This window comes from Shimia sp. (assembly GCF_039969785.1).
In the GTDB taxonomy this organism is placed as follows: domain Bacteria; phylum Pseudomonadota; class Alphaproteobacteria; order Rhodobacterales; family Rhodobacteraceae; genus Shimia.
Window position 1 is genome coordinate 1 of record NZ_JBDVNC010000046.1, and the last position, 56,775, is coordinate 56,775.

At 55.0% G+C, this 56,775-nt stretch carries 54 protein-coding genes, 2 tRNA genes and 2 pseudogenes (1 of these 58 only partly in view); 31 read left to right on the plus strand and 27 right to left on the minus strand.

Going from position 1 to position 56,775, the window contains the following annotated elements; genetic code table 11:
• From ABJI08_RS20075 to ABJI08_RS20145, 15 genes and pseudogenes are all read right to left on the minus strand, one after another.
• Positions 1-84 (minus strand): annotated as a pseudogene (locus ABJI08_RS20075) (IS6 family transposase); the annotation flags it as partial.
• 319 nt (positions 85-403) lie between these two features.
• Positions 404-616: an IS66 family insertion sequence element accessory protein TnpB gene (tnpB, locus tag ABJI08_RS20080; RefSeq protein ID WP_348403639.1), complete on the minus strand. Its 213-nt coding sequence runs from the start codon at positions 614-616 to the stop codon at positions 404-406.
• Entirely contained in the window at positions 616-3,702 is a 3,087-nt protein-coding gene (locus tag ABJI08_RS20085; RefSeq protein WP_348403640.1) for a type I restriction endonuclease subunit R, read from the minus strand. The genes tnpB and ABJI08_RS20085 overlap by 1 nt, the downstream gene beginning before the upstream one ends.
• 38 nt (positions 3,703-3,740) lie before the next feature.
• On the minus strand, positions 3,741-4,373 hold the full coding sequence (locus tag ABJI08_RS20090; protein ID WP_348403641.1) for a hypothetical protein: 633 nt from the start codon (positions 4,371-4,373) through the stop codon (positions 3,741-3,743).
• A 111-nt stretch (positions 4,374-4,484) separates the two neighbouring features.
• On the minus strand, positions 4,485-5,615 hold the full coding sequence (locus ABJI08_RS20095) for a DUF4268 domain-containing protein (RefSeq protein WP_348403642.1): 1,131 nt from the start codon (positions 5,613-5,615) through the stop codon (positions 4,485-4,487).
• Positions 5,615-6,484: a hypothetical protein gene (locus ABJI08_RS20100; RefSeq protein ID WP_348403643.1), complete on the minus strand. Its 870-nt coding sequence runs from the start codon at positions 6,482-6,484 to the stop codon at positions 5,615-5,617. The genes ABJI08_RS20095 and ABJI08_RS20100 overlap by 1 nt, the downstream gene beginning before the upstream one ends.
• Positions 6,481-7,776, minus strand: coding sequence for a restriction endonuclease subunit S (locus tag ABJI08_RS20105; protein WP_348403644.1), 1,296 nt, complete (start codon positions 7,774-7,776; stop codon positions 6,481-6,483). The genes ABJI08_RS20100 and ABJI08_RS20105 overlap by 4 nt, the downstream gene beginning before the upstream one ends.
• On the minus strand, positions 7,773-9,293 hold the full coding sequence (locus tag ABJI08_RS20110) for a class I SAM-dependent DNA methyltransferase (protein WP_348403645.1): 1,521 nt from the start codon (positions 9,291-9,293) through the stop codon (positions 7,773-7,775). The genes ABJI08_RS20105 and ABJI08_RS20110 overlap by 4 nt, the downstream gene beginning before the upstream one ends.
• A gap of 588 nt (positions 9,294-9,881) precedes the next feature.
• Positions 9,882-10,196 carry a helix-turn-helix transcriptional regulator gene (locus tag ABJI08_RS20115; RefSeq protein WP_348403646.1) on the minus strand — a complete coding sequence of 105 codons (315 nt, stop codon included), beginning with the start codon at positions 10,194-10,196 and terminating at the stop codon, positions 9,882-9,884.
• A 496-nt stretch (positions 10,197-10,692) separates the two neighbouring features.
• Entirely contained in the window at positions 10,693-11,427 is a 735-nt protein-coding gene (locus tag ABJI08_RS20120) for a hypothetical protein (RefSeq protein ID WP_348403647.1), read from the minus strand.
• Positions 11,428-11,741: 314 nt separating this feature from the next.
• Complete coding sequence (locus ABJI08_RS20125; protein ID WP_348403648.1) at positions 11,742-11,981, minus strand: hypothetical protein; 240 nt, start codon at positions 11,979-11,981, stop codon at positions 11,742-11,744.
• A gap of 268 nt (positions 11,982-12,249) precedes the next feature.
• Positions 12,250-12,663, minus strand: a complete 414-nt coding sequence (locus tag ABJI08_RS20130) for a hypothetical protein (protein ID WP_348403649.1) — start codon at positions 12,661-12,663, stop codon at positions 12,250-12,252.
• A gap of 11 nt (positions 12,664-12,674) precedes the next feature.
• Positions 12,675-13,049, minus strand: a complete 375-nt coding sequence (locus ABJI08_RS20135; RefSeq protein ID WP_348403650.1) for a hypothetical protein — start codon at positions 13,047-13,049, stop codon at positions 12,675-12,677.
• A gap of 223 nt (positions 13,050-13,272) precedes the next feature.
• A complete protein-coding gene (locus ABJI08_RS20140) occupies positions 13,273-14,799 on the minus strand; it encodes a recombinase family protein (RefSeq protein WP_348403651.1) in 1,527 nt (508 codons plus the stop codon).
• Positions 14,799-15,059 (minus strand): hypothetical protein, encoded by a 261-nt coding sequence (locus ABJI08_RS20145; protein WP_348403652.1) that lies wholly within the window; start codon positions 15,057-15,059, stop codon positions 14,799-14,801. The genes ABJI08_RS20140 and ABJI08_RS20145 overlap by 1 nt, the downstream gene beginning before the upstream one ends.
• Positions 15,060-15,438: 379 nt before the next feature.
• On the opposite strand from ABJI08_RS20145, the gene ABJI08_RS20150 reads away from it, so the two are divergent.
• From ABJI08_RS20150 to ABJI08_RS20165, 4 genes and pseudogenes are all read left to right on the plus strand, one after another.
• On the plus strand, positions 15,439-17,157 hold the full coding sequence (locus ABJI08_RS20150) for a recombinase family protein (protein WP_348403653.1): 1,719 nt from the start codon (positions 15,439-15,441) through the stop codon (positions 17,155-17,157).
• A 622-nt stretch (positions 17,158-17,779) separates the two neighbouring features.
• Positions 17,780-21,346, plus strand: coding sequence for a calcium-binding protein (locus ABJI08_RS20155; protein ID WP_348403654.1), 3,567 nt, complete (start codon positions 17,780-17,782; stop codon positions 21,344-21,346).
• Positions 21,347-21,521: 175 nt separating this feature from the next.
• Complete coding sequence (locus ABJI08_RS20160) at positions 21,522-22,634, plus strand: hypothetical protein (RefSeq protein WP_348403655.1); 1,113 nt, start codon at positions 21,522-21,524, stop codon at positions 22,632-22,634.
• Between the two features lie 442 nt (positions 22,635-23,076).
• A pseudogene (locus ABJI08_RS20165) lies at positions 23,077-23,202 on the plus strand (integrase core domain-containing protein); the annotation flags it as partial.
• A 476-nt stretch (positions 23,203-23,678) separates the two neighbouring features.
• Here the strand turns inward: ABJI08_RS20165 and ABJI08_RS20170 are convergent.
• From ABJI08_RS20170 to ABJI08_RS20190, 5 genes are all read right to left on the minus strand, one after another.
• Positions 23,679-24,122, minus strand: coding sequence for a hypothetical protein (locus tag ABJI08_RS20170; RefSeq protein ID WP_348403656.1), 444 nt, complete (start codon positions 24,120-24,122; stop codon positions 23,679-23,681).
• Between the two features lie 558 nt (positions 24,123-24,680).
• Positions 24,681-26,360, minus strand: a complete 1,680-nt coding sequence (locus ABJI08_RS20175; RefSeq protein WP_348403657.1) for a primase-helicase family protein — start codon at positions 26,358-26,360, stop codon at positions 24,681-24,683.
• 340 nt (positions 26,361-26,700) lie between these two features.
• The gene (locus ABJI08_RS20180; protein ID WP_348403658.1) at positions 26,701-26,973 is read right to left on the minus strand and encodes a hypothetical protein; all 273 of its coding nucleotides are present in this window, start codon (positions 26,971-26,973) and stop codon (positions 26,701-26,703) included.
• Positions 26,970-27,149, minus strand: a complete 180-nt coding sequence (locus ABJI08_RS20185) for a hypothetical protein (protein WP_348403659.1) — start codon at positions 27,147-27,149, stop codon at positions 26,970-26,972. The genes ABJI08_RS20180 and ABJI08_RS20185 overlap by 4 nt, the downstream gene beginning before the upstream one ends.
• Positions 27,146-27,340, minus strand: coding sequence for a helix-turn-helix domain-containing protein (locus ABJI08_RS20190; protein ID WP_348403660.1), 195 nt, complete (start codon positions 27,338-27,340; stop codon positions 27,146-27,148). The genes ABJI08_RS20185 and ABJI08_RS20190 overlap by 4 nt, the downstream gene beginning before the upstream one ends.
• A gap of 227 nt (positions 27,341-27,567) precedes the next feature.
• Between ABJI08_RS20190 and ABJI08_RS20195 the strand changes: the two genes are divergently transcribed.
• Both ABJI08_RS20195 and ABJI08_RS20200 read left to right on the plus strand, forming a co-directional pair.
• Entirely contained in the window at positions 27,568-28,113 is a 546-nt protein-coding gene (locus ABJI08_RS20195; protein WP_348403661.1) for a hypothetical protein, read from the plus strand.
• 1 nt (position 28,114) lies between these two features.
• Entirely contained in the window at positions 28,115-29,449 is a 1,335-nt protein-coding gene (locus ABJI08_RS20200) for a tyrosine-type recombinase/integrase (protein WP_348403662.1), read from the plus strand.
• A gap of 108 nt (positions 29,450-29,557) precedes the next feature.
• Here the strand turns inward: ABJI08_RS20200 and ABJI08_RS20205 are convergent.
• Positions 29,558-29,647, minus strand: a tRNA-Ser gene (locus ABJI08_RS20205).
• Positions 29,648-29,843: 196 nt separating this feature from the next.
• Here ABJI08_RS20205 and ABJI08_RS20210 point away from each other — a divergent pair.
• The 10 genes from ABJI08_RS20210 to ABJI08_RS20255 all read left to right on the plus strand — a co-directional run bounded on the left by ABJI08_RS20210 (position 29,844) and on the right by ABJI08_RS20255 (position 37,954).
• Entirely contained in the window at positions 29,844-30,728 is an 885-nt protein-coding gene (locus ABJI08_RS20210; RefSeq protein ID WP_348403663.1) for an SPOR domain-containing protein, read from the plus strand.
• A gap of 12 nt (positions 30,729-30,740) precedes the next feature.
• Positions 30,741-31,919, plus strand: coding sequence for a D-alanyl-D-alanine carboxypeptidase family protein (locus tag ABJI08_RS20215; protein ID WP_348403664.1), 1,179 nt, complete (start codon positions 30,741-30,743; stop codon positions 31,917-31,919).
• Positions 31,920-31,927: 8 nt separating this feature from the next.
• Positions 31,928-32,554 (plus strand): dTMP kinase, encoded by a 627-nt coding sequence (gene tmk / locus ABJI08_RS20220; protein WP_348403665.1) that lies wholly within the window; start codon positions 31,928-31,930, stop codon positions 32,552-32,554.
• Complete coding sequence (locus tag ABJI08_RS20225) at positions 32,551-33,666, plus strand: DNA polymerase III subunit delta' (protein ID WP_348403666.1); 1,116 nt, start codon at positions 32,551-32,553, stop codon at positions 33,664-33,666. Before tmk ends, ABJI08_RS20225 begins: the two co-directional genes overlap by 4 nt.
• Before the next feature lie 4 nt (positions 33,667-33,670).
• Positions 33,671-34,489: a TatD family hydrolase gene (locus ABJI08_RS20230; RefSeq protein WP_348403667.1), complete on the plus strand. Its 819-nt coding sequence runs from the start codon at positions 33,671-33,673 to the stop codon at positions 34,487-34,489.
• Complete coding sequence (locus tag ABJI08_RS20235) at positions 34,486-35,286, plus strand: MBL fold metallo-hydrolase (RefSeq protein WP_348403668.1); 801 nt, start codon at positions 34,486-34,488, stop codon at positions 35,284-35,286. Before ABJI08_RS20230 ends, ABJI08_RS20235 begins: the two co-directional genes overlap by 4 nt.
• 12 nt (positions 35,287-35,298) lie before the next feature.
• Entirely contained in the window at positions 35,299-36,228 is a 930-nt protein-coding gene (locus tag ABJI08_RS20240) for an AEC family transporter (protein WP_348403669.1), read from the plus strand.
• 100 nt (positions 36,229-36,328) lie between these two features.
• Positions 36,329-36,988: a DsbA family oxidoreductase gene (locus tag ABJI08_RS20245; RefSeq protein ID WP_348403670.1), complete on the plus strand. Its 660-nt coding sequence runs from the start codon at positions 36,329-36,331 to the stop codon at positions 36,986-36,988.
• 444 nt (positions 36,989-37,432) lie between these two features.
• Positions 37,433-37,639: a hypothetical protein gene (locus ABJI08_RS20250; protein WP_348403671.1), complete on the plus strand. Its 207-nt coding sequence runs from the start codon at positions 37,433-37,435 to the stop codon at positions 37,637-37,639.
• A gap of 39 nt (positions 37,640-37,678) precedes the next feature.
• Positions 37,679-37,954, plus strand: coding sequence for an NAD-dependent epimerase/dehydratase family protein (locus ABJI08_RS20255; RefSeq protein ID WP_348403672.1), 276 nt, complete (start codon positions 37,679-37,681; stop codon positions 37,952-37,954).
• 109 nt (positions 37,955-38,063) lie between these two features.
• On the opposite strand, the gene ABJI08_RS20260 is transcribed toward ABJI08_RS20255, so the two are convergent.
• Positions 38,064-38,150 (minus strand) — tRNA-Leu (locus ABJI08_RS20260).
• Between the two features lie 236 nt (positions 38,151-38,386).
• Here ABJI08_RS20260 and lipB point away from each other — a divergent pair.
• The 6 genes from lipB to ABJI08_RS20290 all read left to right on the plus strand — a co-directional run bounded on the left by lipB (position 38,387) and on the right by ABJI08_RS20290 (position 43,766).
• Positions 38,387-39,049 (plus strand): lipoyl(octanoyl) transferase LipB, encoded by a 663-nt coding sequence (lipB, locus tag ABJI08_RS20265; protein WP_348403673.1) that lies wholly within the window; start codon positions 38,387-38,389, stop codon positions 39,047-39,049.
• A 108-nt stretch (positions 39,050-39,157) separates the two neighbouring features.
• Complete coding sequence (locus ABJI08_RS20270; RefSeq protein WP_348403674.1) at positions 39,158-39,850, plus strand: phosphatidylserine decarboxylase; 693 nt, start codon at positions 39,158-39,160, stop codon at positions 39,848-39,850.
• Positions 39,847-40,602, plus strand: a complete 756-nt coding sequence (gene pssA, locus ABJI08_RS20275; protein WP_348403675.1) for a CDP-diacylglycerol--serine O-phosphatidyltransferase — start codon at positions 39,847-39,849, stop codon at positions 40,600-40,602. The genes ABJI08_RS20270 and pssA overlap by 4 nt, the downstream gene beginning before the upstream one ends.
• 232 nt (positions 40,603-40,834) lie before the next feature.
• Positions 40,835-41,281 carry a cytochrome C gene (locus tag ABJI08_RS20280; protein WP_348309587.1) on the plus strand — a complete coding sequence of 149 codons (447 nt, stop codon included), beginning with the start codon at positions 40,835-40,837 and terminating at the stop codon, positions 41,279-41,281.
• A 192-nt stretch (positions 41,282-41,473) separates the two neighbouring features.
• A complete protein-coding gene (locus tag ABJI08_RS20285) occupies positions 41,474-43,144 on the plus strand; it encodes a cytochrome c oxidase subunit 1 (RefSeq protein WP_348403676.1) in 1,671 nt (556 codons plus the stop codon).
• Between the two features lie 127 nt (positions 43,145-43,271).
• On the plus strand, positions 43,272-43,766 hold the full coding sequence (locus ABJI08_RS20290; RefSeq protein WP_348403677.1) for a DUF2244 domain-containing protein: 495 nt from the start codon (positions 43,272-43,274) through the stop codon (positions 43,764-43,766).
• Positions 43,767-43,851: 85 nt separating this feature from the next.
• Here the strand turns inward: ABJI08_RS20290 and ABJI08_RS20295 are convergent, their stop codons facing one another.
• Entirely contained in the window at positions 43,852-44,484 is a 633-nt protein-coding gene (locus ABJI08_RS20295) for a TetR/AcrR family transcriptional regulator (RefSeq protein ID WP_348403678.1), read from the minus strand.
• 127 nt (positions 44,485-44,611) lie between these two features.
• On the opposite strand from ABJI08_RS20295, the gene mbfA reads away from it, so the two are divergent.
• The 4 genes from mbfA to ABJI08_RS20315 all read left to right on the plus strand — a co-directional run bounded on the left by mbfA (position 44,612) and on the right by ABJI08_RS20315 (position 47,922).
• Positions 44,612-45,586 (plus strand): iron exporter MbfA, encoded by a 975-nt coding sequence (mbfA, locus tag ABJI08_RS20300; RefSeq protein ID WP_348403679.1) that lies wholly within the window; start codon positions 44,612-44,614, stop codon positions 45,584-45,586.
• 73 nt (positions 45,587-45,659) lie between these two features.
• Positions 45,660-46,589 (plus strand): AEC family transporter, encoded by a 930-nt coding sequence (locus tag ABJI08_RS20305; protein WP_348403680.1) that lies wholly within the window; start codon positions 45,660-45,662, stop codon positions 46,587-46,589.
• A gap of 41 nt (positions 46,590-46,630) precedes the next feature.
• Positions 46,631-47,464 (plus strand): S-formylglutathione hydrolase, encoded by an 834-nt coding sequence (gene fghA, locus ABJI08_RS20310; protein WP_348403681.1) that lies wholly within the window; start codon positions 46,631-46,633, stop codon positions 47,462-47,464.
• Between the two features lie 2 nt (positions 47,465-47,466).
• Entirely contained in the window at positions 47,467-47,922 is a 456-nt protein-coding gene (locus ABJI08_RS20315) for a YaiI/YqxD family protein (protein WP_348403682.1), read from the plus strand.
• Positions 47,923-47,937: 15 nt separating this feature from the next.
• Here ABJI08_RS20315 and ABJI08_RS20320 read toward each other — a convergent pair whose 3' ends face one another.
• Positions 47,938-48,744 carry a class I SAM-dependent methyltransferase gene (locus ABJI08_RS20320; protein WP_348403683.1) on the minus strand — a complete coding sequence of 269 codons (807 nt, stop codon included), beginning with the start codon at positions 48,742-48,744 and terminating at the stop codon, positions 47,938-47,940.
• A 218-nt stretch (positions 48,745-48,962) separates the two neighbouring features.
• Between ABJI08_RS20320 and ABJI08_RS20325 the strand changes: the two genes are divergently transcribed.
• The 3 genes from ABJI08_RS20325 (at position 48,963) to ABJI08_RS20335 (ending at position 51,536) form a co-directional block, all read left to right on the plus strand.
• Complete coding sequence (locus tag ABJI08_RS20325) at positions 48,963-49,916, plus strand: DMT family transporter (RefSeq protein WP_348403684.1); 954 nt, start codon at positions 48,963-48,965, stop codon at positions 49,914-49,916.
• A gap of 82 nt (positions 49,917-49,998) precedes the next feature.
• The gene (locus ABJI08_RS20330) at positions 49,999-50,622 is read left to right on the plus strand and encodes an HAD family phosphatase (protein ID WP_348403685.1); all 624 of its coding nucleotides are present in this window, start codon (positions 49,999-50,001) and stop codon (positions 50,620-50,622) included.
• Positions 50,619-51,536: an ornithine cyclodeaminase gene (locus ABJI08_RS20335; RefSeq protein WP_348403686.1), complete on the plus strand. Its 918-nt coding sequence runs from the start codon at positions 50,619-50,621 to the stop codon at positions 51,534-51,536. Before ABJI08_RS20330 ends, ABJI08_RS20335 begins: the two co-directional genes overlap by 4 nt.
• Positions 51,537-51,646: 110 nt before the next feature.
• Here ABJI08_RS20335 and ABJI08_RS20340 read toward each other — a convergent pair whose 3' ends face one another.
• Complete coding sequence (locus tag ABJI08_RS20340; protein WP_348403687.1) at positions 51,647-52,882, minus strand: MFS transporter; 1,236 nt, start codon at positions 52,880-52,882, stop codon at positions 51,647-51,649.
• 138 nt (positions 52,883-53,020) lie between these two features.
• On the opposite strand from ABJI08_RS20340, the gene zapE reads away from it, so the two are divergent.
• Positions 53,021-54,085 carry a cell division protein ZapE gene (zapE, locus tag ABJI08_RS20345; RefSeq protein WP_348403688.1) on the plus strand — a complete coding sequence of 355 codons (1,065 nt, stop codon included), beginning with the start codon at positions 53,021-53,023 and terminating at the stop codon, positions 54,083-54,085.
• A gap of 12 nt (positions 54,086-54,097) precedes the next feature.
• Here zapE and pobA read toward each other — a convergent pair whose 3' ends face one another.
• Complete coding sequence (gene pobA, locus ABJI08_RS20350) at positions 54,098-55,270, minus strand: 4-hydroxybenzoate 3-monooxygenase (protein WP_348403689.1); 1,173 nt, start codon at positions 55,268-55,270, stop codon at positions 54,098-54,100.
• A 91-nt stretch (positions 55,271-55,361) separates the two neighbouring features.
• Here pobA and ABJI08_RS20355 point away from each other — a divergent pair, with 91 nt between their 5' ends.
• Positions 55,362-56,237 (plus strand): helix-turn-helix domain-containing protein, encoded by an 876-nt coding sequence (locus tag ABJI08_RS20355; RefSeq protein WP_348403690.1) that lies wholly within the window; start codon positions 55,362-55,364, stop codon positions 56,235-56,237.
• On the opposite strand, the gene ABJI08_RS20360 is transcribed toward ABJI08_RS20355, so the two are convergent.
• Positions 56,234-56,775 carry the 3' portion of a class III extradiol dioxygenase family protein gene (locus tag ABJI08_RS20360; RefSeq protein ID WP_348403691.1) on the minus strand. The gene runs 307 nt beyond the window's last position, so 542 of the gene's 849 nt are visible here — the last part of the coding sequence; its start codon lies off the right edge, out of view; its stop codon occupies positions 56,234-56,236. The two genes, ABJI08_RS20355 and ABJI08_RS20360, sit on opposite strands and share 4 nt — an antisense overlap.

Below are 56,775 nucleotides of genomic sequence, written 5' to 3' on the forward strand. Positions count from 1 at the left end.
TGGAAATCGGACATAGAGCATCACCGCAAGGCGGATAATCTCAGGGCTCGTTTTGAAGTAGCGAAAAGGGGACCGTTTTGTCATTCGGCAACGCTAGGTCGCCACCCTGCCCTTCACAACCGAGTTTCCTCTGACATTGCCTCTCCTGGATAACTTCTACAGCCAAGTTGCTTTCTGTCATAGAACGCAGCTTTGTGAAACAACCATCCTTAATGAATTCTTCTGTCAGGTGGCGAAGTCAGAAGCGGTTGCCTACGTTCCTTTCTTTGATCGAATGGCAGCTGCGACCGGAGACAGCGATTTAGGCCGCGACTTGTTGGATTTTAGCGCGAATTGTTCCTCGGTTGTTGGCAACCATGAGGGATAATGCAGGCAAGATCCCGAACCATGTGCTTCGTTGCCCTTAGGCAGCCGGTCTTCGTGTCGCATTTGACACAATTTGGACCTGCCATGCTTCCTGCCACAAAACACCATCGCGAATGGCTGGCCATTTGAACGCATTCTGCTCCAGCCGTTTGTATGCCATCACGAGACCGGTCCCATCCCACCAGATCATCTTGAGCCGGTCAGCACGCATTGCGCGGAACACATAACGCTTCGAACGTGAATTCTGCATTAGGTGGAATGCTGCATTTCCGTCGCCATTGCTTCAGCTTGCTTGAGCACGGTCTTGACGGCGTCTGCCGTCAGGTCAGGCGGAAACCCATGGCGCTTCAGAATTCGGCGAACGGCAACACGCATTTTTGCTCTGACGTCCTCACGTTTCCACCAATCGACACCTGAGTTATTTCGAACTGTCGACACCAACTCTGCCGCTACCACCTGAAGCTCCTTGTTGGTCATTGCCTCAACAGCGCTGTCGTTTTGTGCGAGAGCGTCGTAGAAGGCCCGCTCTTCCGAGTTCAATCCATCATCCGCTTCGTTCTGAAGCTCCTTGGCCAGATCAATCAGTTCCTGAATGATCTGAAGCGCGTCGACGCTTCTATTGTGGTAGCGCGCCATTGCTTGCTGCAGCCGTTCCGAAAATTCTTCCCGTTTGACTACATTTGACTTGGTCCGAGCTGAAATCTCACCGTTCAGGAGCTTTTTCAGCGCTTCAACGGCAAGGTTTTTGTGCTCCATGTTCTGAATTTCGAGCATGAACTCTTCTGAGAGGACGCTGATATCTGGCCTATCAAAACCGCAGGCCACGAGAATATCGACTACTTCTGTTGAAGCAACCGCACTGTTGACCAGTTGTTGGAGCGCGAAGTCCGGAGATCGACCGTTGGAGCCCTTGCCGGCAGCATCCAGCTTTTCGAGACCCGTGCGCACGGCAGTGAAAAACGCAACTTCTACGGAGTGCTCGGTTGCCGCGGGGCTACCAGATGCAAGTTTAAAGGCTTGAATCAATGCCGCTACAGCATCGAGAAATCTTTTTTTGCTGCCTTCGCTGGATTGATCTTTGGCCAGGATGTGCTCAATCGCGGCGGGCAGCACCTTCAACCGGTCCTTGGCGGTTCCATTTAGCGCAGCAGAATAATCAAAACCGAAGAACTGTTGGCGCGCCACGTCCAGAGCGTCAAGGAATGCGGATATCGCTTCCGCTTCATTGACGCCGGTCTTTGCCTGATCTGATTGCGAGTAGTGGGCGAGTGCCTTCTTGAGGTCGGCCGCAAGGCCGATGTAGTCCACAACCAATCCAGCCGGCTTGCCTTTGAACACCCTGTTCACCCGCGCAATCGCCTGCATTAGCCCATGGCCCTTCATGGGTTTGTCGACATACAAAGTATGCATACATGGAGCGTCAAAACCGGTGAGCCACATGTCTCGGACAATCACGAGCTTCAGAGGGTCGCTTACATCTTTGTAGCGGTTCCGAATGGCCTCTTGTCGCGACTTCGATCGGATGTGCGGCTGCATGTCCGCCGTATCCGTCGCGTTGCCAGTCATGATCACTTTGACGACGCCTGTGTCGTCAGTGTCGCCGTGCCACTCCGGTCTTTCAGCGACGAGGCGATTGTATACGTCCACACAAATCCGCCGGCTCATGCATACGATCATGGCCTTGCCATCGATGGCTTCTATGCGCGCATCAAAGTGCTTGAGGATATCTCCAACAACTTTTTCAAGTCGCTTGTCGGCGCCAACAAGCGCTTCAACAGTGGCCCACTTTCGCGCAACGGAGTTGGCTTCGCTGTCCTCGAGCCCTTCAGTGGCGTCGTCAAACTCGTCATCAATCTGATCCGCGAGGTCCTCATCAAGCTCGACCCGAGCTACCCGCGCCTCGTAGTAAATCGGAACAGTTGCTCCATCTTCGACAGCTTGAGATATGTCGTAGACATCGATGTATTCGCCAAAAACACCGCGGGTATCTGCGCCGACCAAGTCCACAGGCGTGCCCGTAAAGCCAACGTATACGGCATTGGGTAGAGCTTGTCGCAACTGATAGGCTAAGCCGTATCGGACTTCACCGGTCTTTGTGACCTTTGCATCGAAGCCGTATTGCGTCCTATGGGCCTCATCGACCATCACCACGACATTTGAACGATCGGTGATTTCTGGAAATATGCCGCCGTCTTCAGCGCGGAACTTCTGGATGGTCGAAAAGACAATCCCCCCAACTTGACGGTCCAAGAGGGTTTTCAAATCGGATATCCCTTCGGCCTGAACCGGCTCTTCCCCCAATATGTCCTTGCAGCGCGCAAATGTCGCGAACAACTGATTGTCCAGGTCATTGCGGTCGGTGAGCGCCAACAACGTGGGGTTTTCCATCTCTGGGTCATGCATGACGCGGCCAGCCAAATAGGTCATCAGGAGCGACTTCCCGGAACCCTGTGTGTGCCATACCACACCGGCCTTGCCATCACGTCCCCGAGCGCTCCTGATGGCCTTAAGACCCTTTTGCACGGCGAAGAACTGGTGATAGCCGGCGACTTTCTTGACTGGGCCCTTTCCTTCATCTTCAAAGACAACGCACCACCGCAGAAGATCCAGCAAAGTTTCAGGCTTCAAAAGCCCCTGCGACAGTGTCAAAAGCGCAAGGTCGGTTCCAACAGGAACAAGTGTTTCACCATCGATGGTGCGCCAGGCCATGAACCGGTCGAGATTGGCCGACAGAGAACCGAAGCGGGCCACGTGCCCATCGCTGATCACATTGATCAGGTTGGTTCGGAATAGTTCGGGTAGGTCGGATTTGTATGTCTCGATCTGGTTGAAAGCGGCATCGATATCCTTGCCTTCCGTTCCTTTCAGCTCGATCACTACAAGCGGCATTCCATTAAGGAAGAGCACGACATCAGGAATACGAGGATTGCGCCCTACAACGTCAAATTGGTTTACCGCGCGCCAATCGTTCTGCGCGTTGCTCCAATCGATCAAGCTCACCACGGTATTGCGCTCTTCACCGTCGTCGACAAAAGACACCTTGACGCCGTTGACCATCAATTGATGCAGGCGTTGGTTTTCTTGCATCAAATCCGTGGTGAATACCGCGTCCAAGACTTGTTTCGAGGCTGCCTCCAGGGCACGCTTGGGCACCTCTGGGTTCAGGCGCTCAAGCGACGCCAGTAGCTCAGGTTCAAGGATTGTCTGATGATATGACCCACGAAGAGCAGGCTTGTTGTCGGGGGCCGTCTCTGCGCCATGCATGAGCGAAATACCAAGTTCGCCCAACTCTTCCATCAAGAACGCTTCCACGTCTGCTTCTGAAATGAATGCCATCAATGATCACCAATCTGTTTGGTTTGGAAGGTCGCGTTTCATCTGAAAACCACGCCAATAGGTGGTGGCACCGGCAAGCCAGCCAGTATCTCGTCAATTTCCGGCAGTGTCGCCAACCTGACTATACTCGGCGCCTCCATCAGTCGGACTGTCAGATCAGAGACATCCTCATTTAGCACGGCCTCGAGGTAGCACCGCTTTACCTCTTGCCTTGCCAATTGAAGGGACACTTTTGCGCGCTGGACATTCTGGTCAGAGATGGACATCGCTCGCTGAATGCTACCGAGGAACGCCATCGCAAACTCCGCAAACGTCACGTAACCATATTTAAGCAAGCGCTCGGTTAGACCGGAGAACAATCTCTTTGCTCCATCGTCATCAATGAAACCGGCAACATGGTCTCTTATTCCGAGTTTAAACAAGTAGTCATCGATCCATATACCGACCTCTTCATGTTCAATAAAAAGGCAACTGTCGAGACCGTAGCTTAACGCAATTTCTTTGGAAAAAGTCTTTTCACATTCGTCGTCCTCCCAGTCAGGATGCCAAAGTGCAAAAGGGCCGCAGTCATAATCATTTGGATCGAAATTTTCGTAAATAATGAGATCGTCGTCACAATGGCGGATCGCACCTTCAATCTCTTCTCTGTGATTCAAGCAAATGACAGTCATGCTTTCTCCACTTGTTTCTTTGCCTCAAAAACGCACAATGCTTCGAACGTTCGGTTCGGTAAGAGAGTCTTGCGGAGGATAGTTTGGGTTGCTTCGGAAATAGACCCCATTTCAGTTTGCCTGTGCCTTCAGTTCAACGTTCAACTCGCTGATGGGCGCTTTAAGAGCCTTTTCCAGCTTCGCGATATGCGCCACGTGCCAAGACACATAGTCCGGCCAGTTGTCACGGTTATAGCCATCACAGGCCATACCGAACTGGATCCGACTTGCCTTCTTTTCATCGAGACGAAGCCACGAGATTTCATCCCCGAATACCGCCTCTACCTCGTCTTTGCGCTCATGGAGCCGGTCAAACAGCCATTTGTTTTCGCTTGCGTCGGCCCGGCCAAATGTGAATTCCACCCGGATCTCGGACTTCCCGAAGATCAAAGCATAGTGGCAGGCCCGCATGCCTGAACCGGCACTTAGCCAATGGTCCTTGCTTGGGCTGATATTCTGATAGAGCCGGTCGCCAGCGTCCTTCAGCGCCTCGAGCGTCGCTTCCCAATAGTCCCGGCGCAACTTGTGTCGGGCTTTCTGCTCGCCTTGCGCCCCGCGCGCCTCAGATTCTTTCTCGGCCATGCCAATCATGAAATCTGCCGCCTCAGGGGTCGGTATAACCGGTTGGATGTCGACAAACAGCTCGTCTCCATGCGCATAGGGCACCACCTTGAAACACCGCGCGTCGATCTTGTGGTCACGCAGCCACAGCACTGTTGACGTCACCTCCTTGCGGAATTTCGCGGCCACGAAGAACAAGCGCTGCCCGTTGCCTTCATTCAAAACAACCTCGCTCAGCTCTTCCGCATCAAGGAACTCGCAAATGCGGTCTGATGCCTTGCCTCCACCACAGTAGCGTTCCAGATAGCTCTGGTGGATCTCCACGATCTGCGCCTTGGTCAGGCTGGACACATACGCCGTGTATTTAAGCGCCTGCCAGGTGACGTCCCGGCCGGAGTCATCCAGCTTGTTTTCGATCACCACCAATTGTCCGTCTTTGTCGAGCGCCAGCAGGTCCAGCCGCTCGCGTGTGTCAGCAAATCCATCGAACTCTTTCTGGATAATCAGAAGTTCTTCGCCCAAGGCGTCCGGCTGGCCAACCAACCATTCCTGAAGGTGTTCCCGTTCACGCAAATTGAGGTCAGCAAAGCGTTTTTCTTCAAGCTTTTGAATGCGGTTTTCTGTCAAATCTACTTGGAACATCAATCACTCTCAAATTCTCTAAAGTCTATGTATGCAACCCCGCCCAAATTGCGCTCGTTCAAGGTTTGCTCAAGTGTCGAGAGCTCACTCGCTTCGCCATCACCCGTTTCAAAAAACTCAGGATCGATCGCTTGCACGCCAAGATCGCCGGCATGGTGTGCAAGCAGCTCATAAACCCATTTGGGACGCTTTGTGGACAGTTTGAACTGCTGCTGCCCCGACATTTTTCCCATGACTCTCACGACCCCACAGCCATGTTGTGCAGAGTTTGCAATTGCAAAAAACTGATGCCACGGCACCATTCCAGGTCGAAGAGATGAAAGAGATTTGCTCTTAGCATACCGCATAAAGTTCGCTGTTGCGACCGAGCACCCCCACGAGCTTCGACCATACCATGTGGTCTTTGGGGAACGATCAAATAGGTCCCGATTTTTGATCTGACCGTGGTTGTAGAACACGTAAATTGGGTTCAGCCCGCTCGCTGCATTGATAAGGTCTGTGATCTGTTTCCCACCTGGATGGAAGCTGTCATAAGATCCATCTTTAGCGGGTGACCCAAACAATCTCTTAGCCTGGACACGAAACCCGATCATGCAATCCGGCAGGTCCACAAACCATTCCCAGTCTGCTCCGTTTCCCACTTTTTCGACTGTGCCATCCTTGCGAGTGACACCGCCTTCCTCCTGTCGGGAGAACATTTTGACGTTCAAACCCATTGGGGAAAGATCACGAGCCATCTGCAGCAAAAGCGTTTCTGTGATCGTCTCTTCCTGTAGGGTCAGGCCGTATTTGATTGCGTCGCCTTGATCTGCCCACACCTTGTGTGCAAGCAGCCGTAAGTATGCGCGGAAGTCACCCGAGGCCATCATGTGGTCATGGACTCCACCTGTTCTTTCACAGCGCCAACGCGCAATTCGCCGGACATCAGGCGCGGAAGGAGCGTATCGCGGAGGGTGGCGAGGGTTTGGTTTTCTTTTTGCTTCTGAGCTTGAGCAAGCCTCAACCCGAGAACGCTCTCAGAAAAAGCTTCTCGAACCCTTCGACTTCCCGCCACCACATCGAAAGCCGCTATGTCCCCCTTGTTGAAACCAGATTGAGCGCTTCGACCACTAATGGCCTGAATGTATTCTTGGAATTCGTAGGATAAGCACACCGAACGGACAAATTCACGGTCACCAGAATAAAATGGCTCTGCCTTTACGAGAGCAACATTGTAGGCACCTGAAAGTCCCCACCCGATACGTCCGACCGAAGCACCATACCTACCTATCATGACATCCAAAGCTTCGCATTTTCTAAGCTTTGGGGTGTTTCTGACGAAAGTCAGATGGTTGTCGCCATCATAGTCTCTAATCTGCACAAGTCGAACATACCCTTCACTTGGCTCATATAGGAACTCGCTCTTCGGTGGCTGCGTTCCCCCCTTGATATCCATGTATCCTGCAAAAGACTCCGCCTCCCACCCCTCCGGCAAGCCATCCTCACCAAAGCGATCCGGAAACAACGCGGCGGTTTGGGCGTCCATGTGGGCGGGGGCGCGGCCCGCAGCTTTGGCGTGGACGGGGTCGAAATCGACAAACCACGACCGATACAGCGCTCGCGCCATCTCTTCCAAAGTCGCCGCCGTCTTGCGGTTCAGCTCGATCTTGTCATCCAGCGCCCCGAGGACGGCTGCGATTTTGCGTTGTTCCAAAATATCCCGAGCAGGAACGACAAAGTCCTCAACCATGCCTTTTGTCAAAGCATTTCGCGTAGCGCCTACTGAAGCGAGGGCAAACATATGTTCTTGAAAAGAGGGTTGGACAAGGAAATAGCGAAGAAATAGCGGATCCAATATCTCGGGGTTTGGTCGGATGATGGCCACATGCTGGTTCACCCTCGCCGGCAAAACAGAATCCGTCACCTGACATGCTCGAGCAACGCTATCACCGGTGATATTTAGCAGAACATCACCAGACTCCACTGCGACATTGTTCAATCGTTTGGCTTGATCCTCACTTATGAATGCCAGACCAGCCTTTTCAAAGCCGTGATTGTAGACATTCTGGCTGCGAACAAGGCTGAACGGACCTTCTTGCAAGTAGCTCTGCTTGCCGCCTCTGGGTGTCGCTCCGCTTCCGATCTTGGAACAAACGTCCCCAAGCCTAATTTCCTCAATCATTTAAGCGACTCCAGGCGATCCTCAATCTCTTTCTCCAGTCGCTGCCCCTCGGCAAACTGCCCCCGCAGTTCTCCCATTAGACGCGCAAACTTCTCCTCAAACGGTTCACTGTCTTCTTCAGCCGCGCCAGCGCCGACATAGCGCCCTGGTGTCAGCACAAAATTGTGTTTGGCGATCTCATCCTTACCGGCTGATTTACAGAACCCCGGCACGTCCTCGTATTCGCCCGCGTCCGGCTCCCCCCGCCATGCGTGATAGGCGGTGGCGATGCGGCCAATCTCATCCCCGGAAAGCTCTTTCTGCTTCCGGCTGCCCGGCACCAGCGCGCCCATCTTGCGCGCATCGATAAACAGCACCTCACCGCGCCGGTCGCGCAGCTTGGCATCCTTGGCTACGCCGTTGGATTTGTCTTTGGCCAGAATCCAAAGGCATGCCGGAATTTGCGTGCCATAAAACAGCTGCCCCGGCAGCGCGACCATGGCGTCCACCGCGTCGCCCTCGACCAAGGAACGGCGAATGTCACCTTCGCCGCCCGACATAGACGACATGGACCCATTGGCCATGACCACCCCGCCGATGCCGGAGGTGGAAAGCTGGTGATAGATATGCTGGATCCAGGCAAAGTTAGCATTGCCCACCGGCGGCGCGCCGTATTTCCAGCGCGCATCCTCGCGCAGCATGTCGCCCGACCAGTCAGAGATGTTGAACGGCGGATTGGCGAGGATGTAGTCAAACCGCTCATCCGGGAAAGCGTTTTTGACCAGCGTGCCTTCGGAATTCCAGCGGATGTCGCCAAAGATGCCTCGAATGGCGAGGTTCATGCGCGCCAGACCAAAGGTGGTGTGGTTGCGTTCCTGTCCGTAGACGGCGATGTCGTTTTTCTGGCCTTTGTGCGCCTCGATGAACTTCTCGGACTGCACAAAGAAGCCCCCGGTGCCGCAGCACGGGTCATAGACGCGGCCCTTGGTCGGCTCGATCATTTCGATCATCGTGTCCACAATGGATTTTGGTGTATAGAATTCCCCGCCGCGCTTGCCCTCGGAGCTGGCGAATTCGCCGATGCAGTATTCATAGATGCGCCCGATCAGGTCGAAGTCGTCCTTGGTGCCCTCAAATTTGATATTGGCAAAGAGGTCCAAAAGGCCGGTGAGCATGGCGCGGTCGATGCTTTCCTTACCAAAGACCTTCGGCAGGGCGCCCTTGAGGCTTTCGTTGTCCTTCTCGATGGCACGCATGGCGTCATCAAGCATCACACCGATACGGGGATCCTTGGATTGTTTGGACAGCGTCGCCCAGCGGGCCGCTTCTGGCACCCAGAACACGCTTTCAGCGAGGTATTCGTCACGATCTTCTGGATCTGCGTAGTCGTCCTTTGACAACTCGTCATGCAGACGCTGGAAGGACTCAGACACATACCGCAGGAAGAGTAGCCCCAAGGCGATGTGTTTGTATTCTCCGGCATCCATGGAGCCGCGCATTTTGTCGGCCGCGTCGAAGAGTGTTTTCTCGATGTTCATTTTTTGCCTTTGTTGTTTGCGGCTCACAACAATTCGTATGCCGCAATCGAAATGAATTGGCGCAATACTCGAACACAATGGTCTGTAGTTCAATGCGCAACTTTTGATAGGGGTGTCAGTCAGGAATTCACCTATATGGTTAGCTCGGCGGTTCAAACCTTCCTCTCATGTTCGCTCGTAGCGACGCCAATCCGGTGAACGTTCTTGCTACTCAGGCGCAAACAAATCCATTACTGCTTGCGAAAACCTTCTAAGCGATATCTTGCTGCGCCAGAACCAGGCTGGCGTCATTCACTGCAACCAATCAAGTCGCGTGAACGCAAGCGTTCCAACATGTGTGCGAACACCTGACGCCATGGGCTTTTCGGAACTTGTGCGTGCCAGTCGCACACCTCCGAAAATTGCGCAGCCAGCGAAATCACTTGTGTGGCCAAATCTTCGGGCGAAAGCTCTCGACGAGTGTATGTATACCCCATCTCTCGCCTCCTCACGCAGCTTGGTTGATGTCACAGTTGTGAGCTGCAACTGGAACCGCGTTGAATTTGGCGATCGGCGCGATTTCACGACCCAGTTGACCGCCTCGGTCGGTTATTTTACTTTTCTTGCTCGAACTCGTTGTCTCGGCGTGCCGTAAGCCTCAATCTCATCCAATGTCGCTGTCTCCGGTGCAGGAAAAAGCTCCTGAAACTCTTCCCTTGCGTCAAGACATTCGGCAACTGCCAGCACGGTGGCTAAGGTGGCGGTCCCTCCTTGCTCAAAGCGCTTCAGGGTGGCGATGGCGACGCCCGAGCGCAACGACAGTTCAGCCTGAGTAATATTCATCGATATCCGTCGAGCTTTTGCCGCGGCCGCGATGCCTTGGTGGATTTCTGCTGCGGTTTTTATGTCTATGGTAAGTCTCATAAATGATCCCTAAAGTCTAATATGAGGCATTAAGGTATCAAATATGATACTCTATAAATTCGCTCAGATCACCCTCCAGGTGGTTTTTCAGAAATCGCCTTGTTCTCAAATTTCGGCCAATACAACAAGATAAACCGCCATATAGGCGGCTGCGAATGCCAAAACGCGTTTGCTTCTACTTATTCATCATTGAGCACGTGCACAAACGCTTCCGTTTGTAACGGAGTTAGCCGCCATGTAGGCGGCAGTGAGAACGGTTATTGGGATTGCGTCGACTTCGGGTAGAGTTTGGCATGCGCCACCATGGAATAGGTGTCGGCATAGGTCTGCTGGCATGGTGTTGCACGAGAGGATTGGTGATGACTGATCAAGAGAAGTGGATCGAGGAGGCCCGCCCGGCAATCGAAGAAAGGAGGCGCATTCTCGACGAGAAAGGCCCGAGCCTTGCCCGCTATCGCGAAGCTCTCATGTCCAATTCACAGCGACATTCAGTCGATCATCCAAGGCTATCTCGGCGCATTTCTTCGACAAACATATCGTAGACGCGCGGCTCGTCAAACTCGAGCCAAGTGCCCGGCCATGCCAACTTTCTGTTACCATAGATGAAGTCGCCATAATTTGAGGTCAGACTCCAGTTGTCCGTCATGAAAAACTTCATCAGATGAACCGGCAGCATGTCGCCAGCTTCAGTAAGAATGCGCTCTAAGATTGCGTATGGCTTGCTTCCTTCACGATCAAACTGAAAACCAGGATAGCGCCAGCCTTCGTCAGTTTCGTAGCCGAAAAACCGGTTCTGTGCTTCCATTTCAGCGACTTCGGGAACGCTCACACGCAGCAACTCAGCGACTTGAGAAACGCTCAGCATTTCGGTGCGGACTTCGACCTTTTCGAGAATCTTTTGCCGGCTCTCTTCGCGATTATCTTGAACATATTCATCTGTTGTTGCCGTCACGATGTTTTCCGTCTTGTCTCTTCCAACGCCGAGGCCGCGGCGATTTCTGTCGTCAAAAAACGCGATCTCTTCTGCTGTTGGCTCAGACATCAGCTCGACAAGTTTGTTAGAGCCTTTCTTTGTCGATACGTCGATCGGCTTGCCATCGAGATCAACGAAACCGCCAGAAGGGATCAATGTCATCAACTCTTCCGAACTCAATGAAGACCAGCCTTCCTGTGCCTTGGAGCGCACGATTCTCAGGAATAGCGCGGTCTTTTCGTCGATCTCTTTTGTCATGTTCTCAAATTCCCGAGCCTTCATCGCTTGTGACAACTGGTTTGAAGTCTGACTGCGCCGCTGGTTTTGATCTTGGCTTCGGCTTCGCTCTCCAAATATCCTCGAAACAGGCGACGACAGCTACCGCTTCAAAGCAAGTTTGGACGCTGCAAAGGAAAAAGGATTGGAGACCCAAACATTGACCGCGTCATAGAGAACGACGCATAACTCAGGGCGGATCAAATCTCGGTGAAAATACCGGCTCAGTTCTCAGTGACAATGAACAGCGATCCTCTTCGATGCCGAGCAAGGAGTCCTTGATCCACTTTTCTTGCTCAGTCATGTGTCCGACCGCGTGTCTTGAACCGAAATTCAGGTTGCAACTCTCGAAGACGTTTGACGGCGTCATCAACATTTTCAAAGTCTTTTCCGGTATGGATTCCATCACCATCACCTTCGGGATACCAGCCCGGCAACATGACCGTCTCCGACATGTCGCCAACCTTGACCTCAAATGAGCGCACGTCGCGTGTCAGCTTTTCTCCTGTGACGGGATGTATTCTTGATTTTTTCATGTATTTCCCTCCCTTTATGGGCTTCTTTCTAACTGTCTGTCCTTTGCATACCAGCCGTCCTCGCCTGTCCAAGGTTGTCACTTTAGCTCGTCGCCAACTGCATGGTTTACCTGAAACGCCAACGCCAAAATGCCACCTCATTTGTGAGCGGCACCGCCTTGCGGCAGCTTCTGAAGTCAAGCGCAAACGTTTTCCAAAAAGCTTGCGAAAGCACTCACAGAGGACATACTTTCCGCGGGCGTTGGGTCGACCAACGCCCGCTTTGGGCTCATTCGCTGCAACCAATCAATTCACGTGCACGCATGCGAGCGATCAACTGACTTCGAAGAGACTGGAACAGGTGATGCAGCTCAATATGGGACTTCAAGAGTGCCAATCCATCGTCGATTGGCTCCTCGACATAGTGCGGACAGTTCAGCACGTGGTCGCCATATCCGGGCAGTCTCGCATTGGCCGCAGTAACAAAACCGCGCCCAATTTCAGCGATGCACTCCGTATCTCGATCATCCACAACATTCCCATACGCCAAGCGTTCCAGCATGTGAGGAAACACCCGGCGCCACGGGCTTTTCGGAACTTGTGCGTGCCATGCGCACACCTCCGAAAATTGCGCGGCCAGCGAAATCACTTGAGCGGCCAATTCTTCGAGCGAAAGCTCACGGCGAATGTATGTATATCCCATTTCTTGCCTCCTCACGCAGCTTGGTTGATGTCACAGTTGTGAACTGCGACAGGAACGGCGTTGATGTTGGCAATCACCTCAACGACTTGCTCGTAAAGCAGACACAGAGATGGCACGATAGGATCTTCTGGCGACAGTTCCGCAAAACAGAAGAATTCGTCATTCTCTGTTTCTTCGAATTGGTCGAGTCCCAACAGCCCTTTGAGCCAGTTGAGTTCGCGACGGTGACTGCTTTTGAAACCATCCGCGGTCGCGACCTTCGCGCGAAATCGTTGAAGACGCATCAGCGCCGGGGAGCCTCCGAGAAGCAGAACAGCGTTCTGTAGCTCGAGATCAGTTGTCGAAAGGAAGGATTTGCAGAGTTCAAGTTTCTTTGAACGTTTCATAGTGTTGTTCCAAGTTAGGCCGCCCCCAGCGGACGACAAGCACACGAGTGGGGGATCTCCTTTCACCTCATGCGTGGTTTCATTTTGTGTCAGAGCGCTGTGTTGTTGTTTTGCTTGACCAATCAGACTTGGGCACATTCTGTTCGTCATCTTAGCTAATCGCACAACCCGCAGCGCATCCGCGATGTGCCCCAGCAGCGGGATAAATCAAAATTACTTCACATCAAGCCGCCGTTGGGATGATCCGAATCGTGTCGTCCTCAACGACAACCGATTCAACAAAGGCTCGAAGATACGATTTTCGAAACTCAATCGGGCCGGTCAAAAACTTCTCGGCCACCAAATTTGCGAACTCGCCCACTTGAGCCGCGGAAACCGTGCGTCGCTGGCTTTGAACCTCTGAAAGCGTTTTCAGCTGAGAGCGGATTATGTCCCGTTCATCCTTCACCCTGGAAAATCGGATATCAAAGTCCTCGTCACCAGCGCTTGCGAGCCCTTTCATAACCAAATCATACAGACGGCTAAGCGCCGACTCAGCTTCCGTCAGCTCCCGCTTTAATTGCTCCATTCGCAACCGCTGGTCATCGTCCAGCGTTGCGAGAAATTCGAACAATTTCTGCAACACCTTTTCCATGCGGGATGACTCAAAAAGAACCTCGGCAACAGCTTCCGTTACCAATCGATCCAGCTCTGGCATCGGCAATGATTGCCCTTCGCAGAGTGCACTTCCTTGGTTCTTTCGATTGCCGCAAGTATAGTAGCGATATCTCCCGCTCTTGCCCGTTCGGAGTGTCATTCCCCCGCCGCATTTTCCACATATTGCGAGACCCGTTAGTAGGATAGGCCCGTTCACAGTCCGTGGTGCCGCCTTTCGAGGGTTTCTGCTACGAAGCCTTTGCTGAGTTGCTGCGAACAGTGTTGGATCCACAATCACCGGCACATCGATGATGACCTGTTCGTCCTTTGGTTTTGTTTTTCCGAAGCAAAATTCACCGACGTATGTGTTGTCGTTCAGAACACGGTGCACCATGCCGACCGTCCAATTCTTTCCTTTGCGTCGCTTTATGGCGTTTTGATTGAGGTATTCCGTGATCCGCTTCACGCCCATGGGCCCGGACTTGCCATTCCCGCTGTCATAAAGGCTGAAGATCAACGCCACATTTTCCGCTTCGACGGGAGAAATTTCGAGCTTTTTCTTGATGGTTTGACCACGCATACCCGCCTCCACCGACCTATACCCATAAGGTGGTGTTCCACCATTCCAGTAGCCTTGGCGCGCATTTTCGGCGAGGCTGCGAGCGACGTGCTTTGACGTTTCTTTGGACTGGTGCTCGTCCATTAAAGAGATGATGTTCCTCAACAAATCTCCACTTGGGTCGTCACCGATGGGCTGCGTTATACTCACTAATTCGATTCCAGAATTCTTGAGATCGCGTTGTAATAGTTCGAGCTCGATTTGGTCCCTAAAGAGCCGGCTAAAAGAATGGACCAAAACGAATTCAAGCTCATTTGAGCGCGCTTGGACCAATTTTCTCAACTCTTCCAGTCCAGATCGGTTTCCATTTGTCCCGGTTTGCGCATCACTGAATTCGGCAACAACCTCAATTTCGTGACTGGCACAGTATTGCCGCATCTGTCGACTCTGATCGGGGATGGACAGTTTCATTAGTTCCTGTCTGCCGGTAGAAACTCTGGTATACAGAACAGCTCGCTTTGGCCCTTCCTTAGGCAGAGATACATTTGCGGGCATCAATTTTCCTCCAATTCAGAGATCGTCAGGTTTGACTTTTGACGAGTGCTGCTGACTGCACTGTGAGAACCGCGTGAGTTGATCAACTCTCGAAGGTCATCCAAAAGGTGACTTTGGAGCGATTGGATTTCGTCCTCAGAAACGAATTGAACGGTTTTCAGCTCGTTCATCACGAAAAACCGTGATGTATCGCTTTTGTGTTTCTTCGGTTTGCGGCCGAGTTCTACGCCGCGACGGATTGGTGTTGTGTTAGCGTGCATCTTCGCATCTCCCTGGCTCCGGCAGGGCCGCCAAAAGCGAACCGGCCGTAGTATCCAGAGTTCGGGACACTTAATCCGAACCCGTTCGGACCCAATGCCCGGACAAGAAATGAGAAGCTGAAGTATCTTACGATCATGTGCCAAAACCTAAGAGGCGGAAACACGCGATTCAACTCTAAAAATTTGTTTTATTTCACTTTTTTTCCTTTGGTTTTCGGAAATTCCGCCAATATTGACTCTCCTTCTTTCGCGAACTCGGCTTTCTTTTTTGCGTGTGTTCACCTCAGAACGCTCGAAAAAAACGAAGGCAGGTGCCCGATCAAGAAATGAGAACAAAAGTGAACTTTTCCTTGCGTCATGAAGCAAAGCTCCGCTACAAATGAGCGCTTTTACTCAAGCCCTCGCCGCCTTCCACAAGCTCATCACCGGAGAATTCATGACCCGAGATTTCTTGGCAGCCCCTGCCGGCAGTCGCGCCGTCCTTTACATGCGGGTTTCAACTGGACAACAAGCCCAGAACGACTTGTCCATACCGGACCAGAAGAAACAGCTACGCTCGCATTGCAAACACCACGCTTACATCATTGCCGGCGAGTATAGTGATGCAAAAAGCGGTCGGGACGACAATCGACCTGGCTTTCAGACAATGCTGGAGGACATCAAGCATGGTGGACTTGGCTGCGACATAATCCTTGTGCATTCCTATAGCAGGTTTTTTAGAGATGAAGTTATGGCGGAGCTTCATATCCGCTCTCTGGCCAAACGTGGGATCCGTCTCATAAGCCTGACACAAAGAACGGACGACAGTAGCGAAGGACAAATTCTTCGCCGAATTCTGGCGATTTTTGACGAATACACGTCCCTCGAAACCGCCAAACACGTTCGTCGAAGCCTGCACGAGAATGCTCTCCAGGGATTTTGGAATGGGGGCACCACCCCTTTTGGCTACCGCGTCGTAGAAGTCGGCAGGCGAGGAAAAACACTGAAGAAGGGGTTGGAGGTCAACGAAACAGAGGCAGAAACTGTTCGGTTGATGTTTACCCTCGCGCTCAAGGGCGACGGCACCACGGGTCCACTTGGCATTAAGAAAATTGTCTCTTGGTTAAACGAACGAGGCTACAAGACCCGCAACAGCTCACGATGGGGCGTGAGCGCAGTCCACCGACGGCTGACAGACAGTATCTATACCGGCGTCAAAATTTTTCACAGCGGCGAGAACGGCGGCGTAGAAATTCCAATTGCCGTTCCGTCAATCGTCAGCGAACATGACTTCGAAAACCTTCGGGTGGTGTTGGCCGAGAAGAACCCCAAAAAAGCACCACCAAGAGTTGTTTCCGGCGACGTGTTGTTAACTGGTCTTGTCGTATGCCCGAACTGCGGCGGCGGCATGACTACAAGCACAGGAAAGAGCGGCCGCTACCGTTACTACGCATGCTCGAACCGCATGCGCACCGGGTCAATCGGTTGCGAGGGGCGGAGAGTCCCGATGGAAGCCATGGACGAGCTTATAACTACAGCGCTGAAAGCCAGTCTCTTCACGTTCGACAAGGTCAACGAAATTCTGTCTCCCCTGCGTGAACGTCAATCTCGATCAGCAGAGGATCTCGAGAAACGTTTGGTCGACCGCGAAACTGAGGTGCAGGAAGCCAAACGAAAGATGGACAACCTGTATTCGATGATCGAGGCAGGGGTGGTAGAGGCTGCCGACGCTGCATTTAAAGATCGCTTTCAGGACGCTAAATCTGAGTTTCAGCGTGCCCAAAAAGAGCGTGATCAAATCGCTCAAGAGATTGCCCCACAAAACCGAATAAATCACGACAAGATAGTCAAGTTCGTCGCGTCAATGCAGAACGCGCTCAACTCAGAAAGTATTGCGAACAAAAGAGCCTACATACGTGCCGCAGTCGATGCCGTCGAAGTTGGAGAAGACTCTATCCAAATTTATGGGCGAAGAGAACAAATTGAACGCGCTGTCGCTCTTGAAAGTGTGGCGCCCTCACCGGTGCCCACTTTTGTTCGGGGATGGCGGAGGAGGTGGGATTCGAACCCACGGAGGGCGTTAACCCTCGTCGGTTTTCAAGACCCTAAACCGCCCTAAACACCCTTGAAAACGTTGACTAATTCCGGCCTTCGGGTCGGAATTATATCCCCTCGCAGCCCATGCTGCGTATGTGGATGTTACTTCTGCCTGTTACTTTCCGTGATCTTTATATACATTATGTGAGGGCTATAATTGACACAGGGCAGGGCTGTCCTTAAGTCCTGTCATGTCGCTGCGGTGACTGATTTGAAACTAACCAACGGAGCCCATCGGGACGCTATGAAACAGACCGGCCAATTCCTTACCGCCAAGATGCTGCGTTTTTGGATTTCATGGCGCAGGTCAAGGACAGTGCCGACACTCTCATATCTCTGGAACCGACAGGAGAACCTCTGCCTCAAGTTTGCCCGAGGAAAACCAGACTTGTTTTGAGGTTTTGCTCACTGGCGGTAAAACACATGCTGGAAGACCGGGGCTACGATGCCGATTTGTATCGCGAAGCCCGTGAAGGAAGGGGGATTAAGCCAAGCATTTCCTCTGTTTTGGCATGTTGCTTTCCTAAAGCGTAACTTCCCCATATTCGCGATTGGACCATGACCGCTACTGTCGCAAAATGCCAAGAAGTGACGGCGTATTAAATATCAACGATCAGCTAAATTTGTTATGGTGATCCCCAAGAATGCTCAGCTTTTTATTCGTGCCTTTAAAAAAAAATTTGGAGAAAACCATGCCCTCAAGCCTTGGTACTAAGATCGGCCCCGAATTTTCTATGGATTCAATTGCAACTATTTCCAACAGTTCGGTGATCTTAGGAACGCCCGGTGACGATAGCATCGTTGGCACCGCCGCGTCTGATGAAATCAAGGGATTGGGCGGCAACGACACGATCAGGGGTTCTTTGGGTGACGACAGCGTGGAAGGCAACGACGGCAACGACTTTCTCGATGGCGAAGGCGATTACGATACGCTTTATGGAGGCGCTGGGGACGACACTCTCCAAGGTGAAGTTTTATTTGGAGACGATGGAAACGACGTTCTGATCTTCGGCAACAGCGTTGGTAGCGGGTTAATGTTCGGTGGTAATGGCGATGACCAACTCACGGGTGGTAGTAGGGATGACAGTCTCACTGGTGGTACCGGATGGGACATTTTGAACGGCGGAAGCGGAAATGACAGTTTAACTGGAGGTATCGGAACTGACACGCTAAGCGGCCAAGGCGGTGACGACCGGCTATTCGGAGGCGTTGACGACGATGAAGTCGATGGTGGAGACGGGACGGACACTGCCGTCTTCAATGGCAACCATGCTCAATATGACATCCGGTGGACCGGCACTTACCTGATAGTATCCGACACCAGAGGCGACGACGGCACAGACCAGTTGCGAAATGTAGAGAAGCTGGAGTTTGCAGACCAAATTGTGGACGCCCCTATCGCTCCTACCATTTTATCGGCAACTGCGAGTGGTCGCGACCTCGTCATTTCCGGGAGAGCTGCTGCATTCGGAACAAGTGAACCCGATCCTCTTGTCACCGTCTCAAATGGATCGGCCGGATTGGAGATTTCTGATAGCGCCCCTTCGTTCAGCTATGTTCCTATCGTTGGTGACGCATCCGACGTCGGATACCTTGATGCCCGAGGCATTGAAGGCGCTGGTCTGCACACCACCGACTTACGGTACATTGACGGCACTTTTTCACATGACATTTTAGACGGCTCAGCATCGTCAGGCGGTGTACATTTTCGCGGCCATGCCGGCGACGATTTACTCACCGGTTCTAAAAAGTCTGACGTCCTCAGAGGTGGACATGGCGACGATACTCTCCATGGCGGTTCTGAGAGAGCATTTGACAACGACACACTCATTGGAGGCAAAGGAAACGATAGCATCGTTGGCGGTATTGGCGCTCTTTTAGAAGGCCTCGAAGGAAACGATACACTGCGAGCGAGGTATGGTGACGGTGAAAACACTTTGCTGGGTGGGCAAGGCGACGACGATCTCCTTGGGAGTGGAGAACTGCGCGGAGGGCAAGGCGACGATACAGTATACGGAATGTACCAAGATGACCTTTTGGAAGGCGATGATGGCGATGATTCTTTAATTGGCAGAGATGGCTACGACACAATTTTTGGTGGCGAAGGTAACGATAGGCTGAAAGGAATGGTTGGATATGACCTCCTCTATGGTCACAATGGTGATGACACTCTTTCAGGCGGCAAAGGCTATGATGAAATTCATGGTGGCGCAGATAACGACTATCTTGATGGGTACTACGGATTAGACAGCCTGTATGGCGGAAGCGGCAACGACACTCTTCACGGCAACGCAGGTGATGACCGCTTGCACGGAGACGATGGGAACGACGAGCTATTCGGCGGCGCTGATGACGACTTTCTCACCGGCGGAGCAGGCAATGACCTTGTTCAAGGTGGTGCTGGCAATGACTTTTTAAATGGTGATACTGGCGACGACAAATTGGTCGGTGGAGTTGGCAACGACCGTCTCACAGGTTCCTCAGGGGATGATGAGATCCAAGGTGGAGAAGGTGTTGATACAGCGGTGTTTCGCGGTGTCCGCGCAAACTACCAGATCGAGATCATCAACCAAATGTACCAAATCACCGATAACACCGGTGCCGATGGTGTCGACCGGTTTCTGCACGTTGAAAAACTAGAATTTGCCGATCAAACCATCGATTTTCCCGATGCTCCGACAAATCTGATCGCAGAAGCGAGCGGGGATACCCTCAAAATCTCCGGAAAGGCCAGCGGTTACGGTACCAATGTAAAAGACCCGTTTGTGGCTGTCACAGGCAGCAATGCTGGTTGGGTAATAAAAGATAGTGCACCGCTGTTGGGGACCGTTGAAATCACTGGAGACGCAAGCGCACTTTCAGTTCTCGATGGTAGGAGCATCGAAGGAGCGGGCCTAAACACGAATGAAATACCCTTTGTACACGGAACCTCAATGAAGGACGCTATGGTTGTGAGTGAAGGGTCCGGGAATGTTCAATTTTTTGGATATCAAGGCGCTGACTACATGCGAGGGGGAAACGGCGACGACTTGCTGGACGGTGGGGAAGGCAACGATACTTTGTACGGCCAATCCGGAAACGACACTATGGACACTATGATTGGGGGGCAAGGCGACGACTATTTGAATGGGAGAGGCTTGCTGGACGGCGGGGAAGGCAACGATTCTTTGTACGTCCTATCCGGAGACAACACTATTATTGGTGGGCAAGGTGACGACTTTATTCATGGGAGAGGCGACCTAAGTGGATATAGTTTAGTGGAAGGCGGCGAAGGAGATGACGAATTCCGCGATATTTTTGGTCAGCTAAATGGTGGGCTGGGTGACGACACAATTAGCGGTGGAGGGGTGATTAATGGTGGGCAGGGCCATGACGAGTTAAGAGGTCGCGGTGAATTAGTCGAATTAAACGGCGGTGATGGCAATGACCGCCTGTACGGACTAGGAGAGATTAACGCCACATTGAGAGGCGGTAGTGGCAACGACACCATCTCAGCCTCGAGAGGCAATGATCTAGTTTTTGGTGGGGATGGCTTTGACAACATAAAAGGACATTCTGGTCATGATGAAATATACGGCGGCATGGGCAAGGATTCCCTCTTCGGCTATATCGGCGCAGATACGCTATACGGTGGCATGGGCAAGGATTTCCTTCGAGGCGATGAAGGCGCAGATAGGCTATACGGCGGTGAAGGCAATGACGACCTAAGAGGTGAGAGGGGGACCGACCGCCTGTTTGGTGACGGTGGAGACGATAGACTTCGAGGCGGTGCAGATGCCGATGCCCTTTTCGGTGGCGAAGGTAAGGATAGTCTTTGGGGCGATGCAGGAGATGATAGCCTCAAAGGTGGCGGCGATACGGACTACCTTTACGGTAGTGACGGAAACGATAGCCTAGATGGCGGCGAAGGTGAGGACTTTATTTTTGGCGGCACTGACAACGATGTATTGTCGGGCGCGGGTGGCAATGACAGCCTGACCGGTGGCGACGGCATCGATACTGCAGTTTATAGCGGTGATCTCGCTGACTACGAGATATTGGCAATAAACACGGGATACCAAGTCACGGACCTGACCGGCGTCGACGGTGTAGATGTGCTAACATCGGTCGAGAGGCTGGAATTTGCAGATCAAACACTAGATCTGACGATTGCCGTTTTGCAGACAGACGATTTTGTTGCGTCCGCACATTTTGCCGACGACGTTTTTTAGAAGCAAGCTGAGCTAAAGCACCTTTCTTTTAGAGAGACAGCCATTTGGCTGTTTAGGATCGGCAACCGAAAGCGCGCTTTGGAACCGGTTGGAACATTTGTTCTTTGAAGCCCCATGGGTAACTGCGAACTAGCACCTCTTCAGCAGGCAATATGAAAGCAACGGATAAAAAGGGATGAACAAGAAAATACGTACTGTCTTCCTTGTGATCGTGGCGTTTTTCCCAATGCTGCTGCTCCCCTTGATTTCTCGTGCGCAAGGAGCCTCACAATCAGTTTGTTCGACAGAGTTTTTTCGGCCCTATTATCCTTCACGCCAAAAATTCTGTAGTGTTGGAGAGATGGTCGCAGATGCCTATGACCCTGCGCTCAGTTTTCCCTGTGAAGAAATGGAAGTCGACCACCTTATTTCGCTGCGCTACGCGCACAAAAACGGTATTTGCGACCCGGATGAACTCAAAAAATTGGCGAATGATCCAGACAACCTGCGGTTAACACACTGGCGCACCAACAGGGCCAAGGGAGCCATGTCCGCAGAAGAGTTCGCGATACGTCGGCTTTCTGAAAGCCAAGCGGATCGAGTTTTGGCCGACGTAATGGAAATTAGAAAAAAACACCGGTTGCCTAAATCAATCATGACACCAGATCTTAAAGCCAGTTGGCTTATCGCTGAGCGCGACCGGCTGCAAAAGATGAATGCACGTCTGATAAAAGATGCATCGGAGCTAAGATACAAGCACGTCATCTACCGAGGAAAGAAGATGCAAGCCGCAAAGGCAGTCAGCTTCCACACTTCGCGCATCAGCAGAATAGTAACTTGGGCCACTTTCAGAAACTTTGGCTCCATGGCAGCGGAAGCAATCCCTTTTTTTGGAGTTGCGGCGATTGTAGGGGTCACAGCCTTGGAGATTACCGATGCCTGCGAGACACTGAAAGCAAACTATGATCTAAATGTCGCGTTTAACCCAACCGAGGCGATCCCTGAAGAGGTTCAAACTGTTTGCTCCATAGAAGTCCCCACAAAAGATGAGTTGATTAAAATGGTTGCGAAATCCCCCTCGCAAGCGTGGGCTCAGGCGAAGAGCTACACGCCGAGCTTGCCTGAGGTTTCAGACTTCGAAATCAATTGGGAGCGTTACATGGAAGCCACCAAATCGGGCGCGCTGTGGTTGATCGAAGAAACAGGGGCTTCAATGTATGACCTCTCCAAAGCCATCAACGATTATTGGGGGTCGGAGATCATGGATGGCATTTCACTCGATAAAATCTGGCCTTTTGGAGATCAATAGCGCGTAGTCATAGCGAAAGCAAAACCACACTTTGCGCGCGAAACCAGTTCCAAACCTTTGAAGAGTTTGTCGGCTAGTAAAAAACAATTCCCGCACGTGCGAAATGAGTTGCCTGAGCGGACGGATTTCTCGCGCCAAGCTAGTCTGGGACTCATCGGAAATAGATTACATTCTGGCGCCTTCCAATTGGGAAAGTAGAAATCTATTAGCTTCAAGATCTTGCTCGCTCCCCGAAGAAATCCGCCATCTGCTTCCTGTTTCGCTGGATCTCGAAATCGCGCTTGCGGTTTTCCCGTTCGGCCTTAGTATCTTTTCGTTTCACCTTTTCGGTAATCCTCCTTTGGGTGTGTTGCGGTCCACTTCCTGCTATTCTCGTTAGATCAAGCGGCGTTCTGCCCTTGCCTGCCGCAGTCGGGCATGAAGGCTTGATGTGCGGCCAGCCAGCCTAAGAGACGAGTTGCTGAATGATTTGATCTTCGACACGTTAAATGACACCCGAAGAAAATTGGCGCTCTGGCGGTACGAATACAACAACGTCAGACCGCACTCGTCATTAGAGAGCCAAACGCACGACGCGCTTGGGGCGCGGGGCGGTTGTGCCTGCTACTCCGATTTACTCTGCCTGTCGGCTATGTGTGTCGCTGAGCGTGTTATTTATAATGGATTGCAACGACTATAAGCCACTTTTTTGTCGGTTATTGTCGTGTTACTGTTCGGTTGTTTGGATCGGGGTTTTCATGTAACCCCCGCCCGATCATGCCGGGTGGGGTCGTTCCTTGCCGTTCCCCTCGCTCGGCCCAAAGGCCCCTCGCTGCCTGTGACAGCGGGGGGCCTTTTCTTTACCGGCAGCGGTCCCTGTAACCGCTACGACTTGGCGGTGTCTTCCAAGTTGGAACACACCCCATCAAGCCTCAAGATTACTGGGTCTGCCGAATTCGGCGGACCCAGACGCTTCGCTCCAAGTTGGAACACACCCCATCAATCACCCCTGAAAAATGCGTCACACAGCCCAGTTGGGGGCCGTTCTGGCATGGTTGCGCCACGTCAGTCGCTACCGTCGTTTTCTGCCCCGTTTTTTGGGGGGTGCATCTTCTTTTCAAGGGCAAGGAAGGGGGCGATTTTGATTTCCAGAGCCTCGACCTGTGCGTCGATCCGTTCCTGCGCGGTTGCGTCGTCAAGATCATCATCGATGTACTTGTCGCGGCCTATGACGCCCTGCGCTTCCAACAATGTTCTGGCTGCGTTGTTGCTGGCGTTCAGGTTGCCGTTCTGAAGGGTGTTGCGCATCAATGCCTGCATGCACCCGGCAACGATACCTTCGCGGCCAAGTGCCAAGTCTTCGGCGTGTGCGCGGCGTAGAGTGGCGCGGCTGATGCCGAGTTCTTTTGCTATCGCTAACTCACCACGCCCGTTGTTGGCGAGGGTTTGCACCAACTGCCTGTCCTTTTGCTCGGGGAAATACTTATTCTTGTTACCTCTGTGGCTCATCCTGTGATCCTCCTGTGTGGGTCTAATCATACCGCGCGCGCGGTTGTCTAAACTCGGCTGCGGCCATCATATCACGATCGTTAGTAAACTCATCGCGCGCGCGATTATGCAAACAGGCTTGCGGCCTCCCGGCTTGCGCCATGTGATCTGTGTTCGGGTGGTCATCGATTTGTCTCCCTTTCCGGCCCATTTGGCCTGTGCGTCGGTCTCTTGCTTCAACGATTATTGCCCACTGTTCTAAAGCCGATATAACCCATTGTTTTTACTACGTTTCGTTTTTTGTAGTGGTAAGCGGTTTTGCTTTACCACTGCCGTCTCCACTGCCTAATCCTTTGTTTTTATTATTCTTTTTAAGATAAGTGATGAAATATATATAAAATGATACATACGCGCTAAGTTTTACACACGTGCACACACCAACATGTCGCGCACGTGTATAAAACAATTTCGTTCCCCACTTTTTGGCAACTTTACCACTTTCCTTTTCTTTTCATGGGCTTAGACGGTTATAAAGGTTTTTCGTTCACCACTAATCGCCCGTTTCCCCACTATTTTGGGTCAAATAAGAGTGTCAAACAGGTCTGAGCAGGGCACCTTCGTCAGTTCTGAAAACCTCTGTCTGGCAGTGGGCAGTGGCTCAAACCAGAAAAGCTGCATCCCGTTTGATGCTCTTTCGCTGTGACTGATCGTGCGAAGGAACTTGAAAACCTCTCTTGTGGAGGGTGTTGGTCCCTGCATTTTGTTCACAGTCCACCAAATCGCCATGAGGCGTTTTAGGCTTCCGCCTTCCGCCCAGAACCCCGCGCTGTCCCAAACGCACCGCAGCGCCTCGTCGTTGTCGTCCATTGGTTTTTCGTGATCCGCGAAATACCTGCGGGGGGCGATCGCTATGCGTGGGCTTTTCAGTTCGTCGTACCACCAATCTTCGAGCGGCTCGAATGACAGGGCCTTCTGCGCGGCGCGGGCCTGTGTCTGTGGAATGTCGCGCTGCGGGCTGAATGTCGAAATGTCTCTGTGCAGGAGGTGGTGGAGGAGGTGGCCCAGCGTCGGCCCTTCGACCAATTCGATCAGCGGTTTGAAATATTCCGCGTTCTGGGCCACATGGCTTGATGCTTCGAAGACTGCAAACCGCCTGTCGTCTGGTTCTATGCAGGCGGCGTGTTCCTTGTTTGTCGAAACGTATATGTGCAGGTGGTTCTGTAGCTGTCCCGCGTCTACGCCTTTGAGTTCGACTGAAATCCACTTTTCAGTGACCATTGCCTTGAGCCTGCCCAGTGTCACTTTGCTAGTGAGGCTGACCTCGTCGGCGAATAGAAAGCACTTACTGAGAAGGTGGGCGTTAAACTTTCCGACGACGTTGTTTTCGGTGTTGGCGTGGTAGCTGTGCCCAGTGTCGCCTTCCCCGAAGATGCGTTCCAGCGCGCGCCCAACGATGCCTTTTCCTGCGCCGGGTATGCCGTGAACGACGACGGCTGTTTGCCCCGGCTCGTCGGGCTTTTGTACTGCCTGCGCCATCCAATCGAGAACGTATTTGGCTTGTGCCTCGCTACCGCTGCAAATGACTTCCTTGATGTGTTTCAGGAACACGTCGCAGTTGCCCTTGGTCGGTTTTACGCCCCATCCGGCCCAGATGTTCAGGACGCCCTGCGGTGGTTTCTTGTCAACGAACAGGCCAATGCCTTTGTCGAATGTCGCGCGCTCTGGGTGCGCCATCCAATAGGCTCCGAGCCCTGTCGCGTCGGTGTCTGGGTCTGCAACAGGGACGTGTTGTAGAAGCTGGGCAATATCGGCGGGCTTTGCGAATTTGCGGGTTGTGTGGTCGAAGATGCGCAGCGAGGCGTTTAGCATGACGACGGAAAACCGCTTGTTCATGCTGTCCACATCATATGGAAGGTCGCTAAGGCTGGTCATCTGGGCCAGCCGCTGTTGTGTGATTTGTTCCTGCCGATGGTCTGCGACTAGGCGCTCCATCTTTCTGTATAAGGCGCGCAGGTCGGCCATCGTGACGCCGTGGTGCTTGTATTCTTCGAGTATGGCTTTCAGGGATATGCTGACTTGCGGCGGCATTGCTCCCATCATCGCAACGTCCCGCACCGCGTTGTTGATTTTTTCCCCGAGCGTTTTCCCCGGCGCGTCGTCTATGTCCTTAATGGCCCGCGCGTCGTCTTGCAGGTCTTTTGCAAGTTCTTCGTGGTCAATATCCCCGATGCTCGGGCCCTTACCAATGTCGTTAGACACGTCTTTTCCTTCCACCTGTTGTGGAACGTCCGAGCTTGCCTTCATCGCTGCTGTGGATTACCTTGGCACCAGTTGGAGTGGTGGTGGTAAATCACACAGGGATTGGGGCGTCGTTCGGGGCGTCCCTTTTTCTTTGCTCCTTTCTGTTCTTGGTCATCCTGCCCTATTAGACACGATTTGGCGACCCTGAGATTGTCATTTTACCGTTTGTTTGCAGACACTTAGCCCTTACAGGCGGTAAAGTCTTGGCAGGCTGTAAGGGCTGATCTGAGCCGGGGCGGGGGAAAGCGTTTGGAGGTCGGGGGTTAGAACTACGGGCGTTTACCCGTAGTTGGGTTTTTTACGTGTCTAGGAAAAACGCGACGGTCGTTACTTCCTCCTCGCCGGGTTCAATGTCGGTAATACCTAGCCTGTAAATAACCGGCGTTTCGGGCGAAATATCACTGACTACCGCGTGAAGTCTGACTAGCTCTTGCAGGGCTTCGTATTGGTTGTAACTGTCGACCGTAACCTCGCGCCTATCTGTGAAACTGCCGTCCCGCTTGATGTATCCTAGGGCTATTGCTGTGCTGCCGTCTTGGTGGCTGGCGATGTGAATGCTTGTCATGCTCATGTCTTTTCCTTGTAGGCGAACCGCTCGGGGGCGATGTAGACGCGGACGCGGCGCTGTGCGTCGCGGTTGGCGATCGCGGCGCGCATGACTTCCGCTTCCGCATCACTACGGGCTGGAAGTGAGACCCGCATGTTCAGGGCGACGGCGTGTTGGACGCGGCGTTCGGCGTCGCTCATGCCTCGTTCTCCGCCGCATCCCGCTCCAGCCGCTCGATGTACGACCGTGGAATGAATATCCGTGTTCCGATCTTGGTTGCCGGGATTTTCCCTTCTTTGACCCATCTGGTGATGGTCGTATCCGCTGCGCCGAGTTCCCGCCCGACCTGCGACGGGCTCAAAAAGCGGCTCTTGTCTCTATCTATCTTCATAACGGGTATTCTCCTTTGTGTGCGTTATAATCGTTCGTGACGCTATTAGCTATTTCCTCGCCCAGCAAGTGTTTTGCGCGAAAAGCCCTTATTTTATTGGCTATCCATAGCGGTTCGGCGGACCGCTGCGCTTTTTTGGTCCTTGACTAATGCTGCATGGGCTGCAATTGACTGTGACCGCTGCATTCGACACGCAGCTTTAAAGTGAGAACAGAAAGGAAATATCGATGAATGACGGCATCCTGCCTGACCGGCCAAACATGAGACCCGATTTATGGTTCGACCCGAAGACACCCGGCTTTGCCGCCCGCGTTGCGCAAATGGACCTTGACCAAGTGGAGGACGCGCTCGCTGCTTCTGGCCTGTCGTGGCGCGACGACAGTCAGCTATTCCAGTTCACCCACCCCGACGAAGTTATGGGGCTGATCCGGGACGTCTATGGGCTCTGGTCAAAGGAACGGGGGCAGCACGTCCTGTTCGACAACCACCCCGATCTGGACCGGATGCGGCAGCGGGTGGCTATGGTTAATCAACAGTTGATGCACACGTTTGAAGTCGGCGTGACGCTGAACGCCAAGGGTCTGCCTGAGATCAACTTCTCAACCCTGCGCGCGAAGCTGTCCTTTGAGGCGGCGCGTGATCTGCATGACACACCCGACTTCCGCGACTGCATGTGGTGCGGTGGCTGGTTCACACTCAAACGATCCGACCGGAAGTTCTGCGGTGGCCGCTGTCAGACCGCGTTCTGGCGGGAAAAGCAAAAGGAGACCTGATGTGGCGTCTGTTTATGAAAAGGGCGACGGGAAATGGACCGCAGCGATGCGTGTGCCGTGTCCCGCTGGGACATTACGGGCCGACGGCTCACCTGTCCTGATTCGAAAGAACAAGATTTTGACCGCGAAGACCAAGAAGGCCGCAGAGCGTATCGCCGCCAAAATGGAACAGGACGCGCGCGACACACCTGTTGTTGTTCAGACCGAAGGGTCGCTGGCGTGGTATCTGAACGGCGTATTCATCCCACATCAAAGATCGACCAAGGCGATCAAGACCGCTCATCGTGACGCCCAGCTTGCCGGTGGCGTTCTGCGGGTTCTGGACGGCGACATGAAACTATCCGCTGTGGGCAAGGCTGACTTCGTGGCTCTGGTCGATCGGATCGGAACCGAGACGCACCCGGCTGGGCATCCCAAGGCTGGGCAGGCGCGCTATGGTGCCCGCTCGGTTCACCATCACTGGGGGTTCTTCAAGAAGGCAATCGCCCATGCCTATGACACCGATCTGATTTCCTTCAATCCGCGTGTGGAAGGCTTGAAGGCACCGAAGGTGCCCAAGCGTGGACCGAATGTGAAGTACGCCGGGGCGGATGAGACTATGGTGCTGGTGGACGCTCTGCGCCATGGGCATGAGAAGCTGCGGGGGCAACGTCCGGACATGGCCGACCTGATCGAGTTTGGTTTCCTGACCGCCTGTCGTCGGCAGGAGATGTTGGGCCTGCGTTGGTGCAATGTGCATCTGGAAACGACGACGCCATTTGTTCTGATCATTGACGTTATTGAAGAGGCTGGTGGTGTGTATCGGCTGCGGACCGGCACCAAGACCGACGCCAAGACCGGTCAGGCGGGGCGACGTGCCTATCTGGTGCCAGAGGCCGTGACGCTGCTGGACAGGCGGTGTGGTGCGAAGCTGGGCCCCAACATGAACCCCGATGATCTGGTTTTTCCCAATCCGAAAAAGGGCGGCATCTGGCGCCCGTCGATGGTGTCGTCTTCGGTGGCCGAGGCTGCAAAACGTGTTGGCGTGACCGGTGGCTTGCATAGCCGTCGGCATGGTGGGATCACCCACTTGCTTGAACAGGGCGTTCCTCTGGACGTGGTGTCCAAGCATGCGGGACATGCCGATACGTCAATGACGGAGACGGCGTATGGCTGGGTGACGTCCGACATGGCCCAGCAGCAGATCGCCCAGATCGGCGCGGGGCTGTCTGGGGTTAAACCGGCGCCCGGTCCGGACGGGTCCGTCGATCCTGCGGTTCAAAAGCTGGCATTGGAGTATGCGATGAAGACCGGGGAACCTCTCGAAAAAGTTCTGGCGGCGTTGAAAGCTGCGTAATTCGCGTCATGTGCTGCAAATGCTGCAAAAATGCGAATGTTACTTTAGCCAGTTACTTTGTAAGGGCTGTTTGTTCTTCGCGGGCCTGCGCAAAAGCCCTTGTTTTATTGGCGGAGGAGGTGGGATTCGAACCCACGGAGGGCGTTAACCCTCGTCGGTTTTCAAGACCGGTGCATTCGACCACTCTGCCACTCCTCCGACCTGCACTGATTAATCCGGCAATTCGTCATGTGCAAGGCCTACCACAGTGAATTTTTGCCGATCTTAAACCCCGGACTTTCCTTGCCAGCCCCAACCGCGTAAACTCCGCGCAATCAGTCACGGTTCTGAATGCATAACAACTTGCGTTTGAACCCGGACGCGGCAACGACCGCAGACAGGCAAGGGGCAAGACATGTCGATTTTCAACGCACCGAACGGCAAAGGTCTGCGCCGTATGTCGGTGGCCATTCTAGCAATCGCTCTGACCACGACCGCCTGCTCCGAAGGGCAAGAGTTCAATCCGTTCAAGAAACAGGAAACCACGCCGGGCGCTGAACCCGCGGCGGGCCAGACCACAAAACTTGTCGAACGTGATGTCGAGGCCCCCGAGGTGTTCTCTGCGACCGAAGCCGGGCTTTGGGATGGGCGTCCGTCGCTGGGCGGTGTCTGGGCCGCACATCCTGACGTGGACGATCCCGAACGGGTCATCATCCGCAACCAGACCAACGGCAAATTTGTGATCGGCGCTTTGTTCCGGCGCGAACGGGAAATTCCGGGACCTCGTATTCAGGTGTCCTCGGACGCGGCCGAAGCCCTGGGAATGCTGGCAGGACAGCCTGTTGAGCTGAACGTCACGGCGCTGCGGCGTGAAGAAGTCGCAGAAGACCCCGTCCCGGCGGCCGATGACGCGCTGGGTGTGACAGAACCCGCCACCGTAGAAGAGGCCCCGCTGGAACCCATCGCAGCCGCCACCGCTGCCATCGCCGCAGCAGAGGCCGAAACCGCCGAGCCGGTGTCGACCGCGGCCCAGTCCGAGGTTGCACCAAAACCAGCAACCTCATCGCTCAGCAAACCTTATGTTCAGATCGGCATCTTCTCGGTTGAAGCCAACGCCAACAGCGCAGCCGGACAAATGCGCAGCGCGGGCCTGACCCCGCTGGTCAAAAAGACCACGTCCGGCAAAAAGACCTTCTGGCGCGTTCTTGTGGGTCCTGCCATCGGCAAATCCGACCTGAACGCGATGATTAAGAAAGTGCATGGCACCGGGTTTACCGATGCTTACGCCGTGACCAACTGACGGAGACACTGAATGCCCCGGTCCCCTGCCCTTGCGGCACCACTTCTGGCGCTGTTACTTGCGCTGTTGCTGCCGTTTACCGCAGCACAGGCGTTTGAGACACGCGCCACCGCCGCCTTTGTGATGGACCAGTCCACAGGCACCGTGCTGATGGCCAAAAACGCGGACAATCCACTGCCACCTGCGTCGATGTCCAAGTTGATGACGCTTTACATGGCGTTCGAGGCGATCCGCGACGGTCGATTGTCCGCCGAAGAGCAATTGCCTGTGTCGCAACACGCTATGAACTATGGCGGCTCGACAATGTTTCTGGACACCACCGACCGGGTCAAGGTGATCGACCTTTTGCGCGGAATCATCGTTTTGTCCGGCAATGACGCCTGTGCGGTGATCGCTGAAACGCTAAGCCCGGATGGGACCGAGGCCGGGTTTGCCCGCCTGATGACCCGCCGAGCCCGCCAGATGGGCATGACCAATTCAACCTTCGCCAATTCCAATGGCTGGCCTGCCGCCGGTCACCGGATGAGCATGCGCGACCTTGTTTTGCTGGCCAATCACCTGATCACCGATTTTCCCGAATTCTACCCGATGTTTGCGGAAACCGAGTTTAAATTTGACGGGCGGGCGCCACAGAACACCCGCAACCGCAACCCGCTTTTGCGGCTGAACATTGGCGCAGACGGCCTAAAGACGGGCCACACGTCTGAGGCAGGCTATGGTCTTGTTGGGTCTGCAATTCAGGGCGGGCGGCGGGTGATCTTTGCCCTGTCTGGCCTGCAAAGCGCGCCGGACCGCGCCGAAGTTTCCGAACAAATCGTCAACTGGGCGTTCCGCCAGTTTTCCGAAACAACCCTCGTTCGCGCAGGCGAACGCGTCGCCGAAGCGGATGTGTGGATGGGAAAATTCCCTCATGTCGGCCTTGTGCCTGCCGCCGATGTCACTGTGCTGCTGCCGGTTCTGGCTCAGAACAAAGTCACAGCCGAAGTGATTTATCAGGGTCCGGTCCAGGCTCCGATCAGCAAAGGTCAGGAATTGGCGCAACTGGTTTTGATGCCCGAAGACTTGCCGGAGATTCGCATACCACTGGTAGCGGAAAATGACGTCTCCGAGGGTGGCTTTACCGTACGCATTCGCACCGCCACCGGTGTTTTGATCGGCCAGTTTGGCCCGTCTGCGGACGGTGCCCTTTGACAGCCAATATGAAACACGGAGCGATGTTCATCACGTTCGAGGGCATCGACGGCTCTGGCAAATCCACGCAAGCCCGCCTTTTGGCCAACGCCCTGCGCACTGAAGGCTATGATGTCGTTCTCACCCGTGAACCCGGCGGCTCACCTGGGGCCGAGGAAATCCGCTCTCTGGTGCTCGAAGGTGATCCGGACCGCTGGTCAGCTGAAACCGAGATTTTGCTGTTCACCGCCGCACGCCGCGACCATCTGGAACGCACAATCCTGCCAGCGCTGGCAATGGGCAAGGTTGTGGTTTGTGATCGCTTTGCCGACAGCACCCGCATGTATCAGGGACTCTCACGTGGTGATTTGCGCGACGTTGTTGACCAGCTGCACGCCTTGATGATCGGACGCGAACCAGACCTGACACTGCTGATCGATATGGACCCGGCGCTTGGCCTAACGCGGGCGAAATCGCGCCAGACCTCAGAAGAACGGTTCGAAGATTTTGGCCAGGCGCTTCAGGAACAGATGCGCGCGGGCTTTCTGGCGCTGGCCGACGAATTTGCCAACCGGTTCCGCATTGTCGATGGCGGGCGCAGCCCGGACGCCGTTGCGCAGGATGTCACCCGTATCGCGCTGGAGCATATGGCGTGACCGACGACGCTCCCGAACCAGATCGTGTACCCGGTGCGCCGCATCCGCGCGACACCGTTCAGATATTTGGTCAGGACGCGGCAACTCAGGACTTCCTTCAGGCGCTTAACGCAGACCGGTTGCATCATGGCTGGTTGATCACAGGTCCCTTAGGGGTGGGCAAGGCCACGCTGGCCTGGGCCATGGCGCGGTTCTTGCTGGCCACATCAGAAGAGGCCGATGGCGGGCTATTTGGCAGGCCGCCCCAGTACGACTCACTGCACGTGGATCCCGAACACCCGGTTGCACGCCGCATCGCCGCGCGCTCGGAACCGGGGCTGTTTTCCATCACCCGCAGCGTGAACGAGAAAACCGGACGCCTGCGCGATCAGATAGTGATCGACGATATTCGCGGGTTGACCCACTTTCTGCACATGTCCGCTGCCGAAGGTGGACGTCGTGTGGTGATCGTGGACAGCGCCGACGACATGAACATGAACGCCGCCAACGGGCTGCTAAAAATGCTCGAAGAACCGCCCGCGCGCACCACCATCCTGCTGATCTCGCACCAACCTTCGCGCCTGCTGCCCACCATCCGCTCGCGCTGTCGCGAATTGCGATTGCACCCGCTTTCGCCGGAAAACATGCACGCCGCACTGCAACAGGCCGGGTCGGATGTTGAAGAAACCCCCGCACTGGCCGAATTATCCGCAGGCTCAGTGGGCGAAGCGCTGCGCATCGTGCGCCTTGGCGGGCTTGAGATGTATCACCATCTGGTGCAGCTCTTTTCCGGTATGCCCTCCTTTGATCGCCAAAAGGCTCTGCAACTGGCGGACGCCGCCGCCCAGCGCGGCGCTGCTGACAAATTCGAACTGTTGCTGACCCTGATCGACACGATTGTCACCCGCCTTGCGCGCACCGGCGCTACAGGCCATCCCCCTACGGTCGAGGCCGCCCCGGGCGAGGCTGACTTGCTCATCCGCCTGTCTCCTAACGCCCAAAAAGCGCGCGACTGGGCGACCACGGCTCAGGAAATCTCGGATCGTTCACGGCATGGTCAGGCCGTAAACCTTGACCCTGCCGCGCTTGTGCTGGATACGGTTTTTAAAGTTCAGAAAACTGCCAGCGCGTGAGCCCATGACCAACCAGCCTCAGAATGTCCCGGAAATTACCGACAGCCACTGCCATCTGGATTTCCCCGATTTCGAAGGCCAGCTGGACGACATCGTCGCCCGCGCCCAGGCCGTCGGCGTCACCCGCATGGTCACGATCTGCACGCGCCTGCGCAACGAACCCGCCGTGCGCGCCATCGCCGAAGCCCACGATCCGGTGTTTTATGCCGCTGGCACCCACCCGATGAGCGCCGCCGAAGAGCCGCTTGCCACGGTCGACCAGCTGATCGCGCTGGCCAAACATCCCAAATTTGTCGGCATCGGTGAAACCGGGCTGGACTATCACTATACCGCTGAAAGCATGGACATTCAGCAATCCTCGCTGCGCACACATATTACCGCCGCACGCGAAACCGGTCTGCCGCTGATCATTCACAGCCGCGACGCGGATGACGACATGGCCCGCATCCTGACCGATGAATTCAAACAGGGCGCCTATACCTGTGTCATGCATTGCTACAGCTCCGGGCCCGAACTGGCCCTCAAAATGCTTGATCTTGGGTTTTACCTGTCGATGTCGGGCATCGCCGCCTTCCCGCGCAGCCAGGAGGTGCGCGATATTTTCGCCGCCGCTCCGGTCGACCGTATTCTGGTAGAAACCGACGCGCCCTATCTGGCCCCTCCGCCCTATCGCGGCAAACGCAACGAACCCTCCTATGTCGAAAAAACGGCCCGCGTCGGGGCCGAGGTCTTTGCCATGGACTACGCTGATTTCGCGGCTCGCACACAGGCCAATTTCGACCGGCTGTTCACCCGCGCCCGTCTTCAGGCACAGGCCGCATGAGCGCGCAGCTGACCTTCACCATTCTGGGCTGTGGCAGCTCGGGAGGCGTGCCGCGTCTCGGCGGCCATTGGGGCGAATGCGACCCCGAAAATCCCAAGAACCGGCGCCAGCGCTGTTCAATGCTGGTGGAACGGGAAACTACCGAGGGCAAAACCACCGTTCTGATCGACACGTCCCCGGACATGCGCAACCAACTGCTGACTGAGAATGTCGGCACGCTCGACGCCGTGGTGTACACCCATGCCCATGCCGACCATGTGCACGGCATCGATGACTTGCGCATGGTTGTCTACAACATGCGCAAACGCATTTCGGTCTGGGCCGATGGGCCCACGCAGGAACGTCTGTTTTCCGGCTTCAGCTATGCGTTCATCCAACCCGAAGGCTCGCCCTACCCCCCCATTTTGGACATGCACACGATCGACGGCGACGTGACAATATCCGGCGCTGGCGGCGACATCACCCTCACCCCGATCAAGGTCAATCACGGCAGCATTGACGCACTGGCCTTTCGTGTGAACGATCTTGTTTATATGCCTGATGTGGCCGATATCGAGGGTGAAGCATGGGATCAGCTTCAGGGGCTGGATTGCTGGGTTCTGGACACGCTGCGCCGTACGCCCCACCCAACCCATTCTCACTTTGACAACTCGCTCGACTGGATCGCGCGCGCTGCGCCACGCCGCGCCGTGCTGACCAACATGCATATCGATCTGGACTACGAAACCGTCAAAACCGAGACAGCCGACCACATCACCCCGGCCTTTGACGGAATGAAAATCACCTACGATGACTAACGCAAGGGCCATATGGAAACCCTGATTTCAGTCATCCTGCCGGTCTTCCTGCTGATCGGCTTTGGTTATACAGCCGCCTGGCGTGGGTTTTTCAGCGCCTCGAATGTTGACGGGCTGATGCGCTACGCCTCAAATTTCGCAGTGCCGGTTCTGTTGTTCCGTGCGATCTCGGAAATCGACCTTGGCTCTGAATTTGACCTGACCATGATGGCCAGCTTTTACGCAGGCGCATTTATCTGTTTCAGTGCCGGCATGCTGGGCGCACGCTTTCTGTTTGGTCGCGACTGGGAAGACGCCACCGCCATCGGCTTTATCTGCCTGTTTTCAAATTCCGTGCTGCTGGGTCTGGCCGTCACGGAACGGGCTTTCGGAACTGACGCCCTCGCCGGAAACTATGCGCTCATCTCAATCCACGCACCATTTTGTTATGGCCTTGGCATCACCGTTATGGAGGTCATGCGCGCCCGCCATGGTCCAAAACGAACCATCGTGCCCACCGTGCTCAAGGCCATGTTCTCCAACGCCTTGATCATCGGCATTGGGCTGGGTTTTGCAGTCAACATCACCGGTATTCATGTTCCCGACGCTCTGAGCAGTGTCGTCGACCTGATGGCCGCCTCGGCCCTGCCCGCCGCGCTTTTTGGTGTCGGCGGCGTCCTGTTTCGCTACCGCCCCGAAGGCGACATGCGGATCATTCTGTTCTGCTGCGGTATTTCGCTGATCCTGCATCCTGCCATCACCTGGACATTGGGTACGCTTGGCGGGCTCAGCGTGGACAGCTTTCGCTCGGCGGTGCTGACTTCCACCATGGCGCCCGGTATCAATGTGTACCTTTTTGCCAGCATCTATGGCCGCGCCCAGCGCATCGCCGCCTCGACGGTGCTGATCGCCACAGCCGTGTCGATCCTGTCCATCTGGCTCTGGCTGTTCCTGATCCCCTAGACCATTTCTGCCCTTCAGAAATCGCCGTCTCGCAATAGCGTGACTTGAACACATCGCCACCAACACCCATCCTTCCGCCACACGCAAAAGGACCCAAGCCATGGCCACAGACCCAATCCGCGTCGACATAATCTCAGACGTTGTGTGCCCATGGTGTATTGTCGGCTATCAACAACTGATGAACGCCAGCGCGCAATCCGGGATCCCGGTCGACGTCCATTGGCACCCGTTCGAGCTGAACCCCGACATGATCCCATCAGGTGAACATCTTGGCGAACACATCCAGCGCAAATACGGCAGCACCCCCGAACAATCTAATGACGCACGTAAACAGCTGACAGACATCGGTCAACCGCTGGGTATCACGTTTAAATTTACGGCAGAGTCCCGCATTTTCAACACGTTCGCGGCACACCAGCTTTTGCACTGGGCGGCGCAATCCGGGCAGGCACAGGCGCTGAAACTGGCCTTGTTTGACGCCTATTTCACGGCGGCAAAAGACATCTCAAACCCAGATGTTCTTGCAACCGTCGCGGCGTCCGTAGGACTGGATCACCAAGAAGCACTCGCCGTTCTGAAAGACCAGCGTTTTGCCGAAACCGTGCGCGAGAAAGAAGCATTCTGGACATCCCGTGGCGTCAGCAGTGTTCCTACAATGGTGTTTGACGCTCGACAGGCAACATCCGGCGCCCAAGGCGTCGAAACCTTCACCCGTGTTCTGACACACATGGCCAGCCAGCCGCGACAGGTCGCAACCTGAACTGCATCCTCTTTGGCGGGCTTGTCTGCATCCGCTGCCTCGGCAGTGTTCTGACGACCAGCAGTTGAAATGCGTCGTCCGGTTTGTCAAGAATGTCGGCAACGAGCCCAACCCGCGAATTCAAACTGCGCGGCAGGCTGAAATTCCGGGTGTAATCCAGTGTCCTATTGTCGGTTTGGCCCGATCAGATCCGAATAGGACCGCTCATCACGCGTGATTTGCCGTTTCAGGACGTTCTTTGCCGATTTGACCTTTCCATCGCGTAGGTGTGTTGCGATAGCGTCATGCTCCTCGAAGGATTTCGCCGTCCGTGCCGGGCGTTTTGACAGATGCGTCCGCATTGTTCGGACGATGCCGCTGACCTTTTGATATGCGCATCAATACCCGATCGCGGTCTTCAAATCAGGCGACTATGTATACTGCTAAGCCGAATGGCATTCTCCTGTGGCCGATCTGAAGCCCGGCGAGACGCTGAAATTTCAGCAACAATTCTTCATTTGGCCAGATGACGATCCAGACTGTCAGGTTTCAGGTATCGATATCCGACCACCAGACCATCCCGATATTCACACCACCGATCTGTTGGACAACAAAAGCTGGATGGGCCTGTTGAAAGGCGTTGACGTGATTGTTCATCTCGCCGGCGACTGAGAACCAGCCGCCACATGGGAATCGGCGATCAAACACAATATGGATGCAACGCTCTCGCTGTTTCAACACGCGGCGGCGACGGGTGTCAAACAGGTGGTCCTCGCCAGCTCAAACTGGATCCATAGGGACAAACGGTTCACTGATGATGCGCTCAACAGCTCCGCACCGCCGGGCCCGGTGAACGCCTATCGTATGTCAAAGCTGTTTAGCGAAAGGACCGGTGCCTACTTTGCCGAGCATCACGAGCTTTCGGTCATTTGTCTGCGCATCGGCTGGACGCAATCGACGCCACGGATGTGTCCTTTGCCGCGTTAAGCCTGATGTCGGACAATCCGGGAACGGACGGCAATTCAAAATAGGATGTGGGGTGCAAATATCAAAAAACACGTCAAACATGTTTTTACAGATAGTTAAGCTGAGTATTTGGTGCGGTCGAGAAGACTCGAACTTCCACTCCGGTTAAAGAACAGCGACCTCAACGCTGCGCGTCTACCAATTCCGCCACGACCGCACTTGCCCTGGTGGGTGAGGGGCGTATAGACGAGGCCGCGCGCGATGTGAAGAGACAAAAACAGGCCCGGCGCAACTTTTGTAATGGCGTTCACCCGCCACCCTAAACCTGCACCAGACCGTCCTTATTCCCCTCACACGCAGACCAATTCCCCATCGAACGGCCGCCTCCGGCTCTGGACATTGGCACGCCAGACGTTTTAGTCGGGAAACAAGCAACATTTGTGGATGCCAAACATGGTTGAATGGATCATTACCGAAGGTTTGACGGACTACGGGGATGCTGTGACCTTCATGGAAACCCGCGCCGCCGGGATTGCGGCGGGAACGGCCGGGGAATGTATCTGGCTGGTGGAACACCCCCCGCTTTATACCGCTGGCACCTCTGCGAAAATTCAGGATCTGACCGACCCCGACCGATTTCCCGTGTACACCAGCAAACGTGGCGGGCAGTACACCTATCACGGGCCGGGCCAGCGTGTTGCCTATGTCATGCTTGATCTCAACAAACGCGGCAAAGACGTGCGCGTCTTTGTTCAGAAACTCGAAGAATGGGTGATTGCCACATTGGCCGAGTTCAACCTGCGTGGTGAAATCCGCGAAGGCAGGGTGGGTGTCTGGATCGAACGCGACGACAAACCCCGCACTGCAACCGGTGCAAAAGCCGAAGACAAAATTGCCGCCATTGGCATTCGCCTGCGCAAATGGGTCAGCTTCCATGGCATCTCGATCAATGTGGAACCTGACCTTGATCACTTCACCGGAATTGTGCCCTGTGGCATCATCGAACATGGCGTGACCTCACTGGTCGATCTTGGATTGCCGGTTACGATGCACGATCTGGATGTTGCCCTGCGTCAGTGTTTCGAGGCGACCTTTCAGGCCCCGGCAGACGCGTAACGTCCCGTAACACACGCCCGTACGTGACCGCAGTGCACCGAAAAGTCTTGCACTCAGGCCCGTTCCTTTTATGACGGACGTCTCAGACTGCCCACAGGAACAATACCAATGAATATGCTTGGCACTTTCGTCAAACCGATGCACCCCGAAGGCATCAAATTTGTCTCCATCTTTGGTGTCATCGCTGCGCTGTTGTTTCTTGTCTCAACTTTTCTGGGCTGGATCGGCGTCGGTCTGACGGTCTGGTGCTATTATTTCTTTCGCGATCCCGAGCGTGTTACGCCTTCACGCCCCGGTCTGATCGTCAGCCCTGCAGATGGGGTCATTTCGCTGATCGAACCTGCGGTGCCCCCGGCTGAACTTGGCATGGCGGACGAGCCGCTGACCCGTGTCAGCGTGTTCATGAATGTCTTTAACTGCCACGTGAACCGCACGCCAATTGCGGGCGAGATCACCGCCGTCTCCTATCGCCCGGGCAAATTCTTTAACGCATCGCTCGACAAAGCCAGCTCAGACAATGAACGCAACAGCTTGTGTGTCCGCATGGACAATGGTCAGGATCTGGCCGTGGTTCAGATCGCCGGTCTGGTTGCGCGCCGGATCGTGTGTTTTGTCGAACCCGGCGCCCAGATGCAGGCCGGTCAACGCTTTGGCCTGATCCGATTTGGATCACGCCTTGACGTCTATCTGCCCAACGGTGTCGAACCGATGGTCAGCATCGGCCAGACCATGGTGGCCGGCGAAACCGTTCTGGCAGAGTTGGGTGCAACACCCAAAAACAACGACGAGTCGGCGTCATGAACAAACACCCGGACAAAGTCACAAATGATTTTGCTCTGGCACAATTGATTCCAAATATGCTGACGATTGCGGCCATTTGCGCCGGGCTGTCAGCGATCCGCTTCGGCGTTCAGGGCAATTATGTGTTTGCTGTTCAACTGATCCTTGCCGCCAGTGTGCTCGATGGTCTGGACGGGCGTATCGCGCGTCTGCTCAACAGCGACAGCAAAATGGGCGCAGAACTGGATTCGCTGGCGGATTTCCTGAACTTTGGTGTTGCCCCACCGCTCGTGATTTATTTCTGGGCCCTTCAGGATATGCGCGGCGCCGCGTGGCTCGCCGTTTTGGTCTTTACCGTGTGCTGTGTTGTGCGACTGGCCCGGTTCAATGTCAGCATCAAAGCCGATGCCGAGGACACCCCCAGCGCCTCAAGCGCATATTTTTCTGGTGTGCCCTCGCCTGCAGGCGCGTTGCTTGTCCTGCTGCCCATGTCCATTTCGTTTGCGTTTTCCGAAACGCCCCTGCTGCCGGACGTTCTGATCTGCCTCTATATGGTCTTGATTGGCCTGCTGATGATCAGCAGAATCCCAACGTGGTCCTTTAAAACCACGCGGGTTTCGCGGGAAAACGTAAAATTTTTCCTGGTGGCTTTCGCCTTTGTTGCAGCCGCGGTCTTCACCTATGCGTGGATCACGCTGGTTGTGCTGTGTGTTGTCTATATCGCCATGGTCGTCTGGTGCCTGTTCGCCAAAAAGCCGCCGGATCTCAGATAACGCACCACCGCGGAACTTAGGCATTCTGCGATCAGACCCTCTTTCTTCCAGAAAATCGATTCGCCAGACCAGAAAATGGTCTGCCGGTACCGTTGCACATTTTCAAACATCGGTGGATTTCAGCCGCCTTTTCACGCACCTACCCCCCGCGCGCTTTTGCGCGTTGCACAATTTGCCGGTTTGCTGAAAAGTGCGCTCCGGACGCGTAGCAACACTCAACACGAGGCAAAACATGAAACTCATCATTGCATCAGCAGCCGCGGCCCTGGCGCTGGCCACCCCCTCCTTCGCCGAGGGTGATGTGGAAAAAGGCGAAAAAGGCTTTAAGAAATGCAAATCCTGCCACACGATCGTTTCTCCGGAAGGTGAAGCCGTGATCAAGGGCGGAAAAACAGGCCCGAACCTTTATGGCGTTGTCGGTCGCGTCGCTGGTTCCGAAGACTTTAAGTACGGCACCGGGCTGGCTGGCGCCGCCGAAGCTGGCTTTGTCTGGACCGAAGAATCCATCACCGAATATATCAAAGACCCGAAAAAATGGCTCGGCGACAACGGTTATGACAAAAAGTCCAAAATGTCCTTCAAGCTGAAAAAAGGCGGCGAAGACATTGCGGCCTTCCTGGCGTCGGTCGCTCCGGCACCGGAAATGGCCGAAGAAGCCGAATCGACCGAATCAAACTAACCTGATTCTGCGTAAGAAATGCCCCGGCGGTAATCTGCCGGGGTGTCAGATCAAGCCGCTGCGGCACTTTTTCTTGATCTGCGTCAAAGACGGACATTGCCGCCGCCCCCTCTCCCGACTAAAACAAGTGCCAACGTGAGGCGTGTGGGCAAGACTCGTGCGCCTTTGAAACCACCAAGCAGGAGGCGAGGCATGGCAGACGCAGCCATTCAAGGCCACGACCATCATGACGAACGCGGATTCTTCACCCGTTGGTTCATGTCGACCAATCACAAAGACATCGGTCTTCTCTATCTGATCGTTTCGGCCGTTGTCGGCCTGATCGCAGTTCTGTTCACCGTCTTCATGCGGCTTGAACTTATGACACCTGGCGTCCAGTACATGTGTCTCGAGGGCTTTCATCTGTTCACAACCCCTGAGGTCTGCACACCCAACGGGCACCTCTGGAACGTTCTGATCACCTATCACGGCGTCCTGATGATGTTCTTCGTGGTGATTCCAGCGCTGTTCGGTGGTTTCGGCAACTATTTCATGCCGCTGCAGATCGGCGCGCCGGATATGGCGTTCCCACGTATGAACAACCTCAGCTTCTGGCTCTATGTGGCCGGTACATCGCTGGGTGTGGCCTCTCTGTTCAGTCCGGGCGGTAATGATCAGCTCGGGTCTGGCGTTGGCTGGGTACTTTACCCGCCGCTCTCCACCTCCGAAGGCGGCATGTCCATGGACCTCGCCATCTTTGCGGTGCACGTGTCTGGTGCCAGCTCGATCCTTGGCGCGATCAACATGATCACCACCTTCCTGAACATGCGTGCCCCCGGCATGACCCTGTTCAAGGTGCCTCTGTTCTCGTGGTCGATCTTTGTTACGGCCTGGCTGATCCTTCTGGCCCTGCCCGTTCTGGCCGGTGCCATCACCATGCTGCTGACCGACCGTAACTTTGGCACAACCTTCTTTGATCCGTCCGGTGGCGGTGATCCGATCCTTTATCAGCACATCCTGTGGTTCTTCGGGCACCCCGAAGTGTACATCGTGATCCTGCCCGGCTTTGGCCTAGTCAGCCACGTGTTTGCCACCTTCTCGCGCAAACCGGTGTTTGGCTACCTGCCGATGGTCTGGGCGATTATCGCGATTGGCGCACTGGGCTTTGTCGTGTGGGCGCACCACATGTACACGGTTGGTATGTCCCTGACCCAGCAGTCCTACTTTATGCTGGCCACCATGGTCATCGCGGTGCCGACGGGTGTGAAAATCTTTAGCTGGATTGCCACCATGTGGGGCGGTTCGCTGGAATTCAAAGCACCAATGCTGTTCGCTCTGGGCTTCCTGATCCTGTTCACCATCGGTGGTGTAACCGGCATCGTGTTGTCGCAGGCTGGTGTAGACCGTGCTTATCACGATACCTACTACGTCGTGGCGCACTTCCACTATACCATGTCGATGGGGGCGGCCTTTACCATCTTTGCCGGCATATACTTCTATATGGGCAAGATGACCGGGCGCCAGTACCCCGAGTTTGCGGCGAAAATCCACTTCTGGATGTTCTTCATCGGCGTCAACCTGACCTTCTTCCCACAACACTTCCTGGGTCGTCAGGGCATGCCACGTCGCTATATCGACTATCCCGAGGCATTTGCCCTCTGGAACAAAGTGTCGACCTATGGCGCTCTGCTGTCGTTCGCCTCGTTCCTGTTGTTCTTCGGCATCGTGTTCTACACGCTGTTCCGTGGTGCCCGCATCACTGAAAACAACTATTGGAATGAATACGCGGATACGCTGGAATGGACACTGCCGTGCCCACCACCAGAGCACACCTTTGAAATCTTGCCAAAGCAGGAAGACTGGGACAAAGGCAACGCGCACTAAGCGACGCCTCTGACAAATTACCAAGAGGCCCCGGAGCATCACCGCCCCGGGGCCTTTTTTCTTAGCCGATGGCCCGGTCAACCGCCCAACATATCACTGCCATATCCAATTCGCGAACCTGACACCCATGCCCTATCGCTGGTCCTCCGACGATCCTGACACGCATTCTGTGCTCACCCTCTGGCCGCACCGCTCGCTGCCACGCCGGGGTTTTGCGGCGATGGTCCTGATGGCTTTCACATTTGGGACAATGCCGCTCTATGGCTTGCTGGGCACCGTGTTCCTCTGGGGCATCCTGCCGTTTGTCCTGATCATGGTCGTCGGGCTGTGGTGGGGGTTAGAACGCTCTTATCGCGACGGCGACATCTTCGAAGACCTGAGCCTGACGGACGCCACGCTCAGCCTGACTCACCGCCCGCCACGTGGCCCACTCCAGACATGGGCGTGCAACGTCTACTGGGCCCGTGTTCAGATGCACGTGCATGGCGGCCCGGTGCCCCACTACATCACCCTGTCCGGCAATGATCGCACCGTCGAAATCGGCAGCTTTCTGTCCGAAGATGAGCGCAAGGTTCTGTTTGGCGAACTGAGCGATTTCCTGAAATTACACAAACCCGGCTAACCGTCGCGCGCCTGCCTGTCACATCAACAAGGCCGACGTCATACCGACGCTATACCGACCTGCTGCCGATCACTGTTTGCCCGCATCAACCGTCGGCTTTGGGCGCCCCAAACCGCGCCATAAAGGTCGCGACAGCTCCGTCAATCGTGCGATCAATCTCTTCGCGGTCAAAGGTTGCCTGAACACCGGTAATCAACTTCATGAAAACACCAGACTTGCACAGTTCCGGAAACTGATCCGCCGCCAGCTCTACGTCATCGATCACCAATTCACCCCGAGAGATCCCGCACTCAAGGAAGTCGATCATACCAGCCCGCATGACCGCCGGGCCGCTTTCGTAAAATTGTTTGCCCAATTCCGGAAACCGATCCCCTTCACTCACGCAGACCCGAAAAATATTGCGCCCGAACTCAGACAAAATGATCTCCATAAAGCCCCGGCCAACAACTCCCAGAACCTCTGGAACCGTCGCATCAAAATCGATCTTAGCCTCAAGCCGGTCAGCCTGAAGCGCGCATTCAACACGCGCCACTTCCATGAAAAGATGTCGTTTATCCGGGAAATAGGCATACAACGTCGCCTTGGACACTCCGGCCTGCCGGGCGATTTCGTCAACTCCGACACCCTCAAACCCATGTTGCAAAAACAACGTTGTTGCCGTCGCCAGGACCTGATCGAATTTACGACCCTTTCGAATGACTGGCGTGGCTTGGTTCATGGGTATTCCTCAAATGAGAGACCCTGAATATAAACTGAACGGTTTAGTTTCAGCAAGCGCCCCCATCCGGTTGTCATTGCTGATCGTGCGCCATAGCCTGAACTTAACGTGAACCTAAGGCCGACTCATGCGCTTCTTAACCCACCGCAAACACTTCCGTGACCTGTCAGAACAGGAAATCATTGCTCTGGCCATCGCGTCAGAAGAGGATGACGCACGCATTTACCGCAGCTATGCCGACATGCTGCGCGCCGAGTTTCCCGGCACAGCCGCCAAGTTCGAAGGCATGGCCGCCGAAGAGGACCAACACCGCAAACGTCTGATAGATTTGCACATTCGCCGCTTTGGCGACACCATCCCACTGATCCGGCGCGAACACGTGGCCGGGTACTATGCCCGCCGTCCGATCTGGTTGGTCTCCAACCTTGGCATCGAACGCATCCGCACCGAAGCCGAAGCGATGGAGCGGGACGCAGAGCGGTTTTACCTGACAGCCGCCAAACGCACATCCGACGCGGATACCCGCAAATTGCTGGGCGATCTCGCCGCCGCCGAGGCCGGCCACCAACATACCGCACAAACGCTGGAAGCCGACAATCTGGGTGCAGATGTGTTGGCCGATGAAAATGCGACGGCCCGGCGCCAGTTTATCCTGACCTGGGTTCAGCCCGGGCTGGCCGGTTTGATGGACGGTTCTGTGTCCACACTGGCCCCGATCTTTGCCACCGCCTTTGCCACCCAGGACACATGGACCACCTTTCTGGTTGGTCTCGCCGCATCTGTCGGAGCGGGCATTTCGATGGGCTTTACCGAGGCTGCCTCGGATGATGGTGAACTTTCGGGCCGTGGCAGCCCCGTCAAACGCGGCTTTGCCTCTGGCATCATGACCACTGTTGGCGGTCTGGGTCACGCGCTCCCCTACCTGATCACCGATTTCTGGACTGCCACCGTGATCGCGCTGATCGTGGTGTTTATCGAGCTTTGGGCAATCGCGTGGATACAGAACAAATTCATGGAAACCCCGTTTATGCGGGCGGCCTTTCAGGTTGTCCTGGGTGGCGCGCTGGTTTTTGCCGCCGGTGCGCTGATCGGCTCGGGCTGACGCTGTTCACCCCCCCGCCAGCTCGGGTTCGCATTCCAATTGACCGCCCCTTCAAAGGTGTTACCAAGAACCCATGCTGGCCGTCTTTCTGAAAACCGTCCCCTTTTTCGCACTGATCGGCCTTGGCTATTGGGCCGGGCGCACCCGGTTTTTCAGTCAAGAAGCAACCGCCTATCTCACCAAATTCGTCTTCTACTTTGCTCTGTCGGCTATGTTGTTCCGCTTTGCCGCCAACCTCAGCTTGTCTGAGGTGCTGAACTGGACCCTTGTCGGTGCGTACCTCTGGGGCACGGGCGTCGTTTACGGCATTGCCACAGGTGTGGCGCTGTTGCGAAAACTCGACATCCCAACGGCCGCAATGGAGGCGCAATGCGCCGTTATTGGCAATGTCGGTTTTCTCGGCGCGCCAATGTTGGTGCTTTTGCTGGGCGAACAGGCCATCGGCCCCGTCATCCTCGTGCTGGCCGTTGATCTTATTGTGTTTTCCAGCCTCATCGTCGTGCTGATCACCGGTGCACGGGATGGCCGAATGAGCCTCGGGATATTGCGCACCGTCGGCCTGGGACTGGTCCGCAATCCAATGATCGTCGCTATCTCCTCGGGCCTGATCTGGTCCGCGCTGGAAATCCCGATCCCCGCACCAATGAACGAATTTCTTGGCATTCTTGGTGGCGCAGCCACGCCCGGTGCGCTCTTTGCCATCGGCGCGTCGCTGGCCAGCAAATCCGCAGAACGCGTGCATGTCGCGCTTTGGCTCAGCTTTTGCAAACTGGCCCTGCATCCGCTGTTTGTCGCGATTGGCGTGCTGATCCTATTCCCAATCGACCCCTATTCGGCAAGCGTGGTCATATCCGCCGCAGCGCTGCCCGTGGCGGGCAACGTGTTCATTCTGGCCCAGCATTACGGCGTCGCGCCACACCGTGCCTCAGCCGCAATTCTGTTTTCAACGGTGATAAGCGTCGCAACCGTCTCACTTGTAATTGCATGGGTCAGCCAACTCTGACATCGTGAGCGCCTGACCAGACTATCGACAGGGAGAAGTCCATGGAAACCGTATCCGAAAATCGCGCCTTTGGCGGGGTACAGGGCGTCTATAACCACATTTCGCACAGCTGCCGCTGCAAAATGACATTTGGACTGTTCCTCCCGGAAGAAGCACAATACGGCCGCGTGCCCGTACTCTGGTATCTCTCTGGCCTGACCTGCACCCATGAAAACGCCATGGTCAAAGCCGGGGCTCAGCAATGGGCCGCCGAACAAGGCATCGCGCTGGTATTCCCAGACACCTCTCCGCGCGGAGACACCGTGGCCGATGACGACGCTTACGATCTTGGCAAAGGCGCCGGGTTCTACGTGAACGCCACGCAATCCCCCTGGGCCGGGAATTACAACATGTGGGACTATATCGCAGAAGACCTGCCCTCACTGCTACAGGAAAACTTTGCGCTCGACATGACCCGCCAATCCATCACCGGCCACTCGATGGGTGGGCACGGTGCGTTGACGCTGGCCATGTCCCTGCCCGGACGGTTCCGCTCGGTCTCGGCATTTGCGCCAATCGCCAACCCGACCGCCTCAGACTGGGGACAAAAACAACTGGCGGCCTATCTGGGCGATGACCAGTCAACATGGTCCGCACATGACAGCACTCATCTGATGCGCGAAAATGGTTTTGACGGCCCCATTCTGGTCGACACCGGCACACAGGATCAGTTCATCGATCTATTGCGCCCCGAGGCATTTGCCGCCGCTGCAGCCGAACGTCGTCAGGAAGCAACTCTGCGTTTACAAAAGGGCTACGACCACAGCTATTTCTTTGTTTCCAGCTTCATCGAAGACCACGTCGCCTTTCACGCCGAAGCATTGTATCGCGACTGATCATGACAGCCGTTTATGTTGATGCCGATGCATGTCCCGTCCGGGCTGAATCCGAACGGGTCGCCACCCGCCACAAGGTGATCATGCATGTGGTCTCTAATGGCGGGTTACGCCCATCGAGCAACCCGCTGGTGCAAAACGTCATTGTGCCAGACGGCCCCGACGTGGCCGACATGTGGATTGCCGACCGCGTCGGCCCCGGTGACATCGTTATCACTTCGGATATTCCGCTGGCCGCCAAATGTGTGGAGGCCGGGGCGCAGGTGTTAAAACCCAATGGCGAGGCTTTGACCGCAGCCAATGTCGGCAACGCATTGGCCATGCGCGACCTGATGACCGACCTGCGCGCCGCAGATCCATTTCGTCAGGGCGGCGGCAAAGGATTTACCAAGGCTGATCGCTCTAGGTTTCTGGACGCGCTCGAACGGGAAATCCGGGCTGCGTTGCGGGTTGGTTGACGGCTCCAGACCGTCTTACAGGGCAGGCTTGCGGACCCTGATATGCAGAAATAACGGCACCACACGTGTATCGGCAATGTCGGGCCAGCTCCGCGCATCCTCTTCTGACGCCATCGGCTCTGCGACATGTTCAATGACAAATCCTCTGGCAATCAACATCATCACCCAGCCCGATAAAGTACGGTGAAAACGCGGCACACGGAACAGTGCCGGAATGTCCTCTCCGGCGCGACGCGCGCTGCCAAAGGTCCACTCTTCAACAGTTCCGTCATTCTCAACAAAATAATCCGCCAGCTCAACCGCACGCACCACTCCGTTTTCATCGCGCAGATTGGTGCGGGACGGTGGCGCAAAGCACGGATGCAGAATGGAGAACTGAAAAAACCCGCCGGGCCGGATCACCCGAAAGATCTCGGAAACCGCGCGCGCGGCATCGGCAATATCCATCATACACATAAATGACGTCGCGAAATCAAATGTCGCCTGATCAAACGGCAAAGCCGTCGCATCCCCGACCCTATACATGATCCCCAGCGGGTCCTGCTGTTCGGTCGCGTTGGCGTGTGCAACAAATGTCGGCGCCACATCTATCGCATCAATCCGCGCGCCCATTCGCGCCAGTTCACGCGTATTGCTGCCTTCTCCGCACCCAACATCCAGCCCCCGTAAACCTTTGATTTCCGGCAAGCTCGCCAGAAAAACCGGGGTGTTCTGTTTGTCGCGATACACATCATGGCCAGCCCGCGATAGCCGGGTCCATGTTTGGGCATTTTCTTCCCAACACGCCGCGACATCCGCAGTTGTTTTTGCATATACTACCATTGAAACCGCGCCTTATGCTCTGGTGTTGATACTTGCCAAATCCACACCCTAACCCCTCACAAACTCTGCCACAATCAACACGCCAACACCGCTTTCTCCTGCCCCGTCGGGGCATGGGGTGGGCGGGTGGGCGTGACCCGAGGGGGCAGCCCCGCCTTTTTCATCCCGTTGTCGTTTTTCCACTAGACCCGCCCCAACATGGCGGTTCAACTGCCGCGATGACCAATCGCATTCCGCTGGGCCCTTTCTCGGCTCTCGTGGCCACGTTTTTCTTCTCGATCAACGATGTCACCATCAAATTTTTATCTGGTGACTACGCGCTGCACGAAATTGTGCTGGTGCGCTCGCTGGTCGGCCTGTCCGTATTGCTGGTGCTGATTGTCCCGCTCGGCGGCGGCTTTAGGGTCCTGCGGACCAGACGTATTGGCATGCATCTGATACGTGGGGCTTGTGTGGTCTTTGCCAACACCACCTTCTTTCTTGGCCTGTCGGTCTTACCACTGGCCGACGCGGTGGCGGTGTTCTTTGTCTCCCCCCTGATCATCACCGCCATGTCCGCCATATTTTTGCGCGAACACATTGGGCCACGTCGCCTGATTGCTGTCGCCGCCGGGATGGTTGGTGTGCTGATCATGATCAGCCCCGGTGCGGGCGCCTTCAACGTCGCCCTGCTTCTGCCGTTTCTGGCAGCCTTTGCCTATGGCACACTACACATCCTGACCCGCAAAATCGGCGACACTGAAAGCGCGGCCACAATGGCGGTCTATATCCAAATCGTCTTTATTCTGGTCAGCAGCTGCGTTGGGATTACATTGGGTCATGGCGATTTTGCCGAACAGGGCGGCGCCATGATCGGCTTTCTTCTGCGCGGCTGGGTCTGGCCCGCCAGCATGGACTGGCCCCTGCTCATTCTGCTGGGCGTCTCCAGCGCCGGAGGCGGATTTTTCATCAGTCAGGCCTACCGGATCAGCGAAGCCAGTTTGATTGCCCCGCTGGAATACGCCGCCATGCCAATGGCCGTCATATTTGGCGTTTTGGTTTTTGGTGAATGGCCCGAGCCATCCACCTGGGTTGGTATGGTCCTGATCATCGGCGCGGGGCTGTTTGTTTTCTGGCGCGAAGCGCGCACCCGCCAGCCAACCCAGCCAAACCGCCCACGCACCCGGCGCTGACCGGGGCTTCATACAACGGGTTTCAAACCACCATAATCCCGTCTAGGTTTCCCGTCTAAAGACATTGCTCAAGAGACCCCACATGACCCGCATCGACGCCGTCATTTTCGACATCGGCAACGTTCTGATCGAATGGCAACCCGAGAATTTCTACGACCGCACCATAGGCGAGGCCCGCCGTAAAGCTTTTTTTGCCGCCACCGACATGCACACCCATCATCTCCAGATCGACATTGGCGCGTCCTTGCCGGGTCTGATCCAAAGCCTGCTCCCGCGCTACCCCGAATGGCAGGAAGAATTGCGCATGTGGAACGACAACTGGAATGACCTTGCAGCCCCCGCGATCGATCATTCGGTGCGTCTTCTTTATGCTCTGAAACGATCTGGCGTGCCGGTTTTTACCCTGACGAATTTCGGCCACGATAATTTTCCAATCTCGCAACAAGCCTTTCCATTCCTGAAGGAATTCGATCGCGAATACGTCTCGGGCCGCCTTAAGCTGGTCAAGCCTGATCCGGCAATTTATGCGCATGTTGAACAGGATTGCGGGATCGCACCTGAACGTTTGCTGTTTGCCGATGACCGCCCGGAAAACATCGCAGCCGCCGCAGATCGAGGCTGGCAGGTACATCAGTTTGAACATCCCCAAGGTTGGGCTGACCGTTTGGTCGCCGAAGGCTTGCTAAGCAAGGAGGACGCGGCATGACAACGATAATCCCATTCCAAGAGGGTCAGGAAAATCTCGACTGGCTGGGTCTGACAGACGCGTTTGCTGCGGGTCATACCCTACCCAAGGCAGAAATTTCTGACACGTTTCTCTATCGCGGTAAGGATACTCTTCTCCAACGACAGGCCTGGATCGACGGGCTAGGCATTGGTGTAAAATCCGCCACGATATTTCCCGGTAATCCGGCCCAGGATGTGCCGATGGTTCACGGAGCCATGACCTTGTTTGACGATGCGCATGGCCGACTTGAGGCTTTGTTGGATTTCCATCTCGTCACCAAATGGAAAACGGCCGGTGACAGCTTGCTTGCGGCCCGTCGTCTGGCGCGACCAGACAGCCGCAATATCCTGATCGTCGGCGCAGGCACCGTTGGGCGCAATCTGCACGCAGCATACTCTGCCGCCTTTCCACAGGCGCGTTTTACCGTGTGGAACCGAACTGCGGCCAACGCACAACAGATGGCCGCCGAAATTCCAGACCTTCAGGTTGCTCCCACCCTTCCCGACGCGGTTGCACAGGCGGACATCATCACATGTGCCACCATGTCCACCACACCGACCCTAAAGGGCGAATGGCTACGTCCCGGTCAACATGTCGACCTGATCGGCGCCTACCGCCCCGACATGCGGGAAACCGACGACACCGCGCTGCAACGGGCGCGCGTCTTTGTGGACAGCTTTGACACCACACTGGATCACATAGGCGAGCTAAAAATTCCTCTTGCCTCTGGCGCCATCACGCGTGACCACATTCTGGCGGATTACTACAACCTCGCCGCCTTTCAGCGTCAAAGCGATGACGAGATCACCATTTTCAAAAATGGCGGTGGCGCTCATCTGGACCTGATGACGTCCCGATTTATCCTCGACCGCTGGAACGCTGGCCCAGGATAGCGGCAAAAGGTTAATCCAAGGTGTGCCGCATCACCACTGACGCGATGCAGATGTAAAACCGACGTAATACCGACATCGGTTTTCGCACTAATCCAAACACTTAACAGTCATTACGCCGCAACGTGATCCGTCCGGATTTCGCGGATTGGCAGGTGCACAATGGCGCTAAAGGCCCCGACAGCAATACCAATCCACCAGACCGCAGTATAGTCACCGTAAAGATCATACATACGCCCGCCCAACCAGACGCCGAGAAAACTGCCCAGCTGATGGCTAAAGAAAACAATGCCATAAAGCGTGCCCATAAATCGCAGCCCATAAAGATGCGCGACCAACCCCGAGGTCAGCGGCACAGTCGCCAGCCACATTGACCCCATTGCAGCTGAAAAAATAACCACGCTTAAAGGTGTGATCGGCAGAAGGATAAAGACAATCGACGCCACGGTGCGACCGGTATAAATCCCTGCCAACAAATACTTTTTCTGGAACCGCTTGCCCGCCCAACCAGCGGTCAGCGTCCCGACAATGTTTGCTAAGCCAATTACCGAAATCGCCACCGCCCCCAGCGCCGAAGTTGTGGAAACCCCGACGCTCGCCAGCATACTGGACGGGTCAATCGCCGCGCAGGCCTCGGTGATCAGCGCCGGAAAATGCGCGGTAATAAAACCAAGCTGATAGCCACAGCTGAAAAATCCCAAAAATATCAATGTATAAGACGGATCGCGAAAGGCGCGCATCAGGATCTTGCCCATGCTCTCTTCCAGCTGGGCCTTGTTAACCGCGGGTGCACGCATCAGCGGCAAGAGCAGCAGGGTCGTCAGCACCGCCGCTGCGAACACAAGGAACGTGTTTTGCCAACTGGTGAACGACAACATCCACTCGGCCAGAGGTGGTCCAAAAATCTGCCCCACAGACCCGGCCACGGTTACAATCGCCAAAGACATGGATCGGTTTTCGTCTGTGCTCGCCCGGCCAACCACGGCCAAAATCACCCCGAGCCCCGTTCCGGCGATCCCGAAACCTACAAGAATTTCATAGAGTTGATGTGCCTCGGGGCGCACAGCCATTGATGACAACACCAACCCGGCCGCATAGGTAATTGCCCCCAGAACAATCGCCCGACGATCACCAAGTTTCTCGGCCATCGCACCAAAAATCGGCTGCCCAATCCCCCATGCGAGATTCTGAATCGCAATCGCCATAGAGAATTCACTGCGCAACCATCCAAACTCCTGCGCAATCGGAATTTGAAACACTCCAAACGTCGAGCGGATGCCAAAGGACACCAAAATGATGATGCATCCGACCACCAGAACAGGTGTAAAAATTGATGTTTTCTGCTGCATCCGTCGCTCCTGTTCCGCAGGTTCAGAATGACCTGTCGCAGAATTTCGGTCAATTCAGCATTTGTTCATCATCACATGACAAACTGCGATGACCCAAACGATCTTCCTTCTGGCGCGCGTATCGTCTAACACGTTGATATGCGAACTCTTCCGGAATTATATCAAGACAAGATCCTCGCAGGCGAGCTTCAGTTTGATGACGCCCAAGAGGCAGTAATGCCCCAGTTCGAACGCATCCGCGAAGAGCTGGACAAGCCCGTCAAAAAGGGCTGGTTCCGAAAATCGACCCCTGAACCGGTTCGGGGACTCTATATCTGGGGTGGCGTTGGACGCGGCAAGTCCATGCTGATGGATATGTTTGTCGAAACGCTGGATGTCCCGGTCCGGCGGGTTCATTTCCATGCCTTCATGCAGGAAATCCACGAGGCGATGCACGAGGCCCGCAAACAAGGCGTCGAAGATGCGATTCAACCCATTGCGCAAAGTGTTATCGAAAGTGTGCGGGTACTTGCTTTTGATGAAATGCAGATCACCGACATCACGGATGCGATGATTGTCGGACGGTTGTTTGAGTATCTGTTTGAGGCTGGTACGGTGGTCGTGACCACGTCCAACCGTGTGCCGGATGATCTTTACAAGGACGGTCTGAACCGTCAGCTTTTCCTGCCTTTCATAGAACTCATCAAAGAACGAATGTGCCTGTGGGAACTGGTCAGCCCGAATGATTACCGCCAGAATCGATTGTCTGGAAATCAGGTCTATTTCGTTCAGGCCGGAACCGAAGCGCGCGCGCAAATTCGCGCAATCTGGACTGATCTTTCAGGCGGTGATGCCGAGCCTTTGGTGCTGACCGTCAAGGGTCGAAAGGTCGAATTGCCCGCCTTTCGCAACGGTGTCGCGCGGGCTACGTTCTTTGACCTATGTGGCAAGATGCTGGGCGCTGGGGATTATCTGGCCATCGCGAATGCCGTCAAAGTACTGATATTGGAAGATATTCCGCAATTATCACGCCATAATTTCAACGAAGCGAAACGGTTTGTGACGTTGATCGATGCCCTCTACGAGGCAAAGGTGCGCTTGATCTGCTCTGCCGCTGCGCAACCGGAAATGCTGTATGTCGAAGGCGAAGGCACGTTCGAATTTGAACGCACCGGAAGCCGCCTGCGCGAGATGCAGGATGCGAACTGGGGTCAGCAGGACTGACCCCAAGCCACATCAAAATGGCAGGCCAACATAGTTTTCGGCAAGCGAGCTCATCGCGGCTTCTGAGGAAAACAGATACTCCATCTCGATCTCTTGCAACCGGCGATCATATTCAATGTTGTCCGGGAAAGTGTGCAGCATCGATGTCATCCACCAACTAAACCGCTGCGCCTTCCACACCCGCGCTAACGCCTTTTGCGAATAGGCTTCCAAGCCTGAATCGTCGCCCTTCAGATAATGCCCAAGCATCGCGTGATAGAGATAGTAGATGTCAGACGCGGCCGAATTCAGACCACGTGCACCCGTGGGTGGCACAATATGCGCGGCGTCACCAGCCAGGAACAAATTGCCATAGCGCATCGGTTCAGCCACAAAACTACGCAATGGCGCAATCGACTTTTCAATCGACGGCCCGGTTTCCAGCTTGTCAGCAACCTCTTGCGGCAGACGGCGACGTAGTTCGGTCCAGAATTCATCGTCAGACCAGTCTTCGACCGTATCGCTCAGCGGGACCTGAATGTAATAGCGGCTCAGCACCTGACTGCGCAGCGAACACAGTGCAAATCCACGATCATGCTTGGCGTAAATCAATTCGTCGCTCACCGGTTTGGTTCGGCTCAGAACACCCAGCCAGCCAAACGGATATACCTTTTCATATTCCTTCAACACATCCGAAGGGATCGATTTTCGGCTTGGACCGTGAAACCCATCCGCACCGATCACATAGTCGCAATCAATGCGTATAATATCGTCACCATCACGATACGTCACATGCGGTTTTTCCGCCTTAAGGTCATGTAATTTCACGTCTTCCACATTGTGGATGACGATCCCGTTCATCCTGTCGCGCGCCTCGTACAGGTCTCTGGTCAATTCGGTTTGACCATACACAACAACCGAATTCCCGCCGGAATACTTGTTAATGTCCACGCGTTTCATGTCGCCATTGTTAGAGATATGAAACCCACCGTGAATTTCGCCCTCATTGTCCATGCGCTCGCCACATTGGGCCTCGCGCATCAGTTCGGCAAAACCATGTTCCAAAACGCCCGCCCGAATGCGGCCCAGCACATATGCGCGGCTTTGGCGCTCCAAAACGACGGTGTCGATGCCCTTAAGATGCAATAGTTGCGACAACATCAGCCCCGACGGACCGCCTCCAATGATGCAAACTTGGGTTTTCATGTCTCGCTCTCCCTCTGACGATGTGTAAGGATCAGATATTATGCGAACAGTTTGAATGGACTGGATTGCCAAAAACTTGTACATTTCGAACATGAATACTTCGGAAAACACCATTCTGAATTACAACCTGTTCGGAGAGTCCGGCGATCTGCCTGATGTGGTTCATTGCGAAACAATCGAAGCCCGGTCGCGTCTGCACGATTGGGAGTTTTCTCCTCATCGCCACGCACGGTTGCATCAGGTATTGATCTTGGAAAAGGGTCGCGGAAAAGTGTCTCTGGATGGTCGAAACCACCCAATTCCGCCCGCCTCAATTGTTAACGTTCCCGTTGGAATTGTGCACGGATTCTCATTTGAACCGGGAACGCGCGGATTGGTCATCACGTTGGCCGCTGAAATACTGGATGACACGCTCCGACACTCCAAAGGGCTTGGCCAAATACTGAACCAGCCCACTGTTCAAACGGCATCCAGCGACATCGCCTCAACCATGCAATCAATCGCCATCTGCTTTGCCGGCCGCGACTTTGCCCGCGCGCATGTGTTGCGCGCCTTATGTGCGCTTTTGATTGGACAGATCGCACAATCGCTCTTCCATTCGGGATCCGCGCCCGAAGCGTCACAAAAACCGGAATTGCTCAGCCGGTTCGAAACTTTGATAGAAGACAAATACCTTTTGCACTGGACCGTCGCAGAATATGCTGCCGCCCTGTCTGTCAGCCCAACACATCTGAGCCGCGTGACCCGCGCAGCAACCGGTCGCCCTGCAACGCGCCTGATCGAAGAACGTTTGATCCGCGAGGCACGGCGCAATCTTGTTTATACAAACCTACCAGTTTCAACGATTGCCTATGCATTGGGGTTCGAAGACCCGGCCTATTTCAGCCGGGTCTTTTCGCGCGCCACGGGTCTGGCTCCGCGAAATTTCAGAGCGCGGGCTTTGTCAGACGCCGCCCCCGAAGCCTAGGCCCCGCATTCCAAAAGCAATGTCCCCGCAGCGGTGTTTGAAATCGGGATATGATAATTGCGCGTCAGCTCGGTCACATTATCCCCCAACGCACCCCGCATCATCATCCACATCAGGAACTCGGTGCCCTGCGCACCAGCCTTTTCGACCAGCTCCATCCGTGAGATTTTGGTCAGTTCTTCGGGATTGTGCACGATGTTCTTAAGGCAGTATTCGTCAAACTCCCTGTTAATATGACCAGCTCGCGCGCCGTCAAGTTGATGCGACAATCCACCTGTGCCCAACACCACAACCGTTGAGTCCTCGGGGAATGATTGGATCGCCCTGCCTAGAGCTTTGCCGAAATCCAACGCGCGTTTCAGCGTTGGAATGGGATGCTGCACAGTGTTTGCGGAAATCGGTACCGCGCGCGGCATGTCAGCATTGTCGGGTGCACCAGGCCAGAACAGCTGCATCGGTACGACAAACCCATGATCCACGGCCAACTCCTGGCATGACGTAATGTCAAATTCATCCGCCACCATACTTTCAATGATGT

Bases quoted from the DNA above. Each gene is read 5' to 3' on its own strand.
- tnpB (WP_348403639.1), bottom strand. From the start codon at position 616: ATGCAGAATTCACGTTCGAAGCGTTATGTGTTCCGCGCAATGCGTGCT.
- ABJI08_RS20085 (WP_348403640.1), bottom strand. From the start codon at position 3,702: ATGGCATTCATTTCAGAAGCAGACGTGGAAGCGTTCTTGATGGAAGAG.
- ABJI08_RS20090 (WP_348403641.1), bottom strand. From the start codon at position 4,373: ATGACTGTCATTTGCTTGAATCACAGAGAAGAGATTGAAGGTGCGATC.
- ABJI08_RS20095 (WP_348403642.1), bottom strand. From the start codon at position 5,615: ATGTTCCAAGTAGATTTGACAGAAAACCGCATTCAAAAGCTTGAAGAA.
- ABJI08_RS20100 (WP_348403643.1), bottom strand. From the start codon at position 6,484: ATGATGGCCTCGGGTGACTTCCGCGCATACTTACGGCTGCTTGCACAC.
- ABJI08_RS20105 (WP_348403644.1), bottom strand. From the start codon at position 7,776: ATGATTGAGGAAATTAGGCTTGGGGACGTTTGTTCCAAGATCGGAAGC.
- ABJI08_RS20110 (WP_348403645.1), bottom strand. From the start codon at position 9,293: ATGAACATCGAGAAAACACTCTTCGACGCGGCCGACAAAATGCGCGGC.
- ABJI08_RS20115 (WP_348403646.1), bottom strand. From the start codon at position 10,196: ATGAGACTTACCATAGACATAAAAACCGCAGCAGAAATCCACCAAGGC.
- ABJI08_RS20120 (WP_348403647.1), bottom strand. From the start codon at position 11,427: ATGACAAAAGAGATCGACGAAAAGACCGCGCTATTCCTGAGAATCGTG.
- ABJI08_RS20125 (WP_348403648.1), bottom strand. From the start codon at position 11,981: ATGAAAAAATCAAGAATACATCCCGTCACAGGAGAAAAGCTGACACGC.
- ABJI08_RS20130 (WP_348403649.1), bottom strand. From the start codon at position 12,663: ATGGGATATACATACATTCGCCGTGAGCTTTCGCTCGAAGAATTGGCC.
- ABJI08_RS20135 (WP_348403650.1), bottom strand. From the start codon at position 13,049: ATGAAACGTTCAAAGAAACTTGAACTCTGCAAATCCTTCCTTTCGACA.
- ABJI08_RS20140 (WP_348403651.1), bottom strand. From the start codon at position 14,799: ATGCCCGCAAATGTATCTCTGCCTAAGGAAGGGCCAAAGCGAGCTGTT.
- ABJI08_RS20145 (WP_348403652.1), bottom strand. From the start codon at position 15,059: ATGCACGCTAACACAACACCAATCCGTCGCGGCGTAGAACTCGGCCGC.
- ABJI08_RS20150 (WP_348403653.1), top strand. From the start codon at position 15,439: ATGAGCGCTTTTACTCAAGCCCTCGCCGCCTTCCACAAGCTCATCACC.
- ABJI08_RS20155 (WP_348403654.1), top strand. From the start codon at position 17,780: ATGCTCAGCTTTTTATTCGTGCCTTTAAAAAAAAATTTGGAGAAAACC.
- ABJI08_RS20160 (WP_348403655.1), top strand. From the start codon at position 21,522: ATGAACAAGAAAATACGTACTGTCTTCCTTGTGATCGTGGCGTTTTTC.
- ABJI08_RS20170 (WP_348403656.1), bottom strand. From the start codon at position 24,122: ATGAGCCACAGAGGTAACAAGAATAAGTATTTCCCCGAGCAAAAGGAC.
- ABJI08_RS20180 (WP_348403658.1), bottom strand. From the start codon at position 26,973: ATGAGCATGACAAGCATTCACATCGCCAGCCACCAAGACGGCAGCACA.
- ABJI08_RS20185 (WP_348403659.1), bottom strand. From the start codon at position 27,149: ATGAGCGACGCCGAACGCCGCGTCCAACACGCCGTCGCCCTGAACATG.
- ABJI08_RS20190 (WP_348403660.1), bottom strand. From the start codon at position 27,340: ATGAAGATAGATAGAGACAAGAGCCGCTTTTTGAGCCCGTCGCAGGTC.
- ABJI08_RS20195 (WP_348403661.1), top strand. From the start codon at position 27,568: ATGAATGACGGCATCCTGCCTGACCGGCCAAACATGAGACCCGATTTA.
- ABJI08_RS20210 (WP_348403663.1), top strand. From the start codon at position 29,844: ATGTCGATTTTCAACGCACCGAACGGCAAAGGTCTGCGCCGTATGTCG.
- ABJI08_RS20215 (WP_348403664.1), top strand. From the start codon at position 30,741: ATGCCCCGGTCCCCTGCCCTTGCGGCACCACTTCTGGCGCTGTTACTT.
- tmk (WP_348403665.1), top strand. From the start codon at position 31,928: ATGAAACACGGAGCGATGTTCATCACGTTCGAGGGCATCGACGGCTCT.
- ABJI08_RS20230 (WP_348403667.1), top strand. From the start codon at position 33,671: ATGACCAACCAGCCTCAGAATGTCCCGGAAATTACCGACAGCCACTGC.
- ABJI08_RS20235 (WP_348403668.1), top strand. From the start codon at position 34,486: ATGAGCGCGCAGCTGACCTTCACCATTCTGGGCTGTGGCAGCTCGGGA.
- ABJI08_RS20240 (WP_348403669.1), top strand. From the start codon at position 35,299: ATGGAAACCCTGATTTCAGTCATCCTGCCGGTCTTCCTGCTGATCGGC.
- ABJI08_RS20245 (WP_348403670.1), top strand. From the start codon at position 36,329: ATGGCCACAGACCCAATCCGCGTCGACATAATCTCAGACGTTGTGTGC.
- ABJI08_RS20255 (WP_348403672.1), top strand. From the start codon at position 37,679: ATGGATGCAACGCTCTCGCTGTTTCAACACGCGGCGGCGACGGGTGTC.
- lipB (WP_348403673.1), top strand. From the start codon at position 38,387: ATGGTTGAATGGATCATTACCGAAGGTTTGACGGACTACGGGGATGCT.
- ABJI08_RS20270 (WP_348403674.1), top strand. From the start codon at position 39,158: ATGAATATGCTTGGCACTTTCGTCAAACCGATGCACCCCGAAGGCATC.
- pssA (WP_348403675.1), top strand. From the start codon at position 39,847: ATGAACAAACACCCGGACAAAGTCACAAATGATTTTGCTCTGGCACAA.
- ABJI08_RS20280 (WP_348309587.1), top strand. From the start codon at position 40,835: ATGAAACTCATCATTGCATCAGCAGCCGCGGCCCTGGCGCTGGCCACC.
- ABJI08_RS20285 (WP_348403676.1), top strand. From the start codon at position 41,474: ATGGCAGACGCAGCCATTCAAGGCCACGACCATCATGACGAACGCGGA.
- ABJI08_RS20290 (WP_348403677.1), top strand. From the start codon at position 43,272: ATGCCCTATCGCTGGTCCTCCGACGATCCTGACACGCATTCTGTGCTC.
- ABJI08_RS20295 (WP_348403678.1), bottom strand. From the start codon at position 44,484: ATGAACCAAGCCACGCCAGTCATTCGAAAGGGTCGTAAATTCGATCAG.
- mbfA (WP_348403679.1), top strand. From the start codon at position 44,612: ATGCGCTTCTTAACCCACCGCAAACACTTCCGTGACCTGTCAGAACAG.
- ABJI08_RS20305 (WP_348403680.1), top strand. From the start codon at position 45,660: ATGCTGGCCGTCTTTCTGAAAACCGTCCCCTTTTTCGCACTGATCGGC.
- fghA (WP_348403681.1), top strand. From the start codon at position 46,631: ATGGAAACCGTATCCGAAAATCGCGCCTTTGGCGGGGTACAGGGCGTC.
- ABJI08_RS20315 (WP_348403682.1), top strand. From the start codon at position 47,467: ATGACAGCCGTTTATGTTGATGCCGATGCATGTCCCGTCCGGGCTGAA.
- ABJI08_RS20320 (WP_348403683.1), bottom strand. From the start codon at position 48,744: ATGGTAGTATATGCAAAAACAACTGCGGATGTCGCGGCGTGTTGGGAA.
- ABJI08_RS20325 (WP_348403684.1), top strand. From the start codon at position 48,963: ATGACCAATCGCATTCCGCTGGGCCCTTTCTCGGCTCTCGTGGCCACG.
- ABJI08_RS20330 (WP_348403685.1), top strand. From the start codon at position 49,999: ATGACCCGCATCGACGCCGTCATTTTCGACATCGGCAACGTTCTGATC.
- ABJI08_RS20335 (WP_348403686.1), top strand. From the start codon at position 50,619: ATGACAACGATAATCCCATTCCAAGAGGGTCAGGAAAATCTCGACTGG.
- ABJI08_RS20340 (WP_348403687.1), bottom strand. From the start codon at position 52,882: ATGCAGCAGAAAACATCAATTTTTACACCTGTTCTGGTGGTCGGATGC.
- zapE (WP_348403688.1), top strand. From the start codon at position 53,021: ATGCGAACTCTTCCGGAATTATATCAAGACAAGATCCTCGCAGGCGAG.
- pobA (WP_348403689.1), bottom strand. From the start codon at position 55,270: ATGAAAACCCAAGTTTGCATCATTGGAGGCGGTCCGTCGGGGCTGATG.
- ABJI08_RS20355 (WP_348403690.1), top strand. From the start codon at position 55,362: ATGAATACTTCGGAAAACACCATTCTGAATTACAACCTGTTCGGAGAG.